Origin of the sequence: Gordonibacter sp. RACS_AR68 (assembly GCF_030418485.1) — a bacterium.
GTDB lineage: Bacteria > Actinomycetota > Coriobacteriia > Coriobacteriales > Eggerthellaceae > Gordonibacter > Gordonibacter urolithinfaciens.
Window position 1 is genome coordinate 283,777 of sequence record NZ_JAIPUP010000002.1, and the last position, 57,671, is coordinate 341,447.

A 57,671-nucleotide genomic window follows, 5' to 3' on the forward strand; every position below is an offset into this window, starting at 1 on the left:
GAGGCCGCTTGCGGAGGTGTAGGTAACCACGCCGGCCAGCAGCACGGGGCGGCGGCCGTAGCGGTCGCTCAGCGGCCCGAACACGAGCAAGCCCACGGCGAAGAACAGGAAGTATCCCACAAGCGTGAGGTTCACGGTGCCCGCCGTGGTGTCGAAGGCCTCCGTCATGTGGGGCACGGCAGGGGTGTACATGTCGAGCGAGAGGGGTGTAACCAGGCTCGCGGCGACAAGGAGGACGACAAGCCCCAAGGGCCCGAGCTTTCCTTGCGGCCGGACGAGCCATTGCTGCATCTTCTGTTTCATGGTGAGTTCTCCTTCTAGGTTCCGAAGGCGACCCGTAACGGGATTACGAGGCGATTACTCTAGCGGAACGAAACCGGATGAGGGCGCGATACGCCGATCATCACAGAGTCACCATGATCTAACAAATCACGGTTCGGCGAGGTGTTGCGGATGCCGGCGGCGCACGGCACGGAGCGCAGGGCGCCGGGAGGGCGGGCGCCCGAAGGGCCCGGCTAGGATACGGGAAGCCTGCGGGGCAGAAGCCGAGCCTGCGTCACTCGGTTGGGCTCTCGGGTGCCTCGACGGAGGGCGAGCGAGGGTCGTCGGCCGAGGCGATGTCGACGATGGCAGGCTCCGGGACGTCGTCCAGCAGGCCCGCCATCTCGGCCGGGTCGTCGGGCAGCTCGAGCCCGTAGGCATCGGCCAGGGCACGCGCCTGCCCAAGCCGCAGGTCGGCAACGGCGTCCTCGCCCGCCTCGCGCAGGTAGGCGGACGCCAGCATGAGGCTGCGCGCCACGTACTCGGTGACGCGCGGGTCGGTGCCCGATACCTGCAGGATGGCGGCCATGGACTCCGGCGCGAGCGACAGCAGCGTGGCGCCGTCGATGTCCACGGCGTCGCCCACGGCGTTCTCCAGCATGTCAGCCGCGGCCTTCGGGTCGTGCTCGTCGCGCGCCTTGAACCAGCTGCGCCGCAGTATCTCGGCGAACTGCAGGAAGATGCGCATGAGGTAGTCCTGTTCGAGCATGGGGCTCGTCCTTTCGTCGCAGGTCGAAATCGGCTGGCGGGAAGCGCCGGAGGCGCCCCGCGGCGCTTGCGCCGGCCCTCCCGGCCGTCGTCAGGCAGGTGGGAGGGCGATACCCAAGTGCTCGTAGGCACGCGGCGTGGCCTGGCGGCCCTTCGGGGTGCGCACCATAAGGCCCTGCTGCATGAGGAAGGGCTCGTAGACATCCTCAAGGGAGTCCTGGTCCTCCGAGAGTGCCGAGGCGAGCGTCGAGAGCCCCACGGGCCGGCCGCCGAACTGCACGGCCAGAAGCTCCAGGATGCGGTTGTCCACGGCGTCCAGGCCGAGCGCGTCCACCTCGAAGAAGCTTAGGGCCTGAGCGGCCACATCCTCGTCGATCGTGCCGTCGCCGCGCACCTGGGCCCAGTCGCGCACGCGCTTGAGCAGGCGGTTAGCCAAGCGCGGCGTGCCACGGCTGCGTCGCGCTATTTCCAGCGCGCCGTCCTCGGCTATGTCCACCCCGAGGATCGCCGCAGAGCGGCACACGATGGAGCCCAGCTCCTCGGGCGTGTAGTACGCCAGCCGGAACACCATGCCGAAGCGGTCGCGCAAGGGCCCGGTGAGCAGCCCCGTGCGCGTCGTGGCGCCGATGAGCGTGAAATGCGGCAGGTCGAGCCTGATGGAGCGCGCGGCCGGCCCCTTCCCCACCACGATGTCCAGCGCGAAGTCCTCGAGCGCGGGGTAGAGAACCTCCTCCACCATGCGGTTCAGGCGGTGTATCTCGTCGATGAACAGCACGTCGCCTTCCTCGAGGTTCGTGAGGATGGCGGCCAGGTCGCCCGTGCGCTCGATGGCAGGGCCGCTCGTGGTGCGGATGCTGGCACCCAACTCGTTGGCCACCACGGTGGCGAGCGTGGTCTTGCCCAGGCCCGGAGGGCCCGAGAACAGGATGTGGTCGACCACGTCGCCGCGCGCCCGCGCCGCCTCGATGAGGATGGCGAGCGATTCCTTCACCTTCGTCTGGCCCAGGTAGTCGCCCAATCGCTTCGGGCGCAGGCTGCGGTCGAGGACGAGGTCGTCCTCCGTGAGCTCGGCCGTCACGGCACGCGGCGGCACCGACGCCGCGTCTGCGCCGTCGGCCACGTAGCCCAGGCCCTCTATCTCGATGTCGTCGTGCGCCATAACCGCCTAACTTCGCAAGCCGTCCCGTCCGTCGCTTCGCCTACCAAGGTACCACACGCGCCCGCGCGCGTCAGCGCTCGGTTCCCAACCGTTTGAGGGCGTACTGGAGAACGGCGCTGTCAGAGACACCCTCCGGCGCGCCCTTCAAGGCCAGGTCGGCCTCGGCCGCCGTGAACCCCATGGACAGCAGCGCCTCGTGCGCGCCGCGCAGCTGCTCGGCGGCGCGGGCGGCGGGCACCTCCCCCTCGTCGAACAGGCTCGCGAGCCCTTGGTCGAGGGACCCCTTCAACTCCAGGATGATGCGCGAGGCCGTCTTCTTCCCCACACCCGGTATCTTCGACACGGCCGCCACGTCCTGCGCGGCGATGGCCGCGACGAGCGCCTGCGGCGTGAACACCGACAACGCCGCCAAGGCCACTTTGGGGCCGACGCCGCCCACGCCGATAAGACGCTCGAACAGCGCTTTCTCCTCCACCGTCATGAACCCGTACAGGGCGATGGCGTCGTCGCGCACCTGCAGGTACGTGTGCACCTCCACGGACGCGCCCGCCTCGGGCAGCTTCGACAGGCTGGCCTGCGACATGCCCACGGCATAGCCCACCCCGTTCACGTCGATGAACGCGGCAGCGGCGGTCTTGCCCGCCAGCCTTCCCTTCAAGAACGCGATCATCGCGCGCCTCCTCCCGATGCGGCCGCGGCGGTCGCCGCCGCGAAGCCCTCGTGGGTCGTGTAGCAGATGGCGGCCGCCAGCGCGTCGGCCGCATGGTCGGGGCTCGGCACCGCCTCGAGCGCCAGCAGCTGGCGCACCATGTACTGCACCTGCTCCTTGTCCGCCGAGCCGGCGCCCACCACGGCCAGCTTGATCTGGCTGGGCGAGAACTCGCCCACCGGCAGGTCGCCCTCGGCGCACGCCACGAGCGCCGCGCCGCGCGCCTGGCCTGTGGCGAAGGCGCTCTGCGCGTTCGCGCCGAACCACACCGTCTCGATGCCCACGCATGTGGGCGCGAACCGCCTGATGACGGCCGCCATCTGCTCGTGTATCTTGCCCAAGCGCCGCGCGAGCGGCGCCTGGGCCGGCGTGGAGATGCAGCCGTAGGCCACGCACGCCAGCCGCGGCCCGCTTTGCGCCACCACGCCCCAGCCCGTGTCCGCCAGGCCCGGGTCGATGCCGAGTATCGTCCGTTCGGTGCGCGCCATCCGTTCCCTTCGGTTCGCAAACGTTTGTTCGTGCTATCCTACCACAAAAAAGACGCGCCGGGAGCGCGTCTTTCAAGTAATCCATCGTTCGCCGACCACGCCTCGCGGCAGGGCGCGAAAGGGCGCCGATCGGTTTCGGCGGTCGTCAGGCTGCCGGAGCCCTACTCGTCGAGCGCCTCGGCGATCTCGTCGGTGATGTCCATGGTGTGGTAGACGTTCTGCAGGTCCTCGAGCTCCTCCAGCTTGTCCACCAGGCGCATGACCTTCTTCGCGTCGGACACGCTCACCTGGGTGGGCGTGGTGGGGATCATGGTGAGCTCGGCGCCCTTCGTCTCGGTGCCGGCCTCTTCCAGCGCCTTCTTCACGGCCATGAGGTCGGTGGGGCCGGTGTAGATGATCCACTCGTCCTCGGCGTCCTCGTAGTCGTCGCCGCCGGCCTCGGCCACGGCGAGCATGAACTCCTCCTCGTCGGCCGCGGCGCCATTCGGCTTCACGGGGTTCTTCTTGTCGCCCGTCTCGACCTCCTTGGGAACCATGATCTGGCCCTTGCGCTCGAACTGAAACGCCACGGAGCCGGAGGTGCCCAGGGAGCCGCCCGCATGCGAGAACGCGCTGCGCACGTCGGCCGCGGTGCGGTTGCGGTTGTCGGTCAGCGCCTCGCAGTATACGGCGATGCCGGCCGGGCCGTAGCCCTCGTAGACGACCTCCTCGTAGTTCGCGGCATCCTTGCCGGAGCCGAACGCCTTGTCGATGGCGGTCTTGATCTTGTCCTTCGGCAGGGAGTAGCCCTTGGCCTTCTCGATGGCGGCCGCCAGCGACGCGTTGTTCTCGGGGTTCGGGTCGCCGCCCTCTTTCGCGGCCACCGTGATGATGCGCGACAGCTTGGAGAACAAGGCCGAGCGCTTCGCGTCCTGCGCCGCCTTGCGGTGTTTCGTTGTAGCCCACTTAGAATGCCCAGACATATACTTCCCTTCCACAGAGCACTATCGGCCAAATATTCTAGCACATCCGTCAAATACCCTGCTCGCTTATCGCACGGTCTTCAAAAAACGGCCTGCGACGGCCCGGCCGGGCCAGTCGGGCCGGACGGCCGGGTGTCCAGGCGCGGGCTCGCACGGGGCGAGTTGACGGACGTGCGACGGCGTGCCTACGGTACCGTGACCGAGCCGCCGATTCAGCAGCACGCCCCTACAATGGCTGGAAGACGAGGGACGCCGGCGTCCGGCGGTTCCTCCCTGACCGCCCGTCAACCAAAAGGAGCACTGCCATGAAAGGAAATCCTGAACTCATCGACACGCTGAACGACCTGCTTGCCAGCGAGCTGGCCGCCATCAACCAGTACATGGTGCACGCGGAAATGGCCGAAGACTGGGGCTACGAGCGCCTGAGCAAGAACTTCAAGACGCGCTCGATCACCGAGATGACGCATGCGGAGCACCTCATCGAGCGCATCCTGTTCCTGGAGGGCACGCCCATCGTGTCGAACCTGGACGACATCCACATCGGCGCCACCATCCCCCAGCAGGTGGACAACGACCACGCCTCAGAGCTCACCGCCATCAAGATGTACAACGAGGCCATCGTGCAGGCCGGCAACGTGCTGGACTACGCCACGCGCGACATCCTCGAGGCCATCCTGCGCGACGAGGACAAGCACCTCGACGAGCTGGAGGAGCTGCAGGACCAGATCGAGCAGATGACGCTGCCCACGTTCCTGTCCACGCAGAACTAACCGCACCGCCCGCCCGCTCGCGCACGCGCAGACGGGTGCGGAATGCGCCGCACGACCTCCCCTCTCCCTCGGGCGCATCCCCGCACGTCCAGGCGCGCCCGACCGCCTGGACGAGATCGGGGGCTATGGCAAGAAAGCGGCCTCGTTCGAAGCCGCTTTCTTGGGTTGTGCTGGAAAAACGCCTGGTGGCAAACCGCGGGAAGCGACCTTCTCGCCGAGCATCGTGCCACCGACCTGATTCTTGTCCATGATGTTTTCGATCATGGTTGATCTGCCTGCGGGCAGCCGAGGACGAGGACGATGTAGTCTCGGCCGGCCGCCGCCCAGGCCCGCCGCCAGCCTTTTCGCACCAGGAGGCTTGAGCGAATCCTTACCTGATCCTTTCACTCGCGTGACCTCCCCCTTGCCGGGGCCTTACCTTGCGCGCCTACGATAGAGCGCACCGACGCCCGGCGGACTTCGCGCATGCGGAGCCACGGCGACGCATCTCGCGCAGTCGACCGAAAGGACATCATGGATTCCCAGCTCTCCTCGATCTACGACCACGGCACGTTCGGCGTATCGCGCCGCACGTTCGTGAAACTGGCCGCCGCCTGCGGGGTGACGGCCATGGGCGGCATGCTCGCATTCCCCGGCCAGCACGCCGACGCGGCCTTCACCGAGCCCGAAGACCCCAGCTGGCCCGAGCTCCCCGCCGGCAAAGTGCGCTTCACCGTGCACAGCGACACTCATTTCACCTGCTGCGACGTGGAGAAGAAGCTGCCGTTCGCCTTCGAGACCATCTACCGGGCCGTACCCGACTGCGCCGCGCACGTCTTCGCGGGCGACTCGGTGAACACCGGCACGACCGCCGAGTTCGACGCGCTTTTGGCGGGAGCGAACGCCGCCATCAGGAAGCCGGCCCTGTTCGTCATGGGCAACCACGAGTTCGGCGTAGGCGGCAGCCCCCTCGAGGGCAACGCCGTGACGAACTTCAAGTACTTCCTCTCGCACTTGACCTGCGCGGATGCCTATCAGAAACCAGGCGGCGCCTTCGAGGGCAAGCTGAACGTCCATACCGAAATAGGCGGCTACCACGTGATCGCCGCCAGCTGCGGGCGGGGCTACTGGTACGGCGACACCACCTATGACGACGACGGCACGACGCCCATCACCATCCTCGATTGGATGAAGCGCGAGATCGCCGCCGCCGCAGCCGACGACCCCACGGGCACCAAGCCCATCTTCTTCATGACGCACCATCCCTTCCCCGACACCGTCTGGTACTCCCCCACGTCGTTCAACGCCGGCTGGATCGGCGATTACGGCCCTGTGGACGACCGCAATTCCAAAGCGTTCTACAACGAGCTCAAGGCGAAGTACCCGCAGCTCGTCCACTTCTCCGGGCACACGCACATCCCCGAGGAGGACCCGCGCTCCATCTTCCAGGACGTCGACGGGTTCACGCTCGTGCAGACGGCCACCTTCGGCGATAACTTCTGGATGCGTGGCGGCAAGGATGCCGACGGCTACGACGAGAACGGCGGCACGGGCGGACACCCGTCCGACGGCTACGACGCAAGCCAGTGCCTGCTGGTCGAGGTGGACGCCGCCAACGGACACGAAGTCACCATCCGGCGCATGGACTTCCGCCAGGGAGCCTATCTGGGAACCCCCTGGACGTTCAAGGTGTCCGACAAGTCCACCTGGACGTACACGCACGCCGCCATGGAGGCGCGCAGCCTTCCCCCGATTCTGGAGGAGGGCGCGGCCGTGCGCATACCGGCCGACTCCATCACGCAAACCGGGGCGTCGTTCGCCATCGCCGCCGACAAGATCAGGCCCGACGCGTCGGGACTGTCCGACGACGTGGTGATGAGCTATCGCATCGTGGTGCTGGACGCCCAGGGGGCCGAGGTGTACAACGCCTGCTACATGTCCGACTACTACAACGCCCCCGCCAACCAGCCCGCCGAGTTCGTGCGCCCGCTGTTCGGCGCCGCGCTCGCCCCCGAAAGCCCCTACAGCCTGAAAGCCTACGCGCGCAACCCCTGGGAGAAGGAAACGCTCATCGGCGAGGTTATCTTCACCACCGCCGGAGGCGAGGCCGTCCCGGCAACGCCGTTGTTGTCCGTCGACTTCTCGCAAGGGTCCGCCGCCGACCTCTCCGAGACGCCGCATGTCCTGACCCCGTTCGGCAGCCCTGCGTTCGAGACCGTGGAGGAATTCGGCCGCCAGGTGGCCGTCTTCGACGGCGCGACGGCCGCCTTCGGCTACGACTTCGCGGCCGAGGACTTCGCCAAGCTGGCAACCTCCACCACCGCCGAACTGCTCGTGCAGTTCACGGCGAAACCCAGCTCCGGCTACACCGACATCTTCTCCTGCGGGCAGGGGGGCGGCCAGTGGCTGGAGTACTATCCCACCGGCAAGCTGCATTACTACTTCACCGACGGCTCCACCAATGTGTCGACGCCGGTCGAGCCGGGGGTGTGGACGCACATCACCGCCACCTACGACGGCGCATCCCTCAAGATCTACCAGGATGGCGTGCTGGCGGGAGAAACCGCGGCGGCGGGGGCCATCGCCGCGCCGAACGCATCGAAGGCGCGCTGGTACATAGGAGCCGATTGCGGCGGGGAGGGAGAGCCCCAGGCGTTCAGCGCCGCAAAGGTGGCGTTCGCAAAGCTGACGCATGGCACCGTGGCGACTGCCGAGGAGGTGGCCGCGAACTACCGGGCCTGCGCCCCGTCGACCATCGAGCTGCCGGAGCCGGATGCCTTCGGCGCACCCGAGGTCGGCGCAGCCTGCGTCATACCCGCGGCCGCGGCCACGACCGCGAACGGGACCCCTATCGAAGCGGTGCCGAGCGTCATCGACCCCGAGGGGAACCCCGTGGGCCTCTACCTCACCTCGGTGCCCGAGGGCGCCGCCGCCCTCGCGGCCGCAGCAGCTAGGGGGACCACGCTGTACTCGTTCGTTCCAACCGTCGACGGAAACCATACGGTCACCTACCGCGCCGGCTATTCCCAAGCGTCCCTGACCGTGTCCGTGGCGGCAGCCCCGATCGACCCCGATCCCGAGCCGACGCCCGACCCCGATCCTGAACCGACGCCCGACCCCCAGCCCACGCCCGATCCGACACCCGACCCCGATCCCGCTCCCGGCAACGGTGCAGGCGGCGGCACCGGCAGCTCCGGGCAGGGCACGGGCGGAAGCGGAACCGCGCCCGGGAGCACCGGCGGATCGAGGCTGGCCAAGACCGGGGACGGCATCGAGGCGGGCGGCGCACTGGTCGGCCTCATGGCCACTGCCGGCGCGGCGATCTGCGTTGCCCGCAGCTTCTGGAAAGGCGAGTTCTCCGAAGAGGAATCCCGCTAGCTCCTCTCCGCATGCACGGCGCCCCTTCGACCTCGACCGTCGAAGGGGCGCCTGGTTCCCGAAAACGGGCGGCGTCTTTTTGCGGCGCGCTAAGCCTCGCGCTCCCAGAGGCCGGTCTTGCCGCCGTCCTTCTTCAGCAGGCGCACGTCCATGATCTCCATGCCGCGGTCCACGGCCTTGCACATGTCGTACACGGTGAGGCACGCCACGCTCGCGGCGGTGAGGGCCTCCATCTCGATGCCGGTCTTGCCCGTGACGCCGCAGGTGGTGGTCACGTGGATGCCCACGCGGCCGTCCTCGCGCTCGCCCGCCTCCACCGGCGCGCACTCCACCTTGGCCTTCGTGATGTTCAGCGGGTGGCACATGGGGATGAGGCTGCTCGTCTGCTTGGCGGCCATGACGCCCGCCACGCGCGCGCAGGCCAGCACGTCGCCCTTGGCGGCCTTGCCCTCCACGATGAGCGCGAGCGTGGCGGGGTTCATGGCGATGAAGCCCTCGGCCACGGCCACGCGCTCGGTGTCGGCCTTCTGCGACACGTCCACCATGCGCACGTCGCCGTGCTCGTCGATATGGGTGAGTTGCTGTTCGGTCATGGAGTGCTCCTTTGGCTCGATATCACAGGTTGAAAATCGCAGGTTGGCGCTAGTAACTCAGCGAGAAGGGCCGAGGGGTGCCGCCTTCGGGGGATCGCAAGGGCGAAGCGTGCTTTGGTACGCGAGCCCTTGGGATCGCGCGAAGGCGGCGCGCCTCGGCCCTTCGCAGCATCGGCAGGTTCCGACGACCGGCAGGCCGTTGGTACCCCTCAGCCTCCAATTTGGGACATTCCCCGTTCGGTTCCTACCTTGTCGTGGTGCTCGTCGGGCTTGGCGCCCAAGGCCTGCGCGAACACGGTGCGGGCGGCCTGCTCGTCGCCCGAGCGCAGCGCGGTGCGCAGGTCGTACTCGTCGTCCGAGAACAAGCACGGGCGCAGCTTGCCGTCGGCCGTGAGGCGCAGGCGGTTGCACTCGCTGCAGAAGTGGCGCGACAGCGGGCTGATGAAGCCCACCGTGCCCTGCGCGTTCGGAAACTGGAAATAGCGCGCCGGCCCCCAGCCGAGCGGGCGGTCGTCGCCGGCGGCCACGAGCTCGTCCATACCGGCGGCCCGGGCGCGCTCGTTGATGATGCCGAACAGCTCCTCGCTCGGCACGACGTCGTCCTTGCCCCAGCCGCAGCCGTGGCTGCCGGAGCTCTCGCCCACCGGCATGTACTCGATGAAGCGCACATGCAGCGGGCGGTCGAGGGAGAGCTTCGCGAACGCCAGGTAGTCCTGGTCCAGGCTGCGCACGGCCACGGCGTTGATCTTCACCGGGTTGAAGCCCGCCTCGAGCGCCGCCTCGATGCCGTCGAGCGTCTGCTGGAGCTCGCCGCGGCGGGTGATCTGCTTGAACTGCGCCGGGTCGAGCGTGTCGAGCGAGATGTTCACGCGCGAGAGGCCGGCTTGCTTGAGCTCGGCCGCCATCTTCGGCAGCAGCACGCCGTTCGTGGTCATGGACACGTTCTCGATGCCGGGCGTGTGCGCGATGGCCCGCACGAGGTCCACCACGCCCAGGCGCACGAGCGGCTCGCCGCCGGTGAGGCGGATGCTGCGGATGCCCATGCCGGCCGCCACGCGCACGGCCTGCTCGATCTCCTCGATGCGCAGGATGTCCTCGTGGGCGAGCGACTGCACGCCGTCCTCGGGCATGCAGTAGATGCACCGGAAGTTGCAGCGGTCGGTGAGCGATATCCTCAAATAGTCGATGGTGCGACCATGGCTGTCTTTCATAGGGCCCCTTCTCCCTTCTCGTGTGAGAATATTATAGGCCAAGTATCCTCGATTGCGAGAGGCAATCTAGCGAAGCGGGCCCCGGATCGCTCCGGGGCCCGCTTGGAACCGTACCGTGCCTGCCTGCGCCCGCCTACCGGCTGCGCCGCCGTCGCAGTGCGGCGGCCAGGGCGCTCGCGACGGCCAGCGCCGCAACGCCCGCGAGCGACGCCGCGAAGGCACCCGTGCCGTCACCGGTGCCCACGAGCCGCTTGGTGCCGACGGCCTTCGACGAGGCGTCGAGGGGCTTCAGGTCCGACCCGCCGTTGTCGCCCGGCTTATGATCGGCGCCGGAGTCGGTACCGGGGTCTGGATCGGGATTCGGGCTCGGATCCGGATCAGGGTTCGGGCCGGGGCCGGGATCGACGGCCGTCCACTTGGCGAAGAGCGTGAGCGGGCGCTCGACGGGCGTGCCGAAGTCGAACGCCTGCGTGCAGCCCTCGTCGACGAACCAGCCGCCGAACGTGTAGCCCGCGCGAGTCGGGTCGTCCGGCCTCGCAACCTTGCTGCCGAAGCCGATCGTCTGGGAGGCAACGGCCGAGCCGCCGTTCGCCTCGAAATCCACGGCAACGCTCTCGGAGGCGAGGAGCGCATAGGTGGAGAACTTGCTCGCGTAGAAGCGCACGATGCCCCTGTCACGATCGATGCTCTCGGGCACGATGATCTCCGTGTCGTGCTCGTATCCATGCACGTGAGCAATGCGAACGCTCTTGCTTGCGACCAGGCCAGGATCGACGTGGACCTCGAACAGCAGAGGCTCTTCGACCTCGCCGAGAACGGCCTCGTGCTCGGCCTGGACCGAGCCGTCCTTCACCACCTGAACGACCATCTTGACGGACAGGTCGAGGTAGAGCTGCACCGACTCGCCGTCCGATGCCGCACCGCCGATGGCATCCTTCTCGCTGTCGTCGACCTCATCCTCGCCCTTCTTCTCGAAGCCGAGCGAGACGACCACGCGCACGTCGGCCGTGTCGGCACCGGACACGAGCCCGGCCACCTTTTGCGCATCCTCTGCCGTCATGCCGACGGGCGCCTCGTCCTTCTCGATGGCCTCGAGGACGCTCGCGGCATGCTTCGCCGCAGCCTCGACCGACTCCTCGGTCACGGTCGCATGGGGGCTCCCGTCCGCGGGCGGCGCGGGCACTTCCACCTGGATCTCCACGTTGCCCGTCTCGCCGGGCGGCAGCGGAACGGCGTTCCACTTGGCATAGTAGGTGGTCGCGCCCGCCGGGTACGTGGCGGGAAGTGCCGAAACGGGTTCCGTCAGGGCCTTGTCCGCATACCAGCCGGCGAACGCGTAGCCTTCGCGAGACGGCGCGGGCAAAGACCCCGCCACCTGCTCGCCCGTCTTGCCTACGAGGTCGGCAACCTGCGAGCCGCCGTTCACTTCGAACGCGATGCGCGCCTCTTTGGCGGTGTAGGAGAACGTGAGCTCCTTGCCGTAGGCGTCGAGCACGATGCGCTGGACGGCGGCGCCCTCAAGCGCGTAGCCCTCGATGGCGGGAGCCTGCTCGTCGTAGGACTGCCCGAACGTGCGACCTTCCACGACCTTGTCGTCGGAAAGCCTCGTGGTCGTGCCATGCAGGTAGTAGTGCACCGTGTAGGCCACGTCGGTGTTTGCCGCCCACGAGCCGGTGATCGTTACGTTCCCGGCAGGCATGGCGAAGGCCTCGGCGCGCGACCATCCGGAGAACGTGTAGCCCGTCATGGTCGGTGTGGCGGCCGGCGTCACCGTCTCGTCGAACTTGGCGGTCGCCTTTGCCGGCAGAGCCGGCGCCGAGGCCGGGGCGTCGCCCGTGTAGGCGTACGAGACCTCGTATGAGTTGCGATCGTAGTAGAGCTTCAGCACGAGCGAACCGTCGCCAGCGATAGTTCCGGAAGCAACCGTCCCCTGTGCGTCCTCGTTGGGGGCGAAGCCCTCGTAGACCTTGGGGGCCGCGGTGGCCGTCGTGTCTGTTTGGCCCTTCAGCCTGTCGGTTTCGGCCAGCTCGTAGGTACCGTCAAGCATCTGCTGGTAGTGCTCCACCTTGTAGGCGGTGTCGCCGAGCGCCGTGAACGAGCCGTACAGGACGACATCGGCGTCGCCCATGACCAGCTCGTCGGCCTCGCTCCAACCGGCGAACGTGTACCCGGGAGCCGTGGCGGCAGGCGCGACGGCGATATTAGCCCCGTAGCGGTACTCCTGAGGATCAGGAAGCGTCGAAGCCCCTGCGGGAACCTTCCCCTTGTACCGGTAGGACACGGTATGCACATTGCGGTCGTAGTAGATGCCGACGACCGTCGATCCATCGGCGGCGATATCGGCCTGCTCGAAAGGCTTGGCCGTGAAGCCGGTAGCGGACTTGGCCGCAGCTTTGGTCTTCGCGCCGGTGGTGCCGGTCATCTCATCCACGCCGTTTTGGGTGTACCCTTCGTCCTCTATGTTCTGGAAGAAATGCCTGACGGTGTAAGCGGTGTCATCAGCCGCGGTATAGTAGCCCGTGACTGTGACCGCATTGTCAGGCATGGTAGCGGGCAGCCCCGACCAACCATTCCACACATAGCCTACCTGTGACATGTCGTCGCCTATCAGCGCGAGCTCCGCACCGTAGCGCACGTTCTTGTCGACCTGGTAAGAGTCGTTTGCGAAATAGGAACCGATCACTTTGTAGGTGACGTCGTATGCGTTGCGGTCGTAGCAGAGCTTCAAAACGAGCGACCCGTCACCGGCGATAGTGCCGGAAGCAACCGTCCCCTGTGCGTCCTCGTTGAGGGTGAAGCCCTCGTAGGCCTTGGGGGCCGCGGTGACCGTCGCGTCCGTCTCGCCCGTCAGGCTGTCGGTTTCGGCCAACGCATACGTGCCGTCGAGATTTTGCTGGTAATGCTCCACCGTGTAAGCCGTGTTCGTGTTCGCCGTCCAAGTGGCCGTGTAGGAGCGGTTGCCCGTCGACCCCTTCGCAATGGTCACAGACTCTGCTCCATCATCGATGCCGGAACCTGTCCAACCCGCGAACGTATAACCCGCCCGCTCCGGGTTGGCCAGCGTGAAGCTCTCGTCGAAATACGTGTAAGAAGCAGGGTTCTTCGCAGTGCCTGCCAGCATGCCGCCACCCAAGTCGTACTTGATCTCGAACGCTCGCGGCACCACGCTGCCAGGCTCATCGGTTGCATCCTGCGCGTTCTGCTGGTAGATGCTCTCTTCGTAATACTTGGTATCAAGCACCTTGTTGAACGTGCCGCCGGTGATGAAATCTTCCTTGATGCTCTGCACGACATCCGCACCGCCGTTGATGGCATTGAGCGTGCCGCCTATCACGGAAACTTTGACTTTGGCGATGTCGGCTTCATCGTTGTTTTCCGGATTGCTCACGCTAAGCGCCGACGCACCCGAAATCGTGCCGCCAGAGATGGTCACGTCGATGTTGTTTTTCGTCACATGCTGCACAACGGCGATACCGGCACCGGTAGTCGTGGCGCCGTTTGCGTTCGATGCTACGGCAAACGGCGATCCCGTCCCAGTGATGCTCGCGTTCCCAGAGACGTTCAGCGTACCGGAGCGCATCTCGACACCGGTGACGCCCTCGATAGCCCCTCCGCTCACTTCGAGCGTGCCGGTCTGGGGATGGTAGATTGCTGCCGCGGCTTCGGACCTGACGGAGGCAACGTCCTTGATAACGACGGATGTGTTGTCGGCACCAATCCCATTCCCCGAGATGGCGAAGTTGTTGTGGGCAAGAATGGCGCCTTGCACTTCAAGGGAACCGTTGGATTTCAAGAACACGGCCGGCTTGGAAGCCCCGTCGTTCTCAACGATCGCGTCGGAGGCGATAATCGCGCGAGAATCTGTGCCGGACACTTCCAAAGCCGAAGAGGATGGCGATTTCACCGTTCCGTGCGCTATTGTAACTTTGTTGCCCGAAACAGCAATAGTTGAATACGAAGTTGTCGCCGACCCGCTCCAGGTATGCCCATCGAGATCGACATAGACATCGTTTGCCGAAATCGTCCTCTGTCCTGTAACATCACCGAGAAGCGTAACGGTGTCCCCATCTTTGATCGTCGCGCTGGAAATCGTGTCGGCATACACGGTGCTACCATTCGCACGCAAGATTTCGACAACCGGCGAGGTCGACGCATAGAAGTTGGAGCCATTTTGGCAAAGATAGCTACCATCTTCGACGCTTAGAATCCCTTCGAACGTCGAACCGTCGTTCAACGAAACAAGACCGCGAGAGAACAAGACGCTTCCCGTGGGCTTCAACAGCACCCTCCCGCCTTCTTCAACCGCAAGCGAAGACCCAGCATTCACGGCAAGCTTTTTCGACGTTGCTTCGACCGTCAGGGTCGCGCCGCTTTTTACCGTCAGCTTCGCATTGTCGTACACGTAAAGGTACACGCCTTCGGGAATGGTCGCATCCTCGGTAAGCATGTGGTCACCGCGAATGTAAACAACCTTGTTAGCATCGGAAAGCTCGCCAGCGGCACGCAACGCTTCGGACAGGGAGTCAAACGTACCCTTGTAGTGCGAATCATTCGGGTTATTGTACAGAAAGTCGTTCCACACCTCGATGGAGCCCTTCGGCGAAACATGGTACATCCCGCCGTCTATCTGATTCGCAACGTAGCGCACACGGACGTAGTCCGAAGGATCGCTTGAGAATGTGCCGCCAGCGATCACCTTCGAGGCGTTGCCGGTCAGGGCCGAGAGCGAGACTGCGGGCTTTCCGGAGGCGCTGGAAACCGTGAGGGTCTTGCCTTCGGGCTGCGAGATAGCAAGCGACTTGATTAGCGAGCCCGCGTCGCCGACAGCGTATTCCTGAATAGCGGCATTGTTTGCGCTAGTCAGCGTGCCGCCGGTGATGGACACCTCGGCAGTGCCCGCGGCACCGTACCCCCCACCGCCACGCGAAACGAGGGACAGCGCCGCGCCGTCAAGGATGGACGAGCTCGTGGTCGTGGTATCGGATGAGGCAATCTCGGCAGCCGTCGCGTTGATGCTTCCACCCTCTATGCTCAGCTTGCCCTCACCGCAGAACTGCACGCCGTTCGCACCTTCCAGCGTGCCGCCCGAGACGGTCAAGTCGCCGTCCTGCGGATGGTAGATGGCGCAACCGTCTTCGGACGTCGAGCGCACGGTGCCGCCCTTTATCTCGATGCTCGTGCCGTCGCAATCGCCGTTGCCGACGATGCCGAAGTCGCTACCGTAAACCGTCCCGGCCTCAAGCGTGAGGGAAGACACGGCGCTCGCGCCGTTTCCGATAACGGATATGCCGGCGGTCGCACCGGCAATCTCGGTATCCTCGCCTTTGATCGTGACGGAGGGGTTGGAGGTGTTGCCTGACGCGTTGCCGATGCGCAGGCCGAAGCTTTGTTTGCCCCCCGGCGCTTCAGCAGCCTCAAGGATCACGTTGTCAAGCGTCAGATTGACATTCTGGTTCGCCCAAACCGCCATCCCGAGAGGGCCGTTGTCGGCCCCATTCCACGTGTTTCTTATCGTGCCGTTTTTGATGATAACATCGACAGGCTCCCCGTATCTATTGATATACAACGTGAAATATCTCGTGCCGTCAATGCTGTAATTATTCAAATCAAGCGTGAAAGACTTATTGCTGACGGAGTATTGAGCGTCCGCTGCAGGAACATCTTTGAGCAAAGTAACCGTTTCGCCGTCTTTGACCGAACTGAAAGCCCGGGAAAGAAAGCTGAACGTTTCCCGAACTTCGCCGTTTGCGCCGGTGATGCTCGCCACTTGATCGCTCTCCACGACAAACATGCCGTCAGAGTTTTCCTTAATAATTCGGCCAGCTCCCAAATACTCGGTCACGTCGCTTGAGAACGTGCCGCCGTTCGCGGTCATGGTGCCGGGTGCCACCACGTTGAGGGCCGGGACGTTTTCGCCGGCTTTCACGAGGCCGCCCGTGATTGTCGCTTTGGCGTTCGCGCTGTCGTAGTAGGCGCTTGCGCCGTCGATTTGCACGCCGTAGCAGCTTTGCACGATCGCGCTGTCGCCCACCTGGCCGCTCGCGTTGCCGGTGGCGATCACCGTGCCATCCGTCATGTCGAGCGTGCCGCCGCGCAAAAGGACGCCGACGCCGTTGTCGGCGTACACGGTGCCGCCGGTGATGCTCAGCTTGCCGCGCTGGGGATGGTAGATACCGCAGGCGATGTATCCATCAGCATCGATGTGGCTGATGACGGTGCCACCGCTGATCGAGATGGACGTGTCGCGAGACTCCGCCTCATCTTTGCCATTTCCTCCGATGGCAGCGTTGTTGTCGGCAACGACCACTCCACCGCTCATCACGAGCGTCGCACCCTCGCCTTGCACGCCGATTCCGAATTCAGCGCTGTGGAAGTAACCCCCGTTTACCGTGAGGGTCGAACCTTTGCTCACGAAGGCCGCATCGCTGTCCTCGGACTCCACGATGCCGCCCTCGATAGTGGCCGAGCCTCCGTTCTGAACATGAAGCGCTTTTGCGTAAGGCTCGGTTGTCGGGCTCTTGCCGAGGATCTTGCCCGCAGCATAGGTAACAGAGCCGTAATCGTCGCTTACAACAGGATTTGCATCGGCCGTGTCGTCCTTAACCGTGAGCGCGCCTTCTACGGTTACCGTATCAGCGTTCGGAGCACCCTCCACAACCTGTCCGTTGAGGTCGAGCACGATGCTCTTATCCGCAGGAACGATGACGTTTTCCTGCACGTCCTCAAGCAGGATGACTGTCTCGCCAGTCTGGGCCGCGTTGATGGCCGCTTGAACCGTTGGGTACTTCGCACCTTGCACGCTCGCCACCATAGCCTGGGTGAACACCTGGCCCTCGGAAATAGAGCCCGCATTGGGCCCCTGAGCGGTACGGTACGTGCAGCTTTCCAACGACGTGAGCGTGCGGTTGCCATCGGCATCCGCCCCCAATTCGAACTTGGCATTGGCGCTGTAGTTCACGCTGACCTCGGTTCGGTACGGCTCGCCGGCAGAATCGCAGGCTATCGCCACGTCCTTGAAGGTCGAAACCGCAGGGCTTCCATTGGACCCAACCTCGTCGGCAATAGCTATCGTGCGCCCACCGCTCGACTTCGCGATCACTATGGCCGTGCCATTCCCTGAAACGTACGTTCCCATGATCGAGTCGGTTTCGAACGCTGCAGCCGTGCCCGTCTTGAACAGGTTGAAGCCCAGATACGACCCGAAAGCCGCGCCGTGGATCTCGGGAGGCGCCCCATCCGCAGTCCACGAGATGGCGAACCGCTCGTACTCGCCATTGGAGACGTTCCTCAGGAGAACCGAAGGGATGTCGCACACAAGGGAATCGCCTTCCGAGCGCAGGTCGATTCCGTAGGAAAGAGTCATGCCATCGGCCGTGATGGCCTGCCAGGAAACCGATACGTCCGTGAGCTGGTAGCCTGAGCCCTTCTCGAAGGAGAAGCCCTCCGCTGCGACAAGACGGAGATGCAGAACCTCGAACGCCGCTGGGTCAAGATTCAGCTCATCGAGAACGCTTTTCTCATCATCGTTCAAGCCGCTGCCGATCTGTCGCTCACCACCAGAGTCGAGAGTATAGAAGATGCGCAGTGGTCCGATCGCGCCTACCGTTTCTCCAGCAGGAGAAGCCGACGGAAGCGCGCGGGTCGACGGCTCCCCGACCATGGCGTTCCCGTTTTCGGGTACCGGGCCGTTATTGGCGGGGTCGCTCCGATTGTCGTCCTCGGGCGTCGCTTGACTTTCCAACGGCTGCGTCGCCGATGCGACACGGTCATCGTCGGATTGCTGAACCTCTGCCACCGACTCCGAATCGCCGGCACCCCACGCGGCAAAGGGGACGTTCATCGTGAGGGCGAGGGCGAAGGTCAGTGCGATCGCCAGCGATTGGTTGGCCTGTTTCTTCCACTTCATGCGGTCCGCCCTTTCCCCGTGCCCATACGTCGTCGCGCATGCTCTGACCGCATCGCCTCCACCTCTTCGCGAAAGAGGGGCGATGCTGCTCCTTGAAGATCGAATCCGTTATAAATAACCTGTTCACACGCATATAAATGAAAATTTGCTGCGTCGATCTACCTTGAAGAATAAGTTTACACCATCCCCCGTCAATATTTTCGGGCGAAATTTTCTCAAGGGAATGTTGTTTTTTATTGTTATTTCGATGTTCGGACGATGGGGAGACGGCGGCTGGTCGGCGCTTGCCGCCGCGGTATCGCGGTAGGGGCAATGCAGCGCACGCGCCATCCGCCGAACGGGCAGAGGCTGAAACAGGGATGTTCGGGCGCGTGCGCCGCGCCGCCTACCGCGACACCAGGTACACCTTGTCGGGAGGGATGCGGATCCACAGCTCGTCGCCCTCGGAGGGCAGCTCGCCGGGGCCGGCCTTCAGCTTGTCCACGCGCCAGAACAGATGCTGGTGCAGGTACTTCATCTCGTCCTCGTCGGCGCTCACGGTGGGCGCCTCGTCCTGGACGCGGTCGAGGAAGCCCAGAAGCACCGTGCGGTCGAAGCGCGAGTCGCTCACGCGGTCGACGCGCACCCGGTAGCAGTTCTCGCCGGGGCCGGACGCGCGCTCGAGGTAGAACGCGCGCACGCCGAGGTGGGTGACGTCCTCGCGCACCGGCGCGGCGGTTGCCACCTCGATGCCCCACTTCGGCAGCCTCACGCGGTGCTCGCCCATCCGCTCGGCCGGCGTGGCGTTCTTGCAGCCCGACAGCTTCACGCCCGCGAGCGACTGCGGGCGGTTCACCAGGTCGTCGCCCGTGCCCGTCTCCATGATGCGCCCGGCCTCCACCACGGCGATGCGGTCGCAGAAGCGCAGCGCCTCGTCGATGTCGTGGCTCACGTACAGGATGGTGCCGTCGTAGGCGTCGAACAGGCTCACCAGGTTCTGCTCCAGCACGCCCTTGAGGTGCGCGTCGAGCGCGGAGAACGGCTCGTCCAGCATGAGGATGCCCGGCCGCGCCGCCAGCATGCGGGCGAGCGCCACGCGCTGCTGCTGGCCGCCGGAGAGCTGCGCCGGGTAGCGCTTGTCGAAGCCCTCCAGGCCGAAGCGCTTGAGCTCCGTGGCCACGATGGCATCGCGCACGCCGCGCGGCACGGCGGGCTCGATGCCCGCGCCCACGTTCTCGGCCACGGTGAGGTTCGGGAACAGCATGTAGCTCTGGAACAGAAGCGCCGTCTTGCGCTGTTGCGGCGTGAGGTTCACGCGCTGCGCGGAATCGAAGAACACCTGGTCGTTCACCACGATGCGCCCCTCGTCGGGCGTCTCGATGCCGGCGATGCAGCGCATGGTGAGGCTCTTGCCGCACCCCGACGCACCGAGGAACCCCAGCGTCTCGTCCCCCGCCGTGAACGCCACGTCCAGCGTGAAAGAGGGGTACTTCTTCTTGATGTTGACTTCCAGGCTCACGCCTCGGCCCTCCTGCGGTACTTCGTCGTGCGCCTACCCCAGAGGTTGATGAACAGGATGACCACGAAGCTGAACAGCATGATGACGATCGTCCAGAAGATGGCCACGTCGGTGTTGCCGTTCATCCACTCGAAGTAGATGGCGATGGGAATGGTGCGCGTGATGCCTAAGTAGTTGCCGGCCAAGAACAGCGTGGCGCCGAACTCGCCCAGGGCGCGTGCGAACGAGAGCACCGTGCCCGCCGCGATGGACGACCACGACAGCGGCAACATCAGCTTGAAGAATATCTTCGCGTTACTCCAGCCGAGCGTGCGGGCGGCGTCCAGCATGTTGGGGTCCAGGTTCTCGAACGCGCCGCGCGCGCTGCGGTACATGAGCGGGAACGCCACCACCACGGCCGCGATGACCGTGGCCTGCCAGCTGAAGATGAGCGGGAACCCGATGTCGATGAACCACTGCCCCACGCCCGTGTTCTTCCCGAACGCGAGCAGCAGCAGAAAGCCGCACACCGTGGGCGGCAGCACCATGGGGATGGTGAAGATGGAGTCCGCGATGTCCTGCGCCCGCGCGGGGATGCGCAGGCTGAAGTACGCCGCGGCCAGCCCCAAGATGAAGATGAACACGATGGCCGTGAGCGTGGTCTTGAGCGTGACCCACAAGGGGCTCAAGTCGATGCCGCCCAGGAACTCCGCGAGCGCGGCAAAGCCGGTGGCGGCGCCCACCACCTCCACGCTGTCCGCGGGGGCCATCGTGGCGAAGTCGGCGTGGGTGAGCCGCACGTGAGCGGGGTTCGCGGCGTCGGTCACGTCCGAGCCGTCCGCGCCGATGACGCACGCATAGAACTCGCCGGGCTTGAGCTCCTGGTCGAAGCGGTATTCGACGCCCTCGTGCTCCACGATCGGCTCGTTCGTGAATATCCAGTTGCCCTGTCGCGTCAGCACCGAGCCGCCCTTGGCGTTCTCGGAGTCCAAGGCGATGAGCAGGCTCTTGAGGTACGATCGGCTCTCCGAGGAGCTCTTGTCGAACCCGTTCTCCTCGGCGACGCCGTGCGGCACGTACACGACGATGCAGGCATCGGTTGCGATGACGCCCAGGCTGCCCGGCTCGTCGGAAACGAGGTAGCGGTAGCCGGCGTAGGCGCCGCCGATGTCGCTGTTGCTGCCCACCTGCGAGCGCGAGAAGCCCTCGAGGGCGAAGGGGCTGCCGTCCAAGGAGGCGGCCGTGCCGTCGGCGGCCAGGCTCACGGCATCGTCCGCGGCCGAGGCGTCCTGCGCGCCGTCGGCACCCGCTGCGGCGGGGTTCGGCGCGGCGGGATCGCCCTCATCGCCGGTGTCAGCGAACGCGAGGCCGGGCGCAAGCGCCGAGGAGAGGATCAGGGCAAGGGCCAGGGCGAGGGCCGCGGCGCCCGATATGGCGCGCCGCTGGACGAAAGCCGGTCGAGCCGTCGCGGGCGCGGAGGGGAGAGGGGGTGCAACCCTGTTCGCGCAGCCCTGCGCCGTCCGTGCAACCGGGCGCGCGCAGGTGTCTGTTCGGGAGATTCTCATGGTTGTTCCTTATCGCGCGGAAAGGATGGGCAGTCGAGTGCCCATCCTTTCCCACATGATACCGTATGTGCGGGACCCTTTACTCGGTAACGAGCTCGAAGCCCCACTCCTGCCACAGCTTCTTGGCGTCGGCGTCCGTCGTGGCCCAATCGAGGAACTCGGCGGCGGCCTCGGCCTGCTTCGAGTCCGTGCAGACGGCGGCCGGGTAGATGATCTTCTTGTGCGTGTCGTTCGGCACGACGCCGATGACCTTCACGCCGCCGAAGCGGTACACGTCGGAGCTGTACACGAAGGCCACGTCCACGGCGCCGGACTCGGCCTGCTTGCACACGTTGCCCACGGAGGTCTGCAGGTTCACCTTGCCGTCGAGCGGCGTGCCGTCGAACGTGCCGCCCTTGCCCGTGATATCGCTGCCGGTCTTGCCGGACGGGTCGGTGTAGCAGCCCACGGTGGACAGCGCCTGGTCGGCGTAGTTGCCGGCCGGCACGGACTCGTCGCCCACGGCCACGGCGTAGTCGCCCGTCGCCACGTCGGCCAGCGTGAAGCTCTGGTCGGCGCCGTACTTCGCGGCCAGCTCGGAGTTCTCGCCCGTCACCATGACCAGGTCGTTCCTGAACATATCGAAGCGCGAGGCCTCGTCGACGTAGCCGCCGTCCACGGCCTCGTCCATCTTGGCCTTGGAGGCCGATATCAGCACGTCGGCGTACGCGCCGCCGGCCAGCTGCTCGTTGAGCTCGCCCGAGGACAGGTACTGCGTGTCCTTGAACGTGACCCAGTCGTGGTCCTGCGTGTAGAGCTCCTGCACGGCGTCCATGGCCTTCGACAGCGAGTTCGCGGCGAACAGCTGCAGCTCCACGGCCTCGTGGCTCTCGGCCTTGGGCTCGTCGGCTTTCGGCTCGTCGGCCTTCTGCTCGGTGGACGAGCAGCCGAACAGCGCGAACGCGCCCACCATGGCGAACGCGCACGCAGCCGCCATCGCAATGCGGAGGTGCTTCTTCATAAGATCCCCTTCCCTGGTTCTCTCTGACTCGACTCACGCGGTGCCGCCGGCCCCCGCCCCCTGACAGGCGCCTGATCGGCGTATGAGCACCCCTATATTATTCTTTTGATAGTATATAGTCAATTACAAATATCGCGAATTGAGCAGAAAGCCGGCAACGACGAAGGGTGGCGGATCGGGCAGGGAGGAAGGCGCGGCAAGCGGGAAAGGCCGGGGAAACGGGAAGGCGCCCGGCCCTACGCGCCCAGGCGCACGACGCGCGTGGCTATGCGGTCGGTGAGGGCGGGGGAATGCGACACGAACACGAGCCCGATGCCCCGCCTGCTCGTCTCGCCCACGAGGAAGCGCCATATCTGGGCCTGCGTGAGGGCGTCGAGCATGGTGGACACCTCGTCGGCCACGAGGTAGCGCGGGTTCGCGGCCAGCGCGCGGGCGATGCAGAAGCGCTGCAGCTCGCCGCCCGACAGCTCGTGCGGATAGCGCGACAGCCAGCGTTTCTGGATGCCCAGGTCGTCCAGCAGACGGCCGGGCACCTCGCCCGCCTCGGCCAGGGTCGCGCCCATGCGCATGCGCGGGTCCACGGCGGCCTCGGGATGCTGCCATATCATCTGCACGGGGCACGCACCGCGCCGCGGCAAGGGCTCGCCGTCCACCAGGACCTCGCCCGCTTGCGGGCGCTCGTAGCCGGCCAACAGGCGGCAGAGCGTGGTCTTGCCGAAGCCCGAGGGCGCGCAGAGGGCCACCCGCTCGTCGGGCGCAACTGCCAGGTCGAAGCCTTGGTAGAGCGCGCGCGCCGCACCGGGATACGCGTAGGTGATGCCCCGCGCCTCAAGCATGGAAACCTCCCTTGCCAGACCCCTCGCCAACGTTGCGGTCGCGAAACCCGTGCTCCGGCAGCGCATGCCACAGCGCGCGCGAGAACGGGTGCGCGAGCGTGTCGGGGGACGCGAAGTTCGCGACGGCCGTCTCCTCCACCACGGTGCCGTCTTTGAACACGGCCACGCGGTCGGCCACGTGCAGGGCCAGCTCTATGTCGTGGGTGATGAGCATGACGCCGCCGCCCGCGTCGGCGAACGCGCGGAAGTCGTCGAGGGCGCGCACGGCCAGATCCAGGTCGAGCCCGGGCGTAGGCTCGTCGGCGACGATGACGCGCGGATCGTCCATGAGCGCGCAGCACAAGAGCACGCGCCGCGCCATGCCGCCCGAAAGCTCGAAGGGGTAGAGCTGCGCCGTCTCCTCCGACAGGCCGTAGCGCTCGAACAGCTCCGCCCGACGGCGGCGGCGCTCGGCATGCGGCACGTCGGGGTGCGCGAAGCCCTCCACCTGCCGCCCCACCTTCATGAGCGGGTCGAGGTTGTTCACGCTCTGCGGCACAAGCGACACGCCGTTGCCGCGTAGCGCGGCCAGCCCCGCGGCGTCCTGCAGCTCGCCATCGAACCAGATGCGGCCGCGCACGGTGGCGTTCGGCTCGAACAAGCCCAGCACGGCATCGGCCAGAAGCGTCTTGCCCGACCCCGACGCGCCCACCACCGCCACGATCTCGCCCGCATGCACCGAGATGGTCAGGGAGCTGATCACCTCCACGAAGCGCTGCCTTGCGCGGAAGAACGGGGCGTCCTCGTCGTACATGCGGAACCCCACGCTCAAGTCCTCCACCTGCAGCAGGTGGTGGCCATGCTCGTGGTGGGACGCGGGCGCGTGCGTATGGTGGTGGTGCTCCTGCTCGTCGGCGTGCTCGAGAGCCTCGTGCCCTCCGAACAGCGTGTCGGCCAGCTCGTCCAGCTCGGCCGCGCGCCCGCAGGCCCGCGTCTCTTCCGCCTGCGTCTCTTCCGCCTGCGCCGCCTTCTGCGCCGCACCCTTCTGCGTCTCGCTCATCCGCGCCTCCTATTCCTGCGAGCTGTGCGGGTCGATGAGCTTGCGAAGGTTCGAGCCCGCCACGTCGAACAAGAGCACGGTGGCGATGAGCGCGAGACCCGGGAACACCGCGAGCCACCACATGCCGGCCGACAGGTACGCCATCGACTCGCTCAGGATGACGCCGATGGCCGGCTGCTCGGGCGGCAGGCCGAAACCGAGGAACGTGACGGCCGCCTCGTGCAGGATGGCATGGGGAAACAGCAGGATGAGCCCCACTATGAACTGCGGCAGCACATAGGGCACCATGTGCTTCAAGGCAATGCGCAGCGGGCTCTGCCCCAGCTTGCGCGCAACGGCCACGAACGTGGACTCGCGGCATTGCAGGATCTCGGCGCGCACCACGCGGGCCAGGCTCGGCCAATGCGTCACCGCCACGCCGATGGTGACGCCCCAGAACCCCTTGCCGAGCGCAAACGATATCAGGATGAGCAGCACGATGTGCGGGATACCCATCATGAGGTCGATGAGCCAGGTTACCACGGCATCGGCCTTCTTGCCGCCGAGCGCCGCCACCGCGCCCAGCACGAGCGCGATGACCGAGGACGCGCCTGCGGCCAGAAGGCCCACGAGCACGCTCATGGACAGGCCCGCAAGCGTGCGCAGCAGCATGTCGCGGCCCATCCAGTCGGTGCCGAAGGGATGCGCCAGGCTGGGTGCGAGGTTCTTCTGCGCGAAGTCCGTGGCCGTGGCAGCGTCGGTGACCAGAAGGCCCGCCACCACAATAGCCGCGAGCGCCACCACCGCCGCCACAAAGGCTGCCAGCGTGAGCTTCCTGTTCCCCCACCGAGCCGCGCGAGAAGCGTAGAGCACCGGGGCTGCAACCACCTTGGAGCCGGTGGGGTCGGCGACGTCCACCAAGCGAGTTCCGCAGCGAAGCGAGGACTGTCCGAGCGACTGGGCGTCACCGACCCCACCGGCGGCCTCGCAGGTTTCCTTTCCGCTACGCATGAACCTTCGCCCCCTTGCGCATGCGAGGGTCCACCACGCCGTACAGCACGTTCGCCACGAGGTTGCCGCCGAACACGAACGCCGCCGAGAACAGCGCGATGCCCGCAAGCAGCGCCACGTCGCCGCCCAGACCGGCCGTCACAGCCGCCTGGCCCAGGCCCGGATACGAGAACACCTGCTCCACCAGCACCGACCCGCCGAATATCTCGGAGATGGAGGCAAACTGCAGCGTGAGCGCGGGCAGCGCCAGGTTGCGCAGCCCATGGTGGCGCAGGGCGCCCCAGGTGGAAAGCCCGCGCGTGCGGGCGAACCGCACGTAGTCGCTCTCCAGCACGTCGATGGTCTTCTCGCGCGTGTGCAGCGCGATGTTCGCCACGCCCACCACCGAGAGCGTGAGCGCGGGCAGCGCCAGATGGTGCAACGCGTCCGCAAGCGTCACGTCGGCGGCCGACACCCCGATGGGAACCGAGAAACCGAACGGGAACCAGCCCAGCCACACCGAGAACACGATGAGGAACACGAGCCCCAGCCAGAACGTGGGCACGGACGCCAGCAGAAAGCAGTAGCCCTTCACGATACGGTCGATGGGTCGCCCGCGGTTGGCGCCGGCCAGGATGCCCAAGCCGAAGCCCAGCACGCCGCTCACCACCCAGGCCGTGGCCATAAGCGCGAGCGAGTTCACCGTCCGCGTGGCGATGACGTCGGCCACCGGCGCGTTGAAGCGCAACGACGTTCCCAGGTCGCCGTGCAAAAGGTCGCCGAGCCAGCTGGCGTAGCGCTCCCACAAGGGCGTGTTCACACCCCAGTACTCGGCCAGCTGCGCCCGCTTCGCCTCGCTCATGTTGACGTAGGCCGCCTGCCCCACGTTCGCCTGCACCGGATCGATGGGGGATATGCTCGCCAGCACGAACGTCACCATGCTCACGGCAACCATGAGCAGGATGAACTTCACTATGTTCCGAAGGATGAATCGGGCCATGATGGAAACTACTATAACCTCACCTGTCCGAAAACCTGACAACAACACCCCTCAGCGAGGGAAAACGCCGACCAGTCCCCCCCCCCCCCCCCCCCCCCCTCCCCCCCCCTCCCCCCCCCCCCCCCCCCCCCCTCCCCCCCCCCCCCCCCCCCCCCCCCCCCCCCGCCCCCCCCCCCGCCCCCCCCCCCCCCGGCCCCCCCCCCCCCCCCCCCCGCAGGTCCTCCGAAGTCAGCGGAGGGGGCGGACGGCGCCCACCAAGCGAGTTCCGCAGCGAAGCGAGGACTGTCCGAGCGACGGGGCGCCGTCCGCCCCCTCCGCGTCGGCAACGAAACCCCTAAGCCCACGACCACTGGTCGACGTTGTTCACGAGCGACCAGCCGTGGCCGTGCGGGTGCGGCTTCTGCTCGGCAACCCTCAGGTTCTCCTTCGCGAAGTACAGGTGGTCGATGTTCGCGAACCACACCCACGGCGCGTCGCCCTGCGGCGCGATGCCGGTCGAGCCGTCCCACTGGGCCTTCTTCCACAGCTCGAACGAGTCCTCCACCCGGGGCTGGGCCAGCGCCTCGTCCAGGTACGCGTCGGTGGCGGCTTTCTCGTAGCAGGCGTAGTTGCCCGTACCCTTGGAGTAGAACAGGTTGTACGTCTCGATGGGGGCGTTCGTGCCCCAACCCCACACCACCGGGTCGGTGAACTGGTGCGGGTACAGATCGTCCCAACTCACGCCCTTTATGGCGAATTCAAGACCCAGCTCCTTCATCTGGTTGGAGAACTCCTCGGCAATACCCTGGCGCACGGTGTCGCCGGCCGAGTAGTACAGGTTCATCGAGGCGCGCACGCCGCCCTTCTCGCGGACGCCGTCGGCGCCCGGCGCCCAGCCGGCATCGTCGAGCAGCTTCTTCGCCTTGCCCACGTCGGTCGCGCACTTCATGTCGGGCGATGACCACGGCATGCCGTCGCCCACGCTGTAGGCCACGGTGCCGAAGCCGTTCATGACGTTGTCGATCATGCGCTCGCGATCCACGCCGTAGTTGATGGCCTGGCGCACGGCCGCATCGCACGTCACGTCGTTGCCGGCGGCAGCCTCGCCCTTCTCGTCGGTCTTCGTCGCGCCCGCGGGGATGGTGGGCAGCGAGATGCCGCGCGAATCGACCGACGCGCAGTTCAGCAAGTCGTAGCCCGCCGGCTGCTGCGCGGCGAACGTCGCGGAGGTGTAGGCCACGTCCACTTGCCCGGACTGCGCCGCGGCGAGCGAGGCGTCCTCCTCCATGAACACGGCCACCACGCGCTCGATCTTAGGCGCTTCCCCGTAGTAGTCGGGGTTGGCCTTCAGAATGACCTGCTGGCCGCGGTCCCACTGCTCCAGCATATAGCGGCCGCTGCCGACGGGGTTGGCGCCGTAGCCCTCGCCGTAGGCGTGCTCGGGCACGATGCCGATGACGGCCAGCGTGTACAGGAGCGCGTTGAACGGCTTCTCCATGTGGATGACCACCGTGGCGTCGTCCGGCGCGACGGCCTCACGCACCATGGACAGGTCGCATTCCGAGGCCTCGGCCGTGCGGATGCCGTTCAAGGTGAACGCCACGTCGCGCGCCGTGAGCGGCTCGCCGTCGGTGAAGCGCACGTCGTCGCGGATGGTAAACGTCCAGGTCATGCCGTCATCGGAGCACTCGTAGGACGTGGCGAGATCGTTCTTGAAGCTAAGGTCGGTGTCGGTGGCGATGAGCGTGGACTGGATGAGCGGCTCGTGCACGTGCTCGCCGCAGCCCCAGGAGACCAGCGGGTCGAAGCCCGCCGCCGGCTCGGAGCCCGTGGTCATGGACACGATCACCTGCGAAGGGGCCGCCTCGCCCGTGCCCGTCGCGCCTGTCCCTGCCGCCGGCTTCTCGTTCCCGCCGCCCGCGCAGCCTGCCAAGATCCCGCCCAGCGAAAGCGCGGCCGCGCCTGCGCCCGTCAGCTTCGCGAAGTCGCGCCGTGTGAGTGTTGCCATGCGAATCCTCCCACCCGCTGCGACGGCTCCCTCGCGGCCCGGCGCAGCACCTCGAAATGTGTTACGAAACTGAACTGTGTAACACACTATAGCAGATAGACCACACCGACGGTGTTACGATTTCCATTTCCGTAACTCCTCTAGGCGAGCGGCAGGCACCGAAAGGCGAAAGCGGAGCAGCGCACGGGCGAACAAGCTAACGGGCGGTTCGCATGAACCATCGAGGCATGCTTGCGGGAACGGCCCAAACCAGCCGAAATCTCGCCTTCAGCGCTACAGAATCGCCGATTTCGGCGGGTACGAAACGCGTTTCAGCCCGAGCGAAAAACAGCCCTCGGAAAAACCCCGGTCAGGCGTGATACCCTTGCGCCCAAACCCGCTTCGAAGCCGCCAGCGCCGCGCTTGCCCGCCGAAAAGGGCGTTTTTGTAGCAGCGACCGCCCGAATCGCGACCAACCGCACGCATCTCCGCCTGAATCGCGACCACCCGCATCGCGAGCGCACATATCGCGCCCGCCCGCATCGCCACCGCCCGCGCGCCTCTCCGCCCGCATCGCGACCGCACGCCCGCATCGCCGCCCGCGTCGCGCGCGCCCGCAGGCGGCCGCCCTACTCGGGAGCCTCGCCGGTTTCGAGGATGCGCAGCAGAGCCGCTTCGTCAAGCACCGGGACGCCGAGCGTCACGGCCTTGTCGTACTTGGAGCCGGCGGCCTCTCCGGCCACGACGAAGCTCGTCTTCTTCGACACGCTGCCCGACACCTTCGCGCCGCGCGCCTTGAGCGCCGCACCTGCCTCGTCGCGGGTCATCCCGCTCTCCACGAGCGAGCCCGTCAGCACGAACGTGAGGCCCTCGAGCGTTTGCGGCAGCTGCTCGGCAGGGTCGCCCGCCTCGTCGGCCATCGCCACGCCGCGCTTGCGCAAGCGCTCGATGACGGCCACGTTGTCGGGCGTGCGCAGGAACAGGTACACGCTGCGGGCGATCTTCGGGCCCACGCCGTCGATGGCGGCCAGGTCTTCCTCCGAGGCCTCCATGAGCGCCTCGATGGACGGGTACGCCGCCGCCAGCAGCTCGGCGATGGTCTTGCCCACATGGCGGATGCCGAGACCGAACAGCGCGCGGGCGAACGGGCGCGCACGGCTCTCGTCGATAGCGGCCACGAGCTTCTTCGCCACGGTGGACCCGAGGCGGATGGGCTCGCCTTCCTTGTTCACGCGGCCCATGTCGACGAGCGACAGCTCCACCTCGTCCAGCGTGTAGTAGTCGGCCACGTCGGTCAAGCGGCCGCTCTCCACGAGGCGCGACACGATCTCCTCTCCCATGCCGTCGATATCCATGGCGCCGCGGCTGGCCCAGTGGAGCAGCCGCTCGAGCGCCTGCGCCGGGCAGTCGATGGAGATGCAGCGGAAATCCACCTCGCCCTCTTCGCGGATGACGGGCGAGCCGCACGACGGGCACGTGCGCGGCATCTCCCAGCGGACGGCGTCGGCGGGGCGCAGCGCCAGCACGGGGCCCAGCACCTCGGGGATGACGTCGCCCGCCTTGCGCACGATGACGGTGTCGCCCACGCGCACGTCTTTGCGCTGCACCTCGTCCTCGTTGTGCAGCGTCGCGCGCGCCACGGTGGATCCGGCCACCGACACGGGGTCCATCTCGGCAACGGGCGTCAGCTTGCCGGTGCGCCCCACCTGCACGGTGATGTCGTGCAGCAGCGTCGTCTTCTCCTCGGGCGGGAACTTGAACGCCACGGCCCAGCGGGGCGCGCGGGCCGTGTAGCCCATCGACTCCTGCTGCGCGAACGCGTTCACCTTCACCACTACGCCGTCGATCTCGTAGGGCAGGTCCTCGCGGCGCTCGATGGCGCGCTTGCAGAACGCGTGAACCGCCTCGCGCGTCTCGCACAGCTCGACGTCGGGGTTCACGTGGAAGCCCGCTTCGCGCAGCCATGCCAACAGCTCCCACTGGCCCTCGACGGCCAGGGCGCGCTCGTCGGCCACCGCGTAGATGAACGTGGACAGGTCGCGGTTCGCCGTGATGGCGGGATCCTTCTGGCGAAGGCTCCCCGCTGCGGCGTTGCGCGGGTTCGCGAACGCCTGCTTGCCATTGGCCTCGGCGGCGACGTTCAGGGCGTCGAAGCTGGACTTCGGCATGTACACCTCGCCGCGCAGCTCAATCGGCGCCTCCGCGTCCCGCAGCCCGTCGAGGGCCGCCTCGCGCAGGCGCAGCGGCACGTCTTTCACCGTGCGCATGTTGGCGGTGACGTCTTCGCCGGTGGTGCCGTCGCCGCGCGTCGCCGCGCGCACGAGGCGGCCGTCCTCGTAGGTCAAAGCGATGGACGAGCCGTCGATCTTGAGCTCGCATACCACGGGCACCATGCGGCCGAACGCCTCCACCACGCGCTCGATCCACGCGTCCAGCTCCTCGAGGTCCATGGCGTTGTCGAGCGAGTACATCCGCCGCTCGTGGCGCACGGGGGCGAACTGCTCGCCCACGTAGCCGCCGACGCGCTGCGTGGGACTGGACGGATCGACGAGCTCGGGATGGGCCGCTTCCAGCTCGCGCAGCTCGCGCATGAGCGAGTCGAACGCGGCGTCGGATATCTCGGGAGCATCCTGGGCGTAGTACAGGTAGGTGTGGTGCTCGATCTCGCGCCGCAGCGCGTCGATACGCGCGGCCGGATCGCTCGTCGCCTCGGCGAGCGCCCGCTCGTCCAGGAGGTTCTGCTGTTCTTCTGCCATGTTCTCCACCGCCGTCTTGACTTCCTCCATCGGGAAGAAGGCCCCGAACGCATTCGGGGCCTTCGCCATTTAATCGAGATTCTACCACGAGTCGCAGCGGGCAGCGCACCCGCCCCATGGTTTCATCAGAGGTTGCGGCAAGGCCCGGCCGCCGGCTACGCCAGCATGCCCTTGTTCGCGTTCCAGCCGTAGAATACGAGCGACACGCCGCGCATGAGTATGAACACCGAGAGGAATATGCTGAACGACGCTGGCGCCACGAAGAACGTGATGCCGCAGAGCACGCTCACGATGCCCGAGAACAGCATCCAACCCCACATAGGCACGCCCGTCTTGCGAATGCGAAAGGAGCCGACGACCTCGAACGCGCCGAAGATGATGAAGAACGCCCCGATCACCCACGGGATGACGCCCGCGAACGCCAGCGGATGGATCAAGAACATGAGGCCGATGACGATGTCGAGCACGGCGTAGGCGATGGCCCACCCCGACAGGTTCATGACCTTGTGGAAGCGCACGTAGTTGATGATGTCGAATATGCCGGACACGAGGAACGCCGCGCCCGCGATGGCCGTGATGGTGACAAGGGTGAGCCCCGGCGCCACCACGAAGAAGAAGGCGCACAGCACCAGCAGAATGCCCGCAACGATCAAACCCCAGTCATGCTTCCTCGTCGTATCCACGATGCCTCCTTCGAATCGTTCGGCGCTGATGCGCCTTTTTTCTCATCATATGATTGTAGCGAATGAGAAAAACAAGCTGAGCGGGGTGGTCAACCGTTTCCGCACCGTAACGGTCCGAATTCGCACGGCAACGGTCTACCGAGCGTTCGCGCCTTTCGTCGATACGCGGTAGAATGGGAAGAGGGAACCCTTCGACGGACAAGGTGGTCGCCTATGCAGGACGTTCGGGAATACGGCAACGACGAGCTGGTGGCCCTTGTGCCCCTGCCGGCCGACGACGCGAACAAGTACACGCGGGGCACGCTCACCGCTGTCGTGGGCAGCGAGCGCTACCCCGGCGCGGCATGCTTGGCAGCCTACGCGGGCCAGCGCATGGGCGCCGGCTACACGCAGGTGTTCACCCATCCGGCAGCCGTTCCGCTCGTGCAGGGCTTCCGCCCCTCCCTCGTGGTGGGCCCGCGCTCGGCCCTCCCGCCGAAGCTCTCCCCCTCGCTGCCGGGCAAGCCGCACGCCTACCTCGTAGGTTGCGGGTTCGACGCGGACGACGGCGCGTCCTCCAAGCTCGTGCACTTCGTGTTGAAGCACGCCGAGGCGCCCGTGCTGGTGGACGGCAGCGGCCTGGGCGCCCTTGTCTCGGAGAAGGGGCGCCGCCTGCTGAAGCGGCGCTTCCTGAACGGCCACGCCACCGTGGTCACGCCCCATGCCGGCGAGGCGGCACGGCTCGCGCGCGCGTTCGACCTGCCTACGGGCGACCCCTGCGCGCTGGCACGGTCGCTCTCGCTCGCCTACGGCGTGGTGGCGGTGGTGAAGGGGCCGGTCACCTTCATATCCGACGGCGAGCAGACCGTGCGCATGGCGCACGGCACGCCGGCGCTCGCGAAGGCGGGCACGGGCGACGTGCTGGCGGGCATGGTGGCGGCGCTGCTGGCCCAGGGGATGGACGCGCTCGAGGCGTCCGTGCTGGGAGCCGAGCTGCACGCGCGGGCAGGGCTCGCCGCGGCCGCCCGCTGGTCGGCCATCGCCGTGTGCGCGGAGGACGTCGTGGAGTGCCTGCCCGCCGCCTTCGCGGAGCTCGTGGGCGCGTAGGGCACGCGGCGGGTTCAAACGGCGGAACGTGTGCTCTCCGTGGCCGAGCGGCCTACCAGTGGCAGACCACCACGTCGCCCGTGGCGATGAGATCGTACAGCGCGGTAGCCTTCTCCACCGGCAGGTTCACGCAGCCGTGGCTGCCGCTGCCGGAGGCGTACCGCGAGCCGCCGAATGCAGGCTGCCAGTCGGCGTCGTGCAGGCCGATGTAGTTCTCCACGAACGGCATCCACGCCTTCACTTCCGTCTGGTATTCCGGCTTGCCCGTCTCGGGCTCCATCTGGCCGATGAGCTTCGAAGGGCTCTCCTTGCCGTTGATGACGTATACGCCCTCTGGCGTGTCGTGCTCGCCGTCGGGCGTGCCCGACACGATATCGGACTCCCACGCCAAGCTGCCGTCGTCGCCGTAGAAGCGCGCATGCTGCTCGGCCAGGTCGATGTCAAGGTAGCGCTTGCCCCAGTCGCGCCCGTGCAGGCCGTCGTAGGCGCCGGCCTCCTGCTCGCAGGGGATGGCCACATCGCCCGCCTGGGCGGACCGCACGCCGTCCATCACGGTTTTCTTGAGCTGGTCCTTGTCGACGATCCAGCCGTACACGCCGCCCGACACGGTGACCTCCTTGCCGTCGGCGCGCGTGAATGTGCGCCGCGCCTGGTAGGTGTTGCACGCCGAGGCGATGTCCTGCACCCAGACCGCCACCAGGCTCTCGTCCACTCCCACGGTCACGTCGTCGCCCAGACGCATCCAGTCCGCTATCTGGTCGGCGTTCACGCGCGCGACGACCGTATCGGCAAGCTTCAGGTTGAAGTCGGCCTTGAGCAGGGCGTTCGCGTCGTCGGCGGCTTTCGCCAAGCGCGTGTCGTCGGCGAAGAGCGTGGGCTTTTGCAGCGCGTCCTCGCCGAGCGTCGCAGAAGGCGCGAGAGTGGCGACGGCCGCGCTCACGGCCTCGAGCACCTGGTCGGCATCGAGCGCCGTGCCCGCCGTCTCGGTGCGCACCACGAACGACGAGCTGCCCGCGTCGTAGTCGAGCCCGGCGTTGCGCGGCGGGACGGCTCCCTCGTTGAACGCGTCGACGGCGGTGCGCACGGCCTGCTCCAGCTTTCCGTTCGAGGTGGCCAGCTTGTCGGTCTCGTCGCGCGAGCCGAACACCTCCACCGGCCAGGCCCAAGGGTTCGCGTCGGCGTGCATGGCGTCCGTCACGTTTTGGACGTTGATGCCGGTGCCCATGTCCGCGGACGTGAGCTTGAGCGAGAACCCCTGCCCCGACACGTCGAGCGCGTAGCTCTTCGCGATGTCGGCCAGCAGGTCCTGCACCTCGGCGGACGTCTTGAACGACACGTCCTCGCCCATGACGGTGGTGCGGGGCATGAAGCGGTCCATGAACGTGAACGCGCCTGCCAGATAAACGACGACCAGCACGGCCGCCACGGCGCAAGCGGCGATGATGCCCTCCTTGCGGCCGGGCTTCGGCCGCCGCGGAGCGGAGCCGGAACGCGGGACGGACGCGGGACGGAAACCGCGCGACGGCTCCTCGCCCTTCACGTCGTTGCCTGCGTGCCTGCCTTGCGAACCGTTTCCTGGCGCCATGCGCTCACCTCTTCGCCTCTCCGCCGCTCTCTCGTGCCTTGATCCAACATAATGGGTTCGCCGCACAAGTTCAATGCATCCCCACGGTAAAAGGGGAAAGCGGATGCCCCGGTGCACCGTTCGGCAGTCGCCCGCCTGGCCGCCGCGCCCCCGCCGACAGTCCTCTGCGGCGACGTCCTACCGGCCAGGCGTGCCAGAGGCCGCGCCCGCCGGCGCGGCCGGCGGGGCGTCCATCTCGTCGAGCAGGCTGCGGGCCTCCTTGAACTGGCGCGAGAGCTCCTCCATGGGGTCCACGCGCTTCTCGGCGGCGCGCAGCGAGTCCTCGGTGATGGCCATGGCGCAGGCCACGGCGTCGGTGTGCGTGAACGACAGCGACAGCGGAAGCTCTCGCACGCCCTGCTCGGCCGCGACCTCCTTCGCCCGTCCCGACAGCACCACGGAGGGCCGCCCCTTGGCGTTGCGGCGCACCTCGATGTCGCGCACGCCGATGCCGCGCGTAAAGCCGGTGCCGAGCGCCTTCACCACCGCCTCCTTCGCCGCGAAGCGCGTGGCGTAGTGCACCTCCGGGTTCGCCGTCGCGTCGCAGTAGGCGCGCTCCTCCTCCGAGAACACGCGCTCGCGGAAGCTCGGCGTGCGCTCGAGGATGCGCCTCACCCGCGCGATCTCCACGATGTCCACGCCCAGCCCCACCTGCCCCTCGGCCGCGGGGAACGCCTCGTCCAACTCAGTATCGCTCACAGGTAATTCCTCTCTCTTCCCTCCATGCCGCAACCCGGCGACCCTTCAGTCGAAGCCCCGCCCCGCTTGGAGCGGAAGGGGCCGGCGACGTCCGCCAAGCGAGTTCCGCAGCGAAGCGAGGACTGCCCGGGCGACTGGGCGTCGCCGGCCCCTTCCGCGGACCCGCAGGTCGAAAAGCTACTCCACCGTAACCGATTTCGCCAGGTTGCGGGGCTGGTCCACGTCGCAGCCGCGCTCGACGGCGATGGCTCGCGCGAACAGCTGCAGCGGCACGCTGGCCGTGACGGCCGAGAACGCGTCGCGCACCTTCGGGATGTAGACGACGTGGTCGGCGTGCGCGCGAATGTCCTCGTCGCCCTCGGTGGCGACAGCCACGATCATCGCGCCGCGGGCCTTCGCCTCCTGCAGGTTCGACACGAGCTTGTCGTACACGGGGCTCTTCGTGGCCACCGCGATCACGGGGAAGCCCTCGTCGATGAGCGCGATGGGGCCGTGCTTCATCTCGCCGGCCGGGTAGGCCTCGGCGTGCAGGTAGCTGATCTCCTTGAGCTTGAGCGCGCCCTCGCACGCGATGGCGGCGCCCATGCCGCGCCCGACGAACAGCGCGCTCGAGGCGTCCTTGCACGCGCGCGCCGCTTGCGTGATGGCGGCGGTGTCGGCCAGGATGCGCTCCACCTGCTCGGCCGTGTCGGCCAGCTCGTGGAACAGCAGGTGCACCTGGTTCGTCTTGAGCTTGCCCTTGGCCTGGGCGAGCAGCATGGCCAGCAGCGTGAGCGACGCCACCTGGCCCAAGAACGATTTCGTGGAGGCCACGGCTATCTCCTTGTTGGCCTTCGTGTAGATCACGCCGTCGCTCTCGCGCGCCACGGGAGAGCCCACCACGTTCGTGATGCCGAACACCTTGGCTCCCTTCACGCGCGCGTCGCGGATGGCCGCCAGCGTGTCGGCGGTCTCGCCCGACTGCGACACGGCCACCACCAGGGTGGACGGCGTGATGATGGGGTTGCGGTAGCGGAACTCGCTGGCCGCCTCCACCTCGCAGGGGATGCGCGCCCAGCCCTCGATGAGGTTCTTCGCGATGAGGCCGGCGTGGTAGGACGTGCCGCACGCGATGACGCACACGCGGTCGATGAGGTTGAGCTCCTCGGGCGAGAGGTCCAGCTCGTCGATGGACAGCGCGCCGTTCACCAAACGGCCGGCCAGCGTGTCGCGTATGACGCGCGGCTGCTCGTGGATCTCCTTCATCATGAAGTCGGGGTAGCCGCCCTTCTCCGCCACGTCGAGGTCCCAATCGACGTGCGTGACCTCGGGCTCGTAGGCCTCGCCGCGCACGTTGAAGAACGTCGCGCCCGAGGGCTCGAGCTTGGCGAAGTCGCCGTCGGCGAGCACGGCCACGTCTCGCGTGGCGTCGATCATGGCGATGATGTCGGAGGCCACGTACGCCCCGTCGTCGGCGAGGCCCACCACGAGCGGCGAGTCCTTGCGCGCCGCCACGACGGTGCCGGGCTCCTGATCGCTGATGACCGCGACGGCGTACGCGCCGATCAGGCGCTCGGTCGCCTCGCGGACGGCCTCCAAGAGGTCGCGGCTCTCCGCGTAGGCCTCCTCCACCAGGTGCGCGACGACCTCGGTGTCGGTCTCGCTCGAGAACGCGTGCCCGCGGGCCTCCAGCTCCTCGCGCAACTCGGCGAAGTTCTCGATGATGCCGTTGTGCACGACGGCCACGTGCCCGTCGCAGGAGGTGTGGGGGTGCGCGTTCGCCTCGCTCGGGCGGCCGTGCGTGGCCCAGCGCGTGTGGCCGATGCCGCAGGTGCCGGCGAGGTCCAGGGGCTCGACGAGGCGCGCGAGGCCGCTCACCTTGCCTTTGCAGTGCACGACGCGCAGCGCCCCGTCCTGCTCGACGGCGATGCCCGCCGAGTCGTAGCCGCGGTACTCGAGCCTGGTCAGGCCCTCGATAAGGATGTCCTTGACGGGACGTGCTCCGGTGTATCCGACGATTCCGCACATAGTCTGCTCCTCACGCGCGTCGCTTTTCCGAGCGCTATTCTAAGGTAAGAGCAGCCCGCCCTTCTTTTTCACGGCCGGCTGGAGCCGAATCCGCTCAATAAACGCATGTTTTCAGGGTGGCCCGGCGGCGCAGGACCGCCCCCTCACCCCAGCTTCAGCACGGGGTGGAGGTCCTGCATGCGCACGGTGCGCTTGCGCCAGGCCACGATGCTCGTGAGCGCGAAGGCGGCCGCGCCGAACCCTGCGAGCACGAGGCAGTCGAAACCCACCACGCCGTAGTCGAGCCCGGTCATGATCTGGCGCAGCGCCTCCACCACGTAGGTCATGGGCAGGTACGGGCTCACCGCCTGGAAGAACGCGGGCGTCGTCTGGATGGGGAAGGTGCCGGCGCTCGTGGTGAGCTGCAGCATGAGCAGGATGATGGCGAGGAACCGCCCCGGGAAGCCGAACGCCGCCAGCAGCAGCTGCATGAGGGCCGCGAACACGAGCGCGGTGAGAAAGCCCATGCCCCAGAAGGCGGGCACGTTGCCTATCTGCAGCTGCAGCCCGAACTGGATGACCGCCATGAGCAGCGCCGCCTGCACGAGGGCGAACGCCGCCATGGGCAGGTAGTTCGCGAACGCCGCCGTGACGGGGTTCGCGCCCGCCAGCAGGAGGCGCCCGTTGAGCGGCTTGAACACGAAGCCCGACACGAGGCTGCCCACCCAGAGCCCCAGCGCCATGAAGTACGGGGCGAAGCCGGTGCCGTAGTTCCTCACCGAGGTGTAGTAGTCGTTGCCGAGCTCCACCGGATCGCTCATGGCCTCGGCCTTCGCGGGGATGTTTCGAGTCTGATCGGCGGCCTCCTCGGCGCCCGCAGCCAGTTTGGAGGCCAGCTCGCCTTCGCCCTCCGTTGCCTCGTGCAGGCCCGTGACCAGGCGGTCCGTTCCCTCACGCAGCTGTCCCGCGCCAGTGGCGAGCTGCCCCGCGCCGCCTTGCGCAGACTGCGCGCCCTGGGCGAGCTCGCCGGCGCCGTCCTTGGCCGACCGCGCGCCCGAGGCGACCTCGGCCGCGCCGGCGTCGAGCCGCGCAGCGCCGGACGCGGCGTCGGCGACCCCGGCGGCGAGAACGGACAGGTTGGCGCTCACATCCTGCGCGCCGGCGCTCAAGCGGTCGATGCCGCCGACGAGCGAGGGGGCCGCCTGGGCGAGGGCCGCCGCACCCGCGGAGAGCGCCTGCAGGTCAGAAGCTTGCGACGCCAGCTCGTCGCGCGTCCGCACCAGCCCCTCGTGCAAGGTGCGCGCGCCCGCCGAAAGCTCCGATGCGGCGTCGGCGGCCTTGAGCGCACCGGGCAGAAGCGCGCCGTCCACCTCCCCCTTCGCCTGCGCGAGCCCGTCGACCACGCCCGCGCGCCCCTCGGCCCCGTCGAGGTAGGCCCGCGCCGTGCCGAGGGACGTGAGCAGGGCCTCCTTCTGCTCCGGCGTCATGTCGCTTGCCAGCACGGCCTCCGTGTCCACGCCCGCGAGCGCCGCGCTCGCCGCTGACGCACCGTCCTGCAGCGTGCCGAGCGCACCGGAGAGCTCCTCCACGCCCTGGGCCAAGGCAGGGGCGCCCGTCTGCGGATCCGCCAGCTCCTCGAGCCCGGAGGCGAGGGCGGCCGACCCGCCGACGAGCGTCTGCGGTTCGCTGTCCGTCCCGAGCGCCGCGGACAGCTCGCCCACGCTGCCCACGACGGCCTGCACGCCGTCGTCCAACCGCGCCGCCTGGGCCGGCAGCCCGGCCGTCTCGTCCGCCAGCTCGCGCGCGCCGGCGGCCAGCGGCGCGCCTCCCTCGTCCCGCAGCTCCGACGCGCCGTCCGACACCCGGCTCGCGCCCGACGCGAGCGAGCCCGCCCCTGCCTCGAGCGCGCCTGTGCCTCCCACCAACGTGCCGAGCCCCGCGTCGAGCGCGACCGCGCCGCCTGCCAGGGTACCGAGCCCCGCGTCGAGCTCGACGGCACCGTTCTTGAGCGTGCCCAGGTTCGTCGCGATCGAGCGGGTGCCGTCCTGCGCGGCGGACAGGCCGCCCTCCAGGTCGCGCGCTCCCGCCGCGGCAGCGCCGATCTGCCTGCCCGAATCGGCCACGCGGCCGAGCACCGTCGTCCAGTACTGCTCGGCCACCATGTCGCTCACGCGCGTGCGCACCTGCCGCCACACCGTCTGGCCTATCTGGGACGCCAGCATGTTCTCGCTCTCGTTGTACTCCACCTTCAGCTGGGCCCGGCGCGGCGCGTCGCCGTCCACCGAGGCCACGGAGGCGGAGAAGTCCGAGGGGATGATGCACGCCATGAAGTAGGTGCCGTCCGCAAGGCCCGCCCGGGCCTCGTCGGCTGACACGAAGTGCCAGCCCAGGCCGTTGTCGGTGCGCTTGAGCTCGTCGACCACCTCGTCGCCGAGGTTGCGCTGCTCGGCCGCGATCACGGCCCCCGCGTCCTCGTTCGCCACCGCCACGGGCAGCGAGGACAGGCGTCCGTAGGGGTCCTGGAACGCGGCCAGGTACAGCCCGCCGTAGAGGAGCGGGATCACCGCGATGGCCGCGATCACCACCCACATCACCTTCGAGGCCGCGAGGTTTCGCCATTCCAGGCTCGCGAAGCGCACGCCTTCGAACGCCATGTCACTCCCCTTCCTTCGCCAGGTACGCGCACGAATCGGCCATGCGGGCCAGGTCGCGCTCCACCACCGCCACCGCCACGGCCGCATGGCGCTCGCGGGCCGCCCGCGCGAGCAGCTCCATGAGCCCGCGCGACTGCGACAGGGTGAGCTGGTCCTCGACGTCGTCCACCACCGCCGCGTCCGGGTCCCCCACGAAGGCGAGCGCGATGCCGAGGCGCGCGAGCTTCTCGGCCGTGAGGTCGCGCACCCGCACGCGCGCCACGTCGCCGAGGCCCCACCAGCACAGATGCTCCTCCACGGCCCCGTCGCGCGCGGAGAGGCCGTGCAGGTCGAACTCGGCCTTGGCCGCGGAGCGGGCGCTCAGGTTCTCCGGCAGGTCGTTCAGGCCCTTGAACAGGCCCAGGCCCACGTGCCGCTCGGCCTTGGCGCGCTCGCGCGGGAGTTCGAGGCCGCCGACGGAGAGCGTGCCGCCCGTGGGCTTCATGCGTCCCGCCAGCGTGAGCAGAAGCGCCGACTTGCCGCTGCCGTTGCGCCCGCGCACGGCCGTGACCCGGCCCTTGAACACGTCGAGGTCCACGTTGCGGTAGACGAAGCCGGCGTAGGTCTCGAGCTCGAGGTCCCGCGCGCTCAAGTAGGGGGCTTCCGGAGCTTCCTCCCGCTCCCCCAGCCCGCTCGCGTCGACGGGCCCCATCGGGCACGTCCCCGTGGGGCCCGCCGCCGGGCTCTCCTGCACATCCTGCATCCTGCCACGTCCTTCTCTTCAGCTGCCCCGCGTCGGCGGCGGGAATTCCCCTTCGCCCAACGTTCGGAGACGGCATGGAAACGCATGCTGGCCGCGAACGACCTCGCTCGTTGCTTTATACTTCCGATGGAAGCGCCGTCGCCGAACCGAAACCGACGCGCAACGGAGCCGTCGCCGAGACGCACCGCGCCCGTTGCCCGACGGCGCACCGAGGAAGGAGCCGCCATGAAAGCGAAGATGATCCACCGTTGCATCCACGTCCTCGATCTGGACGCGTCGCTCGCGTTCTACGAGCGCGCGCTGGGCCTCGTCATGCAGCGGCGCATGGGGCCCGAGGACGGGTCGTGGGAGAACGTGTTCATCGGCAACGACGAGACCGACTTCCAGGTGGAGCTCACCTGGAACCGCGGGCGCATCGAGCCCTACGTCAACGGCGGCCGCGACACGCACCTGGCCTTCGAGGTGGACGACCTCGACGCCGCGCGCGCCCTGCACGAGGAGATGGGCTGCGTGTGCTTCGTGAACGAGCGCATGGGCATCTACTTCATCGAGGACCCCGACGGCTGCTGGCTCGAGATCCTCCCGGCGATGCGCGCGGAGTAACGCCCGGTGACCGAATTCGCCTCCATCGACGAGCTGGTGGCCGACGGCCGCAGCGTGCACATCGAGTGCAGCCGCGAGACGTCCGCCGCCCTGCTGGCGGCCGTGCGCGCCCGCTACCGCACGCAGCGCTGCGCGTTCGTCCTGGAGACCGACTGCGGCTTCGAGCGCGACTCCGTGGCCTCGCACCTGCGCTTCTATGGCAGCATCGCGCGCAGCTCGGTGCATTACGAGGACGCCATCTCGCACTTCAACCTGCGCGGCGTCGCGAAACGCAAGATGGGCGGCCTCTCCCCCTCGGCGCTCGCGCTCGTGAACCTGGCGCGCGCGAGCCTCTTCGAACCGGAGATGTGCTTCCTCGAACGCCCGCTGTCCGACCTCGACGCCGAAGGGCGCGCCGTTGCGCTCACCTGGATCGCCGAGCGCATGGAGCAGGGCTGCCGCTTCGTCACCACGGTCGAGCCGCTGCGCGAGGCGCTGCTCATGCCCGGTGTGGCCTGCTGGCACGAAGAGGGCCGCTTCATCGCGGTGGACCAGGACGAAGACGGCGATGACACCGACGGCGAGAAGCCCTCGTACGAGGGCGACGAGGTGCACGTGCTCAAGATCCCCGCGCACACCGAGACGGCCACGCTGCTGTTCGACCCCCGCGATATCGACTTCGCCGAGAGCATGAACAAGGCCACGTACCTCTCGGTGCGCGGCGAACGCTACCAAACGCCACGCACGATGGACGAGCTGGAGCGCGAGCTGTCGCGCGCCGGGTTCTTCCGCTGCCACCGATCGTTCCTCGTGAACGTGCAGAAGGTGGCGAAGGTGGAGCGCTACACGCGCAACAGCTTCAACCTCACGCTGAGCGACGCCGCGCACTCGTCCATCCCGCTGGCGAAAGGGCGTGCCGAGGAGATGAGGGAGCGTTACCGATGGTGAACGCGAAGCAGGTCGCCGCCCGCCCGGGCATCTTAGGTACGCTCGTGCGAAAATTCTTCATGAACGTGGTGAAGAGCCCCGGGCTGCTCGCATGCTGTTTGTTCCCCGCCCTGTTCCTTCTCGTGTTCCGCTTCGTCGTCATCGAGCCCGTCGCCCACGACGACGCGCGCATGTTCCTGCTCGTGACGGGCATGCTGTTCTCCACCAGCATGGTGCCCGGCACGACGACCGTCTACCCCATGGCCGAGGCGCGCGAGAAGCGCACGCTGCGCACGATGGAGCTGGCCGGCGTCGGCCGCGCCCAGATGCTCGCCGCGCACGGCATCGTCAGCACGCTGTGGACCGCGCTCGTGGCGGCGGCGTGCTTCCTGGTGTCGGGAGCCCCCTTCGATTGCATGCTCCCCTTCATGTTGGTCACCCTGGCGTCCAGCATTCCCCTCACCGCGTTGTCGCTTGCACTGGGCCTCGCCTCGCGCAACCAGATGGCGGCGAGCTTCTCCAGCCTGCCCGTCATAACCACCGGCATCGTGCCCCTGTTCTTCATGTATGCCGAGTCCACGTTCCAGGCCCTCCCCCTCCTGCCCACCGGCGGCGGGTTCGCGCTCGTCTACGCGCTGGCGGAGGGGACGCTGCTCGCCCCCGGTTCCATCCTGCCGGCAGTCGGCCAGCTCGCATGGATCGTCGCGAGCCTCGTCGCGCTCGTCGCGGTCGCGCCGCGCATCCCCCGCGACGAGTAGGGGAAGGCGCGGCAGGGGCGTGACATCATCCCCGTCCCCCTGTCTCGGTGCTCCTTTCGTCCCTCCCCCTGCTCCTCTCGTCGCGCGGCGCGCTCCCGGCGTCGCGTTTCCCTTGATCAGCGCTTCGTCTCACGGGAAACTGCTCACCGTCCGAAACGAAAGGAGCAATCACCCATGAATCCCCTGCTGTCCATGGACGACGTGTCCTTGAGCTTCAAGGCGAAGCGCGTGCTCTGCCACCTCTCCTTCGAGGTGGAGCGCGGCGAGTGCTTCGGCTTCCTGGGCCCCTCGGGCGCGGGCAAGACCACCACCATCAAGCTGCTCACGCGCCAGCTCGTCAAGGATTCCGGGCGCATCATGCTGTTCGGGCGCGCCATCGAGCACGCCACGAACGGCGACTACGAGCGCATCGGCATCCTCTCGGATACGAGCGCCCTCTACGAGCGCATGACCATAGAGGAGAACCTGCGCTTCTACGCGAAGGTCCGCGGCGTGACGGGCAACAACATCCCCACCTTGCTCGAGCGCATGAACCTCGCGGACGACCGCAAGACCCTTATCAAGAACTGCTCGAAGGGCATGCGCCAGCGCGCGGCCCTGCTGGCGGCGCTCGTGCACGGGCCGGAGCTGCTGTTCCTGGACGAGCCCACGAGCGGCCTCGACCCCGCCGCGCGCGCCGAGGTGCACAAGATGCTGCACGAGCTGAACGACCACGGCACCACCGTGTTCCTCACCACGCACGACATGGCCGAGGCCGAGAGCCTGTGCCGCCGCGTGGGCATCTTGAACGAGGGCGCCCTCGTCGCCTGCGACGCACCCGACGCGCTGCGCCTGCGGTTCGCGAGGAACGAGGTGATCATGCGCCTTGCGGACGGCCGCGCGGTGCGCACGTCGAAGGACGCGGCCGGCGCGCCGGCCGTGGCAGAGGCGCTGGCCTCGGGGGCGTGCCTGTCCATCCATTCGGTGGAGCCCGATCTGGAGGAAGTGTTCTTGGAGCTCACGGGAAGGGAGTTTTAAATGGAAGCCACGTTGCGCAAGACCGGGGCGCTGCTCGGCAAGGACCTCAAGGACGTGGTGAAGAACCCCACCATGCTCGTATGCTGCCTCTTGCCCGTAGGGTTCATGCTCTTCTACAAGAATGCGGTGGGCGGGGGCATGGACGGCGAGGACGCCGAGGCGTTCTCCGCCCTGCTCGTGTCGTGGTCGCTGCTGTTCACCGCCACCATGGTGGCCTCCATGGCCACGCTGAACGCCATCGCCGAGGAGAAGGAGAAGCACACGCTGCGCACGCTCATGCTGGCGAACGTGAGCGCCGAGCAGATGCTGGCCTCGCGGGGCCTGGTCACGCTGCTCGCCATCGGCGTGGTCGATGCGGCATGCTACCTGGTGATCGGGCAGCCGCCGGCCGGCCTGCCGGCGTTCCTCGCGATCGGCATGGCGGGATCGGTGCCCATCGTGCTGCTGTCGCTCTTGCTGGGGCTGGTGGCGCGCGACCAGATGTCTGCCGGCGTGCTGAGCATGCCCATCCTCATCGCGGGAATCGCCCCCATGTTCGCCCAGATGGTCGACGGCCTCTCGGACATCGCCCCCTACCTGCCCACCGGCGGCATGAACGAGCTGGGGCTGCTTCTGGCGCGGGGCGAGCTGCTCTCGCCCGACGCCATCGTGCCCGTAGCCACCACGCTCGCCTGGGTGGCCGTGGCCGCCGTGGCCTTCGCCCTGCTCTACCGGCGCCTGGCGCGCGACAACTAGAGGCTGCGCCCGCTGCGCTAGGCGCTGCGGGCGCATTTTTCCCGGACGTCGCGGAGCCCGCGCTCAAGCATCACCCGTAACGGTACGAAACGCCCATGCCCCCCTGGGGAAACTCCCACTTCTCGAGAAGGGTGTCGCCGCAGAGCATGCGGCAGGTCCCGCATTCCAGGCAGCCCGCGCAGTCAAAGCTCGGGCTGCCCTCCTCGTCTCGCCGATAGAGCCCTGCCGGGCAGCACAGCACCAGCTTGTCGAACGCGGCCGGGTCGGGCTCTTCGCGCAATACGATGTGCGGGTTCCCCTCGTCCACCTCGAACTTGTCAACAGCGAGCTTCTCGTCGACGTTGACCGAGACCTCTATCATAGGACCCTCATCCCCTTTCGCACATCCTTGAGCAGGTTGAGCACGCCCACGCCCTTGACCGGCCCCATGACCTTTCCTTTAAGCGGTTGCACCGGCGAGCCGTCCACCGCGAACAGGCCGCGCATGATGTCGGCCGCCATCTGCGGGTACCCGTCGAATATCCTCGGGGTGCCCTCCATGAACGCCGGGAAGCCGCGATAGGCCGCGAGGTCCTTGAGGACGAAGCTGTCCTCCAGCTTGGCGCGGTACGCCGCGAGCCTCGCAGCCGAGACGTCGCCCGCGTCCAGCGCCTCGAGGGCCGCCTCCGCCGCCATCCTGCCCGCCGCGATGGCGTAGTCCATGCCGCGCACCTGGTATCCCAGGTTGATGCAGAGCATGGCGGCATCGCCCGTAAGCAGGCAGCCGTCGCGGTACAGCTCCGGCACCATGTTGAAACCGCCCTCGGGGATGAGATGCCCCGAGTACTCCACCGTGCGCCCGCCGGCCAGCACCGGCGCCACGGCCGGATGGTTCTTGAAGTCCTCCAGCATCTGGTACACCGGAGTCGACGACGTGCAGAGGTCGGACAGAGTGGCCACGACCCCGATGGACACGGACGCGCGGTTCGTGTACAGGAAGCCGCCGCCCACGTGCCCATGCGTCGCAGCCCCCGCGAAGAGCCAGGCCGCCCCCTCCCCGGGGTTCGCCTGGAAGCGGTCGGTCACGGTCTGCTCGGGTAGCTCCACGACCTCCTTGGCGCTCACGGCCAGCTGGTGCGGCGACGGGCGCTTGGCGAGCCTCGCCTTCTCGGACAGCAGCGAGTTCGCGCCGTCGGCCAGGATGGTCACGTCGGCCGTGAGCTCGTCATCGCCCGCGCGCACGCCCACGATGCGCTCGCCCTCCCACACGAGGTCATCCACGGCTATCCCGTAGATGCACTCCGCGCCGGCCCCTTCGGCCTTCGAAGCGAGCCAGCGGTCGAACGGCCCGCGCAGCACCGAGTACGAGACCAGCTCATCCGCCCCCAGGCGCGGCGAAGCGAACTCCACCGTCGTGTTCTCGTCCTCGGTCATGAGGGAAACCCGCTCCCGCACGATCTTGCGCTCGAGGGGCGCCTCGCTCTCGAAATCGGGAAACACCGTCCTTAGCGCATGGGCGTACAAGCGCCCGCCGGTCATGTTCTTCGCCCCGGCATCGGAGCCGCGTTCTATCATGAGCACGCTCTTGCCCTCGCGGGCAAGCACGCAGGCCGCAACGGAGCCGGCGCAACCGGCCCCCACGACCACGGCATCGAAATCCGCCATGCCTGCATCCTCTCCTCTCATCGTTGCCTTCGCATTGCACGGCGCGGTCGCGTCGCGCGCGTCCGCCCAGGCGCCGCACGCGTCCAACCGCGCGTTACAGCAGCCTCTTGAGCTCCTCCAGCCGCTCGCGCGGCACCTTGCCCGAGGCACTGCGCCCGAGATCGTCCACGAAGCGCACGGCCTGCGGCTTCTTGTAGCCGCCCAGCTCGCGCGCGCAGTGCGCCACGATGTCGGCCTCCGAGATGCGCGACCCTTCGGCACGCACCACGAACGCAGCCAGCGACTCGCCCCACTGCTTGTCGGGCACTCCCGCGACCACAGCGTCGGCCACCCCGGCAAGCGCCTTGATGCACCGGCTCACCTCGAGGGGATACACGTTCTCGCCCCCCGATATGACCAGGTTGTTCTTGCGATCCACCAACGTGAGGAAGCCCTCCGCGTCCAACACGCCGATATCGCCCGTGCGATACCACCCGTCCCGCACCGCCTCGGCCGTGCGCACGGGGTCGCGGTAATAGCCGAGCATCAGCGTGTCGGTTCGCACGAGCACCTCGCCGGGAACCCCCGCGGCACAGGCGCGCCCCTCGTCGTCGGCGATCCGTATCTCCATGCCCGGCACCGCCTTTCCCACCGTGGGCAGAAGCCGCGCATGCTCGTGGTGCTCGGGAAGCAGCATGGTTATGGCCGCCGTCGTTTCCGTCATGCCGTAGCCTTGGAGAAACCCGCAGGGCAGAAGACGGCGGCAGTGCTCCAGGAGCTCCGGCTCCACCGGCTCGCCACCGTAGATGATGAGCTCGAGCGTGGCCAGCTCGATGCCCTCCTGCGCCACGTAGTCGGCGAGCCCGCGCATGAGGCACGGCACGAGAGCCGTGCGCGTGGCACCCGTGCGCACGATGTCCGCGGCGATGTCGGCCGGCTTGTGCGAATCGGCTATCACCAGGCGCGCACCCAGCGCCAGCGTGGCGAGCGTCGAGACGAACGTGACGTGGAACAGCGGCAGCTCGCATAGCAGGATATCGTCGTGCGAGAAGCGCATGCCTGCAATATCGATAGCGACGCGCCTGGTCAGCGCGCCATGTGAAAGCAGCACGCCGCGCGGCAGCCCCGTCGTGCCGCTCGTGTACAGCAGCATGGCCGGATCGCCGTCGTCCACGTCGCATACGCTCGGCACCGGGCCGGCGGAAGCGAGCAGCTCCTCGTAGCGCAGCACGCCGCCGTGCTCCGTGCCCGCGCCGCCGACGGCTGCGGCGCCCTCCCCGCCGTCGATGTCCACGATCGTGAGCGGTCGGCCGACCTCGCCCAGCGCCTCGGCCAAAGCCGCGCGCAGGGCGGCCGAGACGAACACCACGCGCGCCTCGGACCGGGCAAGCAGCCGGGCTATGACCCGCGGCGAGAGCCTCACGTTGTAGCGCTCGCACACCGCCCCCAGATGGGCACAGGCGAAAAGAACCTCCACCGTCACGTTCGAGTTGGCTGCGATAACGGCGGCGAAGCCCCCCTTGCCCACGCCGAGCTCCGCGAGGGCGCCGGCAAGCGCATGGATGCGCCGGCACATCTCCCGATACGTGAACTCCCGGCCGCGGAAGCACAGGGCCACCTGATCGGGATAGGCCCGCGCCGGTTCGTCCAGCAGCGAGGCGAGCGATGCCATCACAGCCCGCCCACGTAATCGGTCTTGCGCAAGACGCCCTTCTCGTATAACGCCGCGATCTCCCCCTCGTCGAAGCCGATTTCCGCCAGCACGTCGTCGTTGTCCATGCCCTGCGAGGGGCAGCCGCGCCATATCTGCGACGGGTTGTTCTTGAAGCGCGGCACCGACGCCACGCCCTTCACCGTGCGACCGTCCACCGTGTCCCACTCGGTCCACGTGCCGCGCGCCAGGTAGTGCGGGTGGCTCTCCATCATCTCGTAGTTCATGACCACGGAGCACGGTATACCGATGCCGGCCATGGCCTCGGCGAACTCGGCAGCCGTGTGCTCGGCGCAGTACTGCTCGATGGCACCGTCGAACACGGGCGCGCCCGGCGAGTCGATGCCCACCGACGGTATGCCCTCGGGGAAGAGCTCGCTTCCGTACTCCAGCCCGAAGAACTCGACAGCCTTCTTCGTGGTGGACTGGCCGGCCGTGAACAGGTACACGCCCTCGCCGTCGGCGCACTCGTAGTAGCCCGCGCCCGCGGAGATGTTGTCGCGCGGGGCCCCGGCGCCGCGCTCCTCCTGCACCTGCTTGTCGAACCACTTGCAGAACAGGCCCGCCTGACAGCGCACGGCCGCCTCGTACTGGGCCAAATCGAAGCTCTCGCCCCTGCCCGTGCGCAACGCTCCCACGTAGGCCGCGAGCGCCGAGCCGTAGGCGAACAGGCCGGCGTAGTAGTCGGTCACGAACTTCTGGATCATGTAGGGCGCCCCGTCCTTGTACCCGTTCAGGTACATGAGGCCCGAGAACGCGTTCACGGTAAAGTCGTAGCCGGGAAGGCTCACGTAGGCGGGGTCGCCTGTGAGACCGTAGCCCGACATATGGCCGACGACCAGCTTCGGGTTATGCTCCCACAGAAGCTCGTCGGTGTAGCCCCAGCGGGCCCACTGGCCGCCGCGCGACGCCTCGATGAAGATGTCGGCGGTCTCGATAAGTTTCAGGAACACGTCATGGCCCTCCGGCGAGACAACGTCCAGCATGAGGTTGCGCATGTTCCGGCGCTCGTTCTGCACGCCCCAGCCGTCCTGCGTCCAACGGTAGGGATCGATGCCGCGGGGCGGCTCCAACCATATGACGTCGGCGCCGTTCTCGGCAAACAGCTCGCCGGCGAAGGGGCCGGCCGTCGAAACGGCCGACACCACCACCTTCACGCCCTGCAGGTTCCCGAACTCCGGTATGTCGGCATGCTTTGCCATGGAACCATCTCCTTTGCGAATCCTGGACGGACGATTTCCCCTACGCAACGCAGGTGTCGAAGAACTCGATGGCGCTGTTCACGGCAAGCTCCGTGCCCACCCCCGAGCCGCCCGCCTCGGCGCCCACGATGTAGAGCCCCTCGACGGGCGTCTTGATGGGCGGCCGGTCGACGCCGGCCTGCCCCGCCTGCTGGGCTATGCCGATGCCCGCGCCGTCCTCGCCCATGATGCGCGCGGCGTCGGAGGGGTACACCCGCTCCACGAACAGCGCATGCTCCTGCAGGCCGGGGAAATGCTCCTCGGCCAACGCCACGAGCGCGTCGAGGATAGCCGGGCAGTACTCGTCTTTGATGCCGGCCGGCACCGCCGTGGTCATCATGACGAGCTGCTTGCCCGCGGGAGCCACCGACGGGTCGAAGCTCGAGGGAACCACGATGAACGAGTTCAGCTCCTCGGGCACCTCGCCCCTCATCAGACGGTCGTTGTACTCCTTCACGGGCACCGACGAGAAGCCCGAGAGCATCTTGATATCGGGGCTGATGACCGTGTCGAGCGCGAAGCGCGCGATGATCGACACGAACGATATCTCCAAGCCCTCCACGTAGCGCACGTACTCGGCGTCGAAGGCGTTCTCGCCCACGAGGTCGCGCACCGTCTCCTTGATACCTGCGTTCGACACGACCATATCGGCGCGAAGCTCCTGGCCGCCCGCCACCACGCCCACGGCCCGGCCGTCCTCCACCAGCACGCGCTCCACCGGCACGCCGAAGCGCACGTCCACGTCGTAGCGCTCGAGCCCCGCCAGATACGCCTCCATGAGGGCCACGCACCCGCCGGTCGGATACCCCGACGAACGCGCCTCGGCCTCCCACTTGAGGCAGCGGGCGAACTCGCCGGCCGACAGGCGATACTCGGGGATGCAGCAGTAGATGAAGCCCACCTGGCTTACGCAGGCGTGCACGAACGGGTCGGTGGTATAGGAGTTCAGGAACTCCTCGAGCGTCTGCCCGTCGAACGCGTGCGTCTCCTCGTCGCTCATGCCCTTGACGTCGGCGACCATCTTGATGACGGCCTCGAAGTCGGCGTCGGGCACGCGCCCTTTAAGGTCGTGCGGGAACTTGAAGTTCTCCCCGCCCGTGGTCTGGATGGGGCGTACCTTCGTGAACTCGATGCCGTGCTCAACACCGCAGCGTTCCAGCAGCTGGATGAGCGGCCCCTTCTCGCCGCGCGAGATCAGGTGGACGCCGAAATCTACCGTGAAGCCGTCGCGCTTCGACGAGCCTATGCGCCCGCCTGGTTGGTTGCGCTTCTCCAAGAGCACAACGCTCCTGCCGCTCTCGGCGAGCAGCAGCGCGGCCGCGAGGCCGCCGATGCCCGCCCCTATCACGATTGCATCATAGCGCTTCATACACATGCCTCCTCCTTCTCGGCGCGCCCGCGGGCGCGCATGGCCCACTGCGGCCGCAGGTTATTTCTTGGCGGGAAGCGCGTAGTAGTTGAAGTCCATCTGCGCCACCTGCTCGCCGTCCACGTCGAACACCGGTATCTCCAGGAAGTAGTCGCCGCGACCGCGCTCGCGCACGGGGGCGATCTTCTGCTCGGCCTCCTCCTCGGTGAGCGACAGATCGACCACGAGGTCCTTCGTGCCGGGCTTCAGGAACCTGAGCTCCACCCCCTTCAAGATGGGCACGAACTCGTCGGTGCCGTAGGTGGCCATGAACAGCGTGCCGCCTGCTATCTCGGCCAGCACGAACTCGCTGCCGGCGTAGGCGATGCCCACGTGGTTCAAGTGGCGTTCGGCCACGGGGAGGCGCAGCCTCACGTGGCGCTCCTCCACGGCCTCCGCCTGCAGCTGGGCCATGTTGACGAAGGGGGTGGGCCCATCGCTCACGTTCTTGGCCAAACCCGCGAAAAACTCCTGGTCCATGGTTTGATCCTCCTTGCTATCGGTCGGAATGGCCGGGCGGCTCGCTGCCGCCCGGCGCGGTTTGCCGCGGTGCGGCGCCTTACACCCCGAGCGCGGCCGAGAGCTTGGGCAGCACCTCGTACAGGTCGGCCACGATACCGTAGTCGCACTGCTTGAACACCGGGGCGTTCTTGTCCTTGTTGACGGCCACGATGGTCTTGGCGCTGTTAGCGCCCACCATATGCTGGATCTGGCCCGACAGGCCCACGGCCACGAACAGGTCGGGCTTGAGCAGGGCGCCCGACACGCCGATGTAGCGTTCGCGCGCCATCCAGCCCGACCCCTCGGCCACGGGGCGCGTGCAGCCCACCTCGGCCTCGAGCGCGGCGGCCAGCTCGTCCACGAGCGCAAGGTCCTCCTGCGCAGCCACGCCGCGCCCCACGCTCACCACGCGCCGTGCGGCCGCGAGGTTCACGGGCTCCACCGTGCGCGGCCTGCGCTCGACGAGCCTCGCCGATGCCGCAGCGGACGCGGCCGGCAGCTCCGAAACCGCCGCTTCCTGCGCGGCGCCTTCGACGACCGGCTCGGAAACCAGCAGGCCCTCGGCGAGCAGGGCCACCGCGCAGCCCTCCCGCACCCGCTCGACGGCGAACGCCTTGCCGCCGTACACCATGTGCTCGGCCAGCAGGGCGCCGTCATCGTCCACCCAGATGCGCCCCACGTCGTTCAGCACCCGCGTGCCCAGCTCCGCAGCCACGCGCGCCGCCATGAGCCGCGTGCGCTTGCCCGCGGCGAACAGCACGGCGCGCGGAGCGTGCTCCCCCGCCGCGCCGGCAATCGCCGCCGCGCAGTCCTCCACCAGGCCGCCCTCGGGAACCGCGACCGTATAGACGGCCTCGGCCCCGCAGCTTGCGGCCGCCTGCGCCGCGCCCTCGCCCACGGCCACGGCCTCGACCCGCTCGCCCAGCCGACGGCCCACGGCGCCGAGCGCGGCGAAGCGCTCGGGAGCCTCGCTCACCACCCATACCTTGCTCAATGCACTCATGCTCTCCCCCTGCCTTACCGCGATGCCCGGATGCCGGACACCAGCTCGCCGATATTCTCGTCCGTCGCCCCTTCGAGCACGATTCCCTTGCGCGCGATGCTCGCGGGCGCCTTCACGGAAACCGTCTCCACCGGGCTTTCGGGCATGCCCCCCACCTCGTCGAGGCTCCACGTGGTCACGGGCTTCTTGCCCGCGGCGAGGATGTCCTTGAGCTGCGGGATGCGCGGAAGCGCGGCATCGGAGGTCATGGACACCACGGCCGGCGGCGCGATCTCGAGCACCTCCACCTCGTTCTCCAGCACGCGCTCCACCGAAAGCGCGCCGCCCTCGGCGCGCACGCTGCCCGCTGCGTTCACCACGGGCAGGCCCAGCAGCGCGCCCACGAGCAGGCCCACCTGCTGGGAGTACCGGTCAGCCGATCCCTCGCCGCAGACCACGAGGTCGAAATCGATCTTGCGCAGCGCCGCGGCCAGCACCGAGGCCGTCTGGAACGCATCGGCGTCCTCGAGCGCCGGGTCCACCACGCGGTACAGCTCGTCGGCCCCGCGCGACAAGGCGGCCTTCACGAGCTTCGTGTCGTTCAGCTTCTCGCCCCCGGCGGAGAGCAGCACGGCGCTCCCGTCGGTGGCGGCGGCCAGCTGCGCCGCCGCCTCGATGGCCACCAGGTCGTACTCGCCGAGCACCCACTGCGCGCGGTCGAGGCGCAGGGCCCCGTCGGCGCCGGCCTCGATGTCCTGGGCATCGGGGACTATCTTGTAGCATGCCACGATGTTCATGGTTCGCGAATCCCTTCTCGTCGATGGGGCGTTCTACTGCACTTCCTTGATGAGCGCGCGGCCGGCGGTGTGCACCATGATCTCCTCGGTGCCCGCCATGATGCGGTAGACGCGCTGGTCTCGCCACAAACGCGAGATGCGGCAGTCGTGCGTGTAGCCGATGCCGCCCATGATCTGCAGGGCGTCGTCGATGACCTCGAAGGCGGCCTGCCCGGTGTAGCGTTTCACGAGCGACGAGTCGATCATGATGGACTCGCCGTTGTCCTTCTTCCACGCGGTCTTGTACAGCAGGTTCTGCATGTTCTCTATCTTTATGCGCATGTCCACGAGCTTCTCCTGGACAAGCTGGAAGCTGCCGATGGTCTTGCCGAACTGCATGCGCTGGGCGGCGTAGCGCAGGGCCTCGTCGTACGCGCAGCGGGCCATGCCCACGTTGGCGGCGCAGATGGTCAGCCGCTCCACCTCGAAGTTCTTCATGAGCTGGTAGAAGCCCTTGCACTCCTCGCCCACCAGGTCGGCCTCCTCGCACTCCACGTCATCGAGGTGCACCTCGTAGGTGCCGCACATGTTGTTGCCGATCTTATCCAGCTTCTCGATGGTCACGCCCGGGCGGTCCATCGGGAACAGGTACATGCTGAAGTCCTTGTAGGGGCTCTCGTTCACGCCGCTGCGGCACACGCACAGCATGTAGGGTGCGCGGTCGGCGCTCGTGTTGAACGTCTTGTTGCCGTTTATGTACACCTTGCCGTCGCGCTTCGTGGCCGTGGTGGCCATGGCGGCGCTGTCAGAGCCCGCCTGCGGCTCGGTGAAGCCGAGCGTGAAGGGCTTCCTGCCCTCCAGCGCATACCCCAAGATCTTCTCCTGTTGCTCCTTGCTGCCGAACGTGAGGATGTCGTCAACCTCGGTGGCGAAGTTGATCCAGCACAGCGACGGGTAGCCCAGCGCGTGCGCCTCCTCGGCCACCATGACCTGGGTGAGCGTGTCGGTGGGCGTGCCGCCGAACTCCTCGGGAATGCCGAGGGTGGTAAAGCCGGCCTCCACAAGGGCGTCCACGGCCTTCTGGGGGTATTCGTGGTTGCGGTCGCACTCCTTGAAGTAGTCCTCGAAGTTGCCCCGCTCCATGACGGTTTTCAGGCTGTCGAGCAGAAGCTCCTGCTCCTCGGTCTTCTTGAAGTCCATGGGTTGCTCCTATCGTTCGAAGGAATCGGCGGTCTGCCTGCTGGGAAGGGGGGTCGGTGCGAGGCGGCCCCACCGGCCGGAAACCGGATAGGGCGCGCTGCGTCCCTGCCGGCCGCCGCCATTATAGGGAGCCGCGCCGGCATGGCCCAAATACGTATGTTGCAGCCGCCCTTCGCATGCCCGAATGCATGCCCATTCATCTTCTGGTATCCTACTTTTCACATTCTGCATAAACCGAGTCGACGCGAGGACGGTGGGTCTTTCATGGACATCGAGGTGTACCGGGAATTCATGGCGCTCGCCGCCCACAAGAGCTTCGTGTCGGCCGCCCGCGACCTGAACATGTCGCAGCCCTCGCTGAGCCGGCACATGAACGCCCTTTCCAACGATCTGGGATGCCGGCTCTTCTACGACACGCGCCCCCTGAGCCTCACGGCGGCCGGCGAGGTGGTGCTCAAGCACGCGGGCAAGATCATCGGCGACCAGGCGAACATGCTCGCCGAGCTGCGCGCGCTTCCTGCGGGCGGCAGCAATCGCATCCTCATCCTCGACCTGCTGCACACCAACGCGCTCTACGTGGGCATCAACGAGGCCGTCGCCCGCGCCAAGGAGCGCTTCGCCGGACTGCGCGTGGAGTTCGTCAACATGGACAACTCCGGGCTGGGCGGGCAGCAGATGGTGGATGCCGGCAAGGTGGACGTCGCCTTCGAGACCATCATCTCCGAGGACCCGCCCACCGAGCTCTACGTGTCCGACTCGGTGGAGGCCATCTGGATTCCCGAGTTCCACGGCGAGCTCGTGGCCGGCGTCTCGCGCACCTCGCCGCTGGCGGCCAAGGGGCAGCTCGCGCTTGCCGACCTTGCGCAATCCCGCTTCATCCTGCAGGCGAACCGCTACAGCGAGCGGTTCCGCGAGGACTTCATCGCGCTGTGCCGCGAGGTGGGCTTCTATCCCAACATCACGCTCGTTCCCACCGACAACCCGCTGGAATTCTACGCCACTGACCCGGGCGACGGCATCCACCTGCTCACCAAGGTGGACCGGAAGTACAAGCCCCTCATGTCCGACATGCTCAAGCAGCATGTGGTCATCCTTCCCTTCGCGGATAAGAAGCGCTACGTGGACGCCTTCGCGCTCATGGACAGCGACCCCGGACGCCCCGACCTCGAGTACTTTGCCGAGCTTCTCCGGGAGCACGCCGAGCGGTTCCATTCGGCGGATGCCCCCGCCGACACCTGATCGATCGAACGGCGCTGTGCGCGGCTCCCGCCAGCATGCCGGCGCTCCCGCCCTCGCACGGCCATGACCGGGGATGCGCCAGAATCCCTTACTGCACAACCGCTTCCGCCGCGGCCTCAATCTCCGTATCGCAGCGCGGAATCCGCACGAACAGCCCGCACGCCGCGCACGCGGCGACGATGCCCGCCGTGAGGTAGAACGCGATCGTGCAGGTTCCCGTCGCATCGTACACAGCCCCGCTCGCTATGGGCAGCGCAGAGGCCACCACCGTGGTGATCATGATGCCCGTGCCCAGGTTCTTGGAGAACGACGAGGCCCCGAAGTAGTTGGCCATGGCCGTGGGAAACACGGCATTGACGCCGCCGAACCCGAAGCCCACGCACACGTAGAACGCGAAGAGCATCGCCTCGTTCTGCGCCGCCGCGCCGGCTAGGACGCCCACGACCAAGATCACCGTGGACGCCACGATGAGCCTCACGGGCTCGATGCGGTCGGACACCATGCCCAGAAGGAGCTTGCCCAGCAGGCTGACGCCTCCCATGACGGCCACGCCCGCCACCACGAGCCCGCTGTCGAAGCCGAGCGACGAGAAGTGCAGGGCGCTTTGCGAGGTGGCCAGCGTATACGACGCGAACCCGCCCGTGGCCGCCAGCGAGATGAGCCAGAAGGCCGGCGTCCTCGCCACGCGCTTGAACGGCACGGCGTCGGTGTTCTTGTACACCTTGAAGCCCTTGCCGCTACCGCCGAGCACACTCGGGTCGGCGATGCCGTCGGGATGCTGTCCCAGATCGGCAGGCTTGTTCTTCACAAACAGGAGCGCCACGGGGATGAGCACCGCGCTCAGGCCCACCAGCAGGTACCATCCGCTGCGCCACGTACCGCCCGTGGCGCCCACGATGGCGTTCACGACGGGCGGCCCCACGAACGACGCGCTCGCCCCCAGCACCATCATGGCGGTCATGGCAATGCCGCGGCGCGCCACGAACCAGTCGCCGACCGTGCTCTGCACGGCCAGCTGCCCCACCATCATGGTGGCGGCGCTCGTCACGATGCCGAACACCAGGAAGTACGCCACCGGCGAGGACACGAGGAATATCAGCGCGAGCATGGCCAAGAGCATGACCGCTGCGCCGAGCGCCATGCTGAACCGGGCGCCCTTCTTCGCGATAAGCGCCCCCACGAGCGGCGCCGAGAGCCCCTGCACCAGGACGAACAGCGAAAAGCCCGTTCCCAGCATGGTGGCGTTCATGCCAAGCGACGCATCCTGGAGCATCAGCGGGTTGACGATGGTGGCCGTGGGCAAAACGATGCCCGAAGAGCAGAAGTACATGAACCCCAGCACGGGGATCAAGATATAGCCGTAGAACAGCCTCCCCGGCTTCGCGCCCTGCTCCGCCGCAGCGGGCGCCGCGCCCGCATCCCCTTGCCGTGCCTCGTAGTCCATGCCGCCTCCCTAGCGATTGCAGTCTTGCCCTCCTCTGCCCAGCATCGCTCTGACGGTTTGGAAAATCTTCCGCAGCTGATGTTGAAATCTGCGTTTCAGCTCCGCAGTCCTCATACCCAGATACTGAAGCGTCACCTCCCGCCCGTTATCGGGAAGCACGTGCTCCGCAGTATGCAGATGATGAATCGGATGGTTTCGATTCTCGCATTGCAGCCCTACGACGACAGGCACCGCTTCTTGCAACATACGTATTTGCCCCTTGTCGAAGGCGGTCTCTATAATGCGTGGCACGCGGCTGGGGGCCGCGGCGATCGAGAGCTCTGCACCGGACTGGGAACCCGGCTCCGCACCGGCGGAGAATGCACCGCACTCTCTCAACAAGGAGGTACAACGCATGGAAAACACCAACGTTCCTATGGTAAAACGCCTGATCGGAATAGGACTGGCGATTGTCTGTCTCGCCATCGGCTTCCTGATCCCGGGCTCCGAGGCCCTCTCGCACCAAGGAGCAACCGCGCTCGGCATCCTGGGCGCCCTCGTGGCGCTGTGGGTCACCTCGGCCCTGCCCCTGGGCGCCACCGCCCTGCTCGTCGTCGTGCTATGCCCGGTGCTCGGCGTGGTCGACAACCTGGGCAAGGCCATCGGCGGCTTCGCCAGCCCCGCGCTGCTCTTCATCATCGCGGTGTTCTCGATGCCCGTCATCATGCTCAAGACGAACTGGGGCGTGCGCCTCATCAACGCGCTCATCGGCTGGACCGGCGCCAACTCGCGCAAGCTCGTGCTGGGCTTCATGTGCGCCACGACGCTCGTGTCCACGGTCATGTCCGACGTGCCCTGCACGGTGCTGTTCCTAGGTTTCGCGCTCACCATCCTCAAGGCCGCCGACGCCAAGCCGCTGCAGTCGAACCTGGGCCGCTGCCTCATGATCGGCATTCCCATCGCCGCCGTCACCGGCGGCATGGCCACGCCTGCCGGCAGCTCGTTCAACGTCGTGGCCATGAACATCCTGCAGCAGGCCACCGGCACCTCCATCTCGTTCCTCGACTGGGTGCTCGTCGCCCTGCCCGTCGTCATCATCATGACGCCCATCTGCTGGTTCTTCATCACGGCCATCCTCAAGCCCGAGCCCATCGCCGACTCCTGCCTGCAGGGCATCCGCGACCAGGCCGCCAGCGCCAAGAAGATCGAGGCCTACGAGGTGAAGGCCATCCTCGTGATCGGCGCCATGCTGGTGCTGTGGATCGTGGGCAACTGGGTTCCC

At 67.4% G+C, this 57,671-nt stretch carries 46 protein-coding genes (2 of these 46 only partly in view); 10 read left to right on the forward strand and 36 right to left on the reverse strand.

All coding sequences use genetic code 11. The features are described from left to right. The 6 genes from K9U15_RS05920 to K9U15_RS05945 all read right to left on the reverse strand — a co-directional run. Positions 1–303 carry the start of a Bcr/CflA family efflux MFS transporter gene (locus K9U15_RS05920; RefSeq protein WP_123673461.1) on the reverse strand. It extends 1,023 nt beyond the left edge of the window, so 303 of the gene's 1,326 nt are visible here — the first part of the coding sequence; the start codon lies at positions 301–303; its stop codon lies beyond the left edge, outside the window. Positions 304–556: 253 nt separating this feature from the next. Then, positions 557–1,030 (reverse strand): hypothetical protein, encoded by a 474-nt coding sequence (locus tag K9U15_RS05925; RefSeq protein WP_096228046.1) that lies wholly within the window; start codon positions 1,028–1,030, stop codon positions 557–559. 90 nt (positions 1,031–1,120) lie between these two features. Beyond that, positions 1,121–2,188, reverse strand: coding sequence for a Holliday junction branch migration DNA helicase RuvB (gene ruvB, locus K9U15_RS05930; RefSeq protein ID WP_096228045.1), 1,068 nt, complete (start codon positions 2,186–2,188; stop codon positions 1,121–1,123). Between the two features lie 70 nt (positions 2,189–2,258). Then, positions 2,259–2,858: a Holliday junction branch migration protein RuvA gene (ruvA, locus tag K9U15_RS05935; protein ID WP_096228044.1), complete on the reverse strand. Its 600-nt coding sequence runs from the start codon at positions 2,856–2,858 to the stop codon at positions 2,259–2,261. Next, the gene (gene ruvC, locus K9U15_RS05940) at positions 2,855–3,385 is read right to left on the reverse strand and encodes a crossover junction endodeoxyribonuclease RuvC (RefSeq protein ID WP_096228043.1); all 531 of its coding nucleotides are present in this window, start codon (positions 3,383–3,385) and stop codon (positions 2,855–2,857) included. The genes ruvA and ruvC overlap by 4 nt, the downstream gene beginning before the upstream one ends. Before the next feature lie 161 nt (positions 3,386–3,546). Beyond that, complete coding sequence (locus tag K9U15_RS05945; RefSeq protein ID WP_041239546.1) at positions 3,547–4,347, reverse strand: YebC/PmpR family DNA-binding transcriptional regulator; 801 nt, start codon at positions 4,345–4,347, stop codon at positions 3,547–3,549. 305 nt (positions 4,348–4,652) lie between these two features. Between K9U15_RS05945 and bfr the strand changes: the two genes are divergently transcribed. Then, positions 4,653–5,117: a bacterioferritin gene (bfr, locus tag K9U15_RS05950; protein ID WP_096228042.1), complete on the forward strand. Its 465-nt coding sequence runs from the start codon at positions 4,653–4,655 to the stop codon at positions 5,115–5,117. Between the two features lie 123 nt (positions 5,118–5,240). On the opposite strand, the gene K9U15_RS05955 is transcribed toward bfr, so the two are convergent. Then, a complete protein-coding gene (locus K9U15_RS05955) occupies positions 5,241–5,381 on the reverse strand; it encodes a hypothetical protein (protein WP_154270343.1) in 141 nt (46 codons plus the stop codon). A 249-nt stretch (positions 5,382–5,630) separates the two neighbouring features. Between K9U15_RS05955 and K9U15_RS05960 the strand changes: the two genes are divergently transcribed. Next, positions 5,631–8,474 (forward strand): LamG-like jellyroll fold domain-containing protein, encoded by a 2,844-nt coding sequence (locus K9U15_RS05960; RefSeq protein WP_096228041.1) that lies wholly within the window; start codon positions 5,631–5,633, stop codon positions 8,472–8,474. Positions 8,475–8,563: 89 nt separating this feature from the next. On the opposite strand, the gene moaC is transcribed toward K9U15_RS05960, so the two are convergent. From moaC to K9U15_RS06030, 14 genes are all read right to left on the reverse strand, one after another. Continuing rightward, positions 8,564–9,067 (reverse strand): cyclic pyranopterin monophosphate synthase MoaC, encoded by a 504-nt coding sequence (gene moaC / locus K9U15_RS05965; protein WP_087191327.1) that lies wholly within the window; start codon positions 9,065–9,067, stop codon positions 8,564–8,566. A 209-nt stretch (positions 9,068–9,276) separates the two neighbouring features. After that, complete coding sequence (gene moaA / locus K9U15_RS05970) at positions 9,277–10,278, reverse strand: GTP 3',8-cyclase MoaA (protein ID WP_096228040.1); 1,002 nt, start codon at positions 10,276–10,278, stop codon at positions 9,277–9,279. 133 nt (positions 10,279–10,411) lie between these two features. Further along, entirely contained in the window at positions 10,412–18,184 is a 7,773-nt protein-coding gene (locus K9U15_RS05975; RefSeq protein WP_301155754.1) for an InlB B-repeat-containing protein, read from the reverse strand. 385 nt (positions 18,185–18,569) lie between these two features. After that, positions 18,570–19,682 carry a sulfate/molybdate ABC transporter ATP-binding protein gene (locus K9U15_RS05980; RefSeq protein WP_096228038.1) on the reverse strand — a complete coding sequence of 371 codons (1,113 nt, stop codon included), beginning with the start codon at positions 19,680–19,682 and terminating at the stop codon, positions 18,570–18,572. Further along, positions 19,679–21,226 (reverse strand): molybdate ABC transporter permease subunit, encoded by a 1,548-nt coding sequence (gene modB, locus K9U15_RS05985; RefSeq protein ID WP_096228037.1) that lies wholly within the window; start codon positions 21,224–21,226, stop codon positions 19,679–19,681. The genes K9U15_RS05980 and modB overlap by 4 nt, the downstream gene beginning before the upstream one ends. 79 nt (positions 21,227–21,305) lie before the next feature. Next, on the reverse strand, positions 21,306–22,226 hold the full coding sequence (modA, locus tag K9U15_RS05990; RefSeq protein WP_096228036.1) for a molybdate ABC transporter substrate-binding protein: 921 nt from the start codon (positions 22,224–22,226) through the stop codon (positions 21,306–21,308). Positions 22,227–22,462: 236 nt separating this feature from the next. Further along, positions 22,463–23,062 carry an ABC transporter ATP-binding protein gene (locus K9U15_RS05995; protein ID WP_096228035.1) on the reverse strand — a complete coding sequence of 200 codons (600 nt, stop codon included), beginning with the start codon at positions 23,060–23,062 and terminating at the stop codon, positions 22,463–22,465. Then, the gene (locus tag K9U15_RS06000) at positions 23,055–24,101 is read right to left on the reverse strand and encodes an ATP-binding cassette domain-containing protein (RefSeq protein WP_154270346.1); all 1,047 of its coding nucleotides are present in this window, start codon (positions 24,099–24,101) and stop codon (positions 23,055–23,057) included. The genes K9U15_RS05995 and K9U15_RS06000 overlap by 8 nt, the downstream gene beginning before the upstream one ends. Positions 24,102–24,110: 9 nt before the next feature. After that, positions 24,111–25,091 carry an ABC transporter permease gene (locus K9U15_RS06005; protein ID WP_154270347.1) on the reverse strand — a complete coding sequence of 327 codons (981 nt, stop codon included), beginning with the start codon at positions 25,089–25,091 and terminating at the stop codon, positions 24,111–24,113. Further along, positions 25,084–26,070, reverse strand: a complete 987-nt coding sequence (locus tag K9U15_RS06010) for an ABC transporter permease (protein WP_301155755.1) — start codon at positions 26,068–26,070, stop codon at positions 25,084–25,086. Before K9U15_RS06010 ends, K9U15_RS06005 begins: the two co-directional genes overlap by 8 nt. A gap of 334 nt (positions 26,071–26,404) precedes the next feature. Then, complete coding sequence (locus K9U15_RS06015; protein ID WP_096228031.1) at positions 26,405–28,057, reverse strand: ABC transporter substrate-binding protein; 1,653 nt, start codon at positions 28,055–28,057, stop codon at positions 26,405–26,407. Between the two features lie 273 nt (positions 28,058–28,330). Continuing rightward, positions 28,331–28,585: a hypothetical protein gene (locus K9U15_RS06020; protein WP_123649897.1), complete on the reverse strand. Its 255-nt coding sequence runs from the start codon at positions 28,583–28,585 to the stop codon at positions 28,331–28,333. An 80-nt stretch (positions 28,586–28,665) separates the two neighbouring features. Further along, positions 28,666–30,792 (reverse strand): NAD-dependent DNA ligase LigA, encoded by a 2,127-nt coding sequence (gene ligA / locus K9U15_RS06025; protein WP_096228669.1) that lies wholly within the window; start codon positions 30,790–30,792, stop codon positions 28,666–28,668. 155 nt (positions 30,793–30,947) lie between these two features. Further along, on the reverse strand, positions 30,948–31,475 hold the full coding sequence (locus tag K9U15_RS06030) for an HdeD family acid-resistance protein (protein WP_087191336.1): 528 nt from the start codon (positions 31,473–31,475) through the stop codon (positions 30,948–30,950). Positions 31,476–31,688: 213 nt separating this feature from the next. Here K9U15_RS06030 and K9U15_RS06035 point away from each other — a divergent pair, with 213 nt between their 5' ends. Further along, entirely contained in the window at positions 31,689–32,561 is an 873-nt protein-coding gene (locus tag K9U15_RS06035; RefSeq protein ID WP_301155756.1) for an NAD(P)H-hydrate dehydratase, read from the forward strand. A 52-nt stretch (positions 32,562–32,613) separates the two neighbouring features. Here the strand turns inward: K9U15_RS06035 and K9U15_RS06040 are convergent, their stop codons facing one another. The 5 genes from K9U15_RS06040 to K9U15_RS06060 form a co-directional block, all read right to left on the reverse strand. Beyond that, the gene (locus K9U15_RS06040; RefSeq protein WP_096228029.1) at positions 32,614–34,146 is read right to left on the reverse strand and encodes a L,D-transpeptidase family protein; all 1,533 of its coding nucleotides are present in this window, start codon (positions 34,144–34,146) and stop codon (positions 32,614–32,616) included. 177 nt (positions 34,147–34,323) lie between these two features. Continuing rightward, positions 34,324–34,884 carry a holo-ACP synthase gene (gene acpS, locus K9U15_RS06045; protein WP_087191339.1) on the reverse strand — a complete coding sequence of 187 codons (561 nt, stop codon included), beginning with the start codon at positions 34,882–34,884 and terminating at the stop codon, positions 34,324–34,326. Positions 34,885–35,061: 177 nt separating this feature from the next. After that, on the reverse strand, positions 35,062–36,891 hold the full coding sequence (glmS, locus tag K9U15_RS06050) for a glutamine--fructose-6-phosphate transaminase (isomerizing) (RefSeq protein WP_301155757.1): 1,830 nt from the start codon (positions 36,889–36,891) through the stop codon (positions 35,062–35,064). 143 nt (positions 36,892–37,034) lie between these two features. Continuing rightward, on the reverse strand, positions 37,035–39,524 hold the full coding sequence (locus K9U15_RS06055) for a YhgE/Pip domain-containing protein (protein WP_301155758.1): 2,490 nt from the start codon (positions 39,522–39,524) through the stop codon (positions 37,035–37,037). Position 39,525: 1 nt separating this feature from the next. Continuing rightward, positions 39,526–40,266, reverse strand: a complete 741-nt coding sequence (locus K9U15_RS06060) for an ATP-binding cassette domain-containing protein (RefSeq protein WP_123673477.1) — start codon at positions 40,264–40,266, stop codon at positions 39,526–39,528. 225 nt (positions 40,267–40,491) lie between these two features. Between K9U15_RS06060 and K9U15_RS06065 the strand changes: the two genes are divergently transcribed. The 5 genes from K9U15_RS06065 (at position 40,492) to K9U15_RS06085 (ending at position 44,285) form a co-directional block, all read left to right on the forward strand. Then, positions 40,492–40,869, forward strand: coding sequence for a VOC family protein (locus tag K9U15_RS06065; RefSeq protein ID WP_301155759.1), 378 nt, complete (start codon positions 40,492–40,494; stop codon positions 40,867–40,869). Positions 40,870–40,875: 6 nt separating this feature from the next. After that, the gene (locus K9U15_RS06070) at positions 40,876–41,796 is read left to right on the forward strand and encodes a LytTR family transcriptional regulator DNA-binding domain-containing protein (protein ID WP_123673481.1); all 921 of its coding nucleotides are present in this window, start codon (positions 40,876–40,878) and stop codon (positions 41,794–41,796) included. After that, on the forward strand, positions 41,790–42,533 hold the full coding sequence (locus tag K9U15_RS06075; protein WP_123673482.1) for an ABC transporter permease: 744 nt from the start codon (positions 41,790–41,792) through the stop codon (positions 42,531–42,533). Before K9U15_RS06070 ends, K9U15_RS06075 begins: the two co-directional genes overlap by 7 nt. A 174-nt stretch (positions 42,534–42,707) precedes the next feature. Beyond that, positions 42,708–43,550, forward strand: coding sequence for an ABC transporter ATP-binding protein (locus tag K9U15_RS06080; protein WP_123673484.1), 843 nt, complete (start codon positions 42,708–42,710; stop codon positions 43,548–43,550). Then, complete coding sequence (locus tag K9U15_RS06085; protein ID WP_123673486.1) at positions 43,551–44,285, forward strand: ABC transporter permease; 735 nt, start codon at positions 43,551–43,553, stop codon at positions 44,283–44,285. It begins immediately after the preceding gene. Positions 44,286–44,355: 70 nt separating this feature from the next. Here the strand turns inward: K9U15_RS06085 and K9U15_RS06090 are convergent, their stop codons facing one another. From K9U15_RS06090 to K9U15_RS06130, 9 genes are all read right to left on the reverse strand, one after another. Further along, the gene (locus K9U15_RS06090; RefSeq protein WP_096228021.1) at positions 44,356–44,646 is read right to left on the reverse strand and encodes a ferredoxin family protein; all 291 of its coding nucleotides are present in this window, start codon (positions 44,644–44,646) and stop codon (positions 44,356–44,358) included. Further along, a complete protein-coding gene (locus K9U15_RS06095) occupies positions 44,643–45,929 on the reverse strand; it encodes an FAD-dependent oxidoreductase (protein WP_096228668.1) in 1,287 nt (428 codons plus the stop codon). The genes K9U15_RS06090 and K9U15_RS06095 overlap by 4 nt, the downstream gene beginning before the upstream one ends. A 94-nt stretch (positions 45,930–46,023) precedes the next feature. Next, positions 46,024–47,580, reverse strand: coding sequence for a class I adenylate-forming enzyme family protein (locus tag K9U15_RS06100; RefSeq protein WP_301155760.1), 1,557 nt, complete (start codon positions 47,578–47,580; stop codon positions 46,024–46,026). Next, entirely contained in the window at positions 47,580–48,821 is a 1,242-nt protein-coding gene (locus tag K9U15_RS06105; protein ID WP_301155761.1) for a CoA transferase, read from the reverse strand. The genes K9U15_RS06100 and K9U15_RS06105 overlap by 1 nt, the downstream gene beginning before the upstream one ends. 40 nt (positions 48,822–48,861) lie before the next feature. Then, on the reverse strand, positions 48,862–50,229 hold the full coding sequence (locus K9U15_RS06110; RefSeq protein WP_301155762.1) for an NAD(P)/FAD-dependent oxidoreductase: 1,368 nt from the start codon (positions 50,227–50,229) through the stop codon (positions 48,862–48,864). 60 nt (positions 50,230–50,289) lie between these two features. Continuing rightward, on the reverse strand, positions 50,290–50,748 hold the full coding sequence (locus K9U15_RS06115; protein ID WP_096228017.1) for a PaaI family thioesterase: 459 nt from the start codon (positions 50,746–50,748) through the stop codon (positions 50,290–50,292). A 79-nt stretch (positions 50,749–50,827) separates the two neighbouring features. After that, positions 50,828–51,772 carry an FAD-binding protein gene (locus tag K9U15_RS06120; RefSeq protein ID WP_096228016.1) on the reverse strand — a complete coding sequence of 315 codons (945 nt, stop codon included), beginning with the start codon at positions 51,770–51,772 and terminating at the stop codon, positions 50,828–50,830. A 14-nt stretch (positions 51,773–51,786) separates the two neighbouring features. Then, positions 51,787–52,548 carry a putative electron transfer flavoprotein FixA gene (fixA, locus tag K9U15_RS06125; protein ID WP_096228015.1) on the reverse strand — a complete coding sequence of 254 codons (762 nt, stop codon included), beginning with the start codon at positions 52,546–52,548 and terminating at the stop codon, positions 51,787–51,789. 33 nt (positions 52,549–52,581) lie between these two features. After that, positions 52,582–53,727 (reverse strand): acyl-CoA dehydrogenase, encoded by a 1,146-nt coding sequence (locus K9U15_RS06130; protein ID WP_301155763.1) that lies wholly within the window; start codon positions 53,725–53,727, stop codon positions 52,582–52,584. Between the two features lie 264 nt (positions 53,728–53,991). On the opposite strand from K9U15_RS06130, the gene K9U15_RS06135 reads away from it, so the two are divergent. Next, complete coding sequence (locus tag K9U15_RS06135) at positions 53,992–54,966, forward strand: LysR family transcriptional regulator (protein ID WP_301155764.1); 975 nt, start codon at positions 53,992–53,994, stop codon at positions 54,964–54,966. 88 nt (positions 54,967–55,054) lie between these two features. On the opposite strand, the gene K9U15_RS06140 is transcribed toward K9U15_RS06135, so the two are convergent. Then, positions 55,055–56,410 carry an MFS transporter gene (locus K9U15_RS06140; protein ID WP_301155765.1) on the reverse strand — a complete coding sequence of 452 codons (1,356 nt, stop codon included), beginning with the start codon at positions 56,408–56,410 and terminating at the stop codon, positions 55,055–55,057. 394 nt (positions 56,411–56,804) lie between these two features. Between K9U15_RS06140 and K9U15_RS06145 the strand changes: the two genes are divergently transcribed. Continuing rightward, positions 56,805–57,671, forward strand: partial view of an SLC13 family permease gene (locus K9U15_RS06145; protein ID WP_301155766.1) — the 5' portion only. Its footprint extends 546 nt past the window's final position; the window shows 867 of its 1,413 coding nt (coding positions 1–867); its start codon is at positions 56,805–56,807; its stop codon lies beyond the right edge, outside the window.

Excerpts from the sequence above, each read along its gene's own strand:
- bfr (WP_096228042.1), top strand. The coding sequence starts at position 4,653 with ATGAAAGGAAATCCTGAACTCATCGACACGCTGAACGACCTGCTTGCC.
- fixA (WP_096228015.1), bottom strand. The coding sequence starts at position 52,548 with ATGAACATCGTGGCATGCTACAAGATAGTCCCCGATGCCCAGGACATC.
- K9U15_RS06105 (WP_301155761.1), bottom strand. The coding sequence starts at position 48,821 with ATGGCAAAGCATGCCGACATACCGGAGTTCGGGAACCTGCAGGGCGTG.
- K9U15_RS06060 (WP_123673477.1), bottom strand. The coding sequence starts at position 40,266 with ATGCAGGATGTGCAGGAGAGCCCGGCGGCGGGCCCCACGGGGACGTGC.
- K9U15_RS05945 (WP_041239546.1), bottom strand. The coding sequence starts at position 4,347 with ATGTCTGGGCATTCTAAGTGGGCTACAACGAAACACCGCAAGGCGGCG.
- K9U15_RS06055 (WP_301155758.1), bottom strand. The coding sequence starts at position 39,524 with ATGGCGTTCGAAGGCGTGCGCTTCGCGAGCCTGGAATGGCGAAACCTC.
- K9U15_RS06140 (WP_301155765.1), bottom strand. The coding sequence starts at position 56,410 with ATGGACTACGAGGCACGGCAAGGGGATGCGGGCGCGGCGCCCGCTGCG.
- K9U15_RS06115 (WP_096228017.1), bottom strand. The coding sequence starts at position 50,748 with ATGGACCAGGAGTTTTTCGCGGGTTTGGCCAAGAACGTGAGCGATGGG.
- K9U15_RS06000 (WP_154270346.1), bottom strand. The coding sequence starts at position 24,101 with ATGAGCGAGACGCAGAAGGGTGCGGCGCAGAAGGCGGCGCAGGCGGAA.
- K9U15_RS06035 (WP_301155756.1), top strand. The coding sequence starts at position 31,689 with ATGCAGGACGTTCGGGAATACGGCAACGACGAGCTGGTGGCCCTTGTG.
- K9U15_RS06080 (WP_123673484.1), top strand. The coding sequence starts at position 42,708 with ATGAATCCCCTGCTGTCCATGGACGACGTGTCCTTGAGCTTCAAGGCG.
- K9U15_RS05955 (WP_154270343.1), bottom strand. The coding sequence starts at position 5,381 with ATGATCGAAAACATCATGGACAAGAATCAGGTCGGTGGCACGATGCTC.
- modB (WP_096228037.1), bottom strand. The coding sequence starts at position 21,226 with ATGAGAATCTCCCGAACAGACACCTGCGCGCGCCCGGTTGCACGGACG.
- K9U15_RS06110 (WP_301155762.1), bottom strand. The coding sequence starts at position 50,229 with ATGAAGCGCTATGATGCAATCGTGATAGGGGCGGGCATCGGCGGCCTC.
- K9U15_RS06040 (WP_096228029.1), bottom strand. The coding sequence starts at position 34,146 with ATGGCGCCAGGAAACGGTTCGCAAGGCAGGCACGCAGGCAACGACGTG.
- K9U15_RS06100 (WP_301155760.1), bottom strand. The coding sequence starts at position 47,580 with ATGGCATCGCTCGCCTCGCTGCTGGACGAACCGGCGCGGGCCTATCCC.
- ruvA (WP_096228044.1), bottom strand. The coding sequence starts at position 2,858 with ATGATCGCGTTCTTGAAGGGAAGGCTGGCGGGCAAGACCGCCGCTGCC.
- K9U15_RS06090 (WP_096228021.1), bottom strand. The coding sequence starts at position 44,646 with ATGATAGAGGTCTCGGTCAACGTCGACGAGAAGCTCGCTGTTGACAAG.
- K9U15_RS06120 (WP_096228016.1), bottom strand. The coding sequence starts at position 51,772 with ATGAGTGCATTGAGCAAGGTATGGGTGGTGAGCGAGGCTCCCGAGCGC.
- K9U15_RS06095 (WP_096228668.1), bottom strand. The coding sequence starts at position 45,929 with ATGGCGGATTTCGATGCCGTGGTCGTGGGGGCCGGTTGCGCCGGCTCC.
- K9U15_RS05975 (WP_301155754.1), bottom strand. The coding sequence starts at position 18,184 with ATGAAGTGGAAGAAACAGGCCAACCAATCGCTGGCGATCGCACTGACC.
- glmS (WP_301155757.1), bottom strand. The coding sequence starts at position 36,891 with ATGTGCGGAATCGTCGGATACACCGGAGCACGTCCCGTCAAGGACATC.
- K9U15_RS06065 (WP_301155759.1), top strand. The coding sequence starts at position 40,492 with ATGAAAGCGAAGATGATCCACCGTTGCATCCACGTCCTCGATCTGGAC.
- K9U15_RS06005 (WP_154270347.1), bottom strand. The coding sequence starts at position 25,091 with ATGCGTAGCGGAAAGGAAACCTGCGAGGCCGCCGGTGGGGTCGGTGAC.
- K9U15_RS05995 (WP_096228035.1), bottom strand. The coding sequence starts at position 23,062 with ATGCTTGAGGCGCGGGGCATCACCTACGCGTATCCCGGTGCGGCGCGC.
- moaC (WP_087191327.1), bottom strand. The coding sequence starts at position 9,067 with ATGACCGAACAGCAACTCACCCATATCGACGAGCACGGCGACGTGCGC.
- K9U15_RS06015 (WP_096228031.1), bottom strand. The coding sequence starts at position 28,057 with ATGGCAACACTCACACGGCGCGACTTCGCGAAGCTGACGGGCGCAGGC.
- K9U15_RS06135 (WP_301155764.1), top strand. The coding sequence starts at position 53,992 with ATGGACATCGAGGTGTACCGGGAATTCATGGCGCTCGCCGCCCACAAG.
- ruvB (WP_096228045.1), bottom strand. The coding sequence starts at position 2,188 with ATGGCGCACGACGACATCGAGATAGAGGGCCTGGGCTACGTGGCCGAC.
- ligA (WP_096228669.1), bottom strand. The coding sequence starts at position 30,792 with ATGGCAGAAGAACAGCAGAACCTCCTGGACGAGCGGGCGCTCGCCGAG.
- K9U15_RS06075 (WP_123673482.1), top strand. The coding sequence starts at position 41,790 with ATGGTGAACGCGAAGCAGGTCGCCGCCCGCCCGGGCATCTTAGGTACG.
- modA (WP_096228036.1), bottom strand. The coding sequence starts at position 22,226 with ATGAAGAAGCACCTCCGCATTGCGATGGCGGCTGCGTGCGCGTTCGCC.
- ruvC (WP_096228043.1), bottom strand. The coding sequence starts at position 3,385 with ATGGCGCGCACCGAACGGACGATACTCGGCATCGACCCGGGCCTGGCG.
- K9U15_RS05960 (WP_096228041.1), top strand. The coding sequence starts at position 5,631 with ATGGATTCCCAGCTCTCCTCGATCTACGACCACGGCACGTTCGGCGTA.
- moaA (WP_096228040.1), bottom strand. The coding sequence starts at position 10,278 with ATGAAAGACAGCCATGGTCGCACCATCGACTATTTGAGGATATCGCTC.
- K9U15_RS05925 (WP_096228046.1), bottom strand. The coding sequence starts at position 1,030 with ATGCTCGAACAGGACTACCTCATGCGCATCTTCCTGCAGTTCGCCGAG.
- K9U15_RS06130 (WP_301155763.1), bottom strand. The coding sequence starts at position 53,727 with ATGGACTTCAAGAAGACCGAGGAGCAGGAGCTTCTGCTCGACAGCCTG.
- K9U15_RS06085 (WP_123673486.1), top strand. The coding sequence starts at position 43,551 with ATGGAAGCCACGTTGCGCAAGACCGGGGCGCTGCTCGGCAAGGACCTC.
- K9U15_RS06010 (WP_301155755.1), bottom strand. The coding sequence starts at position 26,070 with ATGGCCCGATTCATCCTTCGGAACATAGTGAAGTTCATCCTGCTCATG.